At 72.2% G+C, this 57,031-nt stretch carries 50 protein-coding genes and 1 tRNA gene (2 of these 51 cut by a window edge); 32 read left to right on the forward strand and 19 right to left on the reverse strand.

What is annotated here, in order from left to right; genetic code table 11:
- A protein-coding gene (gene bagB / locus CNQ36_RS19185) for an ATPase BagB (RefSeq protein WP_121546900.1) crosses the window boundary here: on the reverse strand, positions 1-740 show its 5' portion. 577 nt of this gene lie to the left of the window's left edge; the window shows 740 of its 1,317 coding nt (coding positions 1-740); its start codon is at positions 738-740; the stop codon falls past the left edge of the window.
- Positions 741-783: 43 nt separating this feature from the next.
- Positions 784-1,761 carry an ATPase BagA gene (bagA, locus tag CNQ36_RS19190; RefSeq protein ID WP_121546901.1) on the reverse strand — a complete coding sequence of 326 codons (978 nt, stop codon included), beginning with the start codon at positions 1,759-1,761 and terminating at the stop codon, positions 784-786.
- A gap of 129 nt (positions 1,762-1,890) precedes the next feature.
- Between bagA and CNQ36_RS19195 the strand changes: the two genes are divergently transcribed.
- From CNQ36_RS19195 to CNQ36_RS19210, 4 genes are all read left to right on the forward strand, one after another.
- A complete protein-coding gene (locus CNQ36_RS19195) occupies positions 1,891-2,052 on the forward strand; it encodes a Sp36 family protein (RefSeq protein WP_003975360.1) in 162 nt (53 codons plus the stop codon).
- Positions 2,049-2,516, forward strand: coding sequence for a RidA family protein (locus CNQ36_RS19200; protein WP_121546902.1), 468 nt, complete (start codon positions 2,049-2,051; stop codon positions 2,514-2,516). The genes CNQ36_RS19195 and CNQ36_RS19200 overlap by 4 nt, the downstream gene beginning before the upstream one ends.
- A gap of 217 nt (positions 2,517-2,733) precedes the next feature.
- A complete protein-coding gene (locus CNQ36_RS19205) occupies positions 2,734-3,615 on the forward strand; it encodes an NUDIX hydrolase (protein WP_004928301.1) in 882 nt (293 codons plus the stop codon).
- Entirely contained in the window at positions 3,612-4,442 is an 831-nt protein-coding gene (locus tag CNQ36_RS19210) for an MBL fold metallo-hydrolase (protein ID WP_121546903.1), read from the forward strand. Before CNQ36_RS19205 ends, CNQ36_RS19210 begins: the two co-directional genes overlap by 4 nt.
- Positions 4,443-4,484: 42 nt before the next feature.
- Here the strand turns inward: CNQ36_RS19210 and CNQ36_RS19215 are convergent, their stop codons facing one another.
- Positions 4,485-5,159 carry a Crp/Fnr family transcriptional regulator gene (locus CNQ36_RS19215; RefSeq protein ID WP_004928297.1) on the reverse strand — a complete coding sequence of 225 codons (675 nt, stop codon included), beginning with the start codon at positions 5,157-5,159 and terminating at the stop codon, positions 4,485-4,487.
- 333 nt (positions 5,160-5,492) lie between these two features.
- On the opposite strand from CNQ36_RS19215, the gene nth reads away from it, so the two are divergent.
- The 3 genes from nth to CNQ36_RS19230 all read left to right on the forward strand — a co-directional run bounded on the left by nth (position 5,493) and on the right by CNQ36_RS19230 (position 8,643).
- On the forward strand, positions 5,493-6,611 hold the full coding sequence (gene nth / locus CNQ36_RS19220; protein ID WP_228313016.1) for an endonuclease III: 1,119 nt from the start codon (positions 5,493-5,495) through the stop codon (positions 6,609-6,611).
- Between the two features lie 91 nt (positions 6,612-6,702).
- A complete protein-coding gene (locus CNQ36_RS19225; RefSeq protein ID WP_040906524.1) occupies positions 6,703-7,398 on the forward strand; it encodes an NUDIX hydrolase in 696 nt (231 codons plus the stop codon).
- Between the two features lie 45 nt (positions 7,399-7,443).
- On the forward strand, positions 7,444-8,643 hold the full coding sequence (locus CNQ36_RS19230) for a MarP family serine protease (protein ID WP_121546905.1): 1,200 nt from the start codon (positions 7,444-7,446) through the stop codon (positions 8,641-8,643).
- 57 nt (positions 8,644-8,700) lie between these two features.
- Here the strand turns inward: CNQ36_RS19230 and CNQ36_RS35315 are convergent, their stop codons facing one another.
- The 6 genes from CNQ36_RS35315 to CNQ36_RS19260 all read right to left on the reverse strand — a co-directional run bounded on the left by CNQ36_RS35315 (position 8,701) and on the right by CNQ36_RS19260 (position 16,776).
- A complete protein-coding gene (locus CNQ36_RS35315; RefSeq protein ID WP_084828161.1) occupies positions 8,701-8,883 on the reverse strand; it encodes a hypothetical protein in 183 nt (60 codons plus the stop codon).
- Positions 8,884-8,988: 105 nt separating this feature from the next.
- Positions 8,989-9,939: an alpha/beta fold hydrolase gene (locus CNQ36_RS19240; RefSeq protein WP_004928285.1), complete on the reverse strand. Its 951-nt coding sequence runs from the start codon at positions 9,937-9,939 to the stop codon at positions 8,989-8,991.
- Positions 9,936-10,424, reverse strand: a complete 489-nt coding sequence (locus tag CNQ36_RS19245; RefSeq protein WP_004928281.1) for a phage holin family protein — start codon at positions 10,422-10,424, stop codon at positions 9,936-9,938. The genes CNQ36_RS19240 and CNQ36_RS19245 overlap by 4 nt, the downstream gene beginning before the upstream one ends.
- A gap of 129 nt (positions 10,425-10,553) precedes the next feature.
- Positions 10,554-11,990: a Na+/H+ antiporter NhaA gene (gene nhaA / locus CNQ36_RS19250; RefSeq protein WP_121546906.1), complete on the reverse strand. Its 1,437-nt coding sequence runs from the start codon at positions 11,988-11,990 to the stop codon at positions 10,554-10,556.
- Positions 11,991-12,172: 182 nt separating this feature from the next.
- Positions 12,173-14,128: an acetate--CoA ligase gene (acs, locus tag CNQ36_RS19255; RefSeq protein ID WP_121546907.1), complete on the reverse strand. Its 1,956-nt coding sequence runs from the start codon at positions 14,126-14,128 to the stop codon at positions 12,173-12,175.
- A gap of 197 nt (positions 14,129-14,325) precedes the next feature.
- Positions 14,326-16,776 carry a SulP family inorganic anion transporter gene (locus CNQ36_RS19260; protein ID WP_121546908.1) on the reverse strand — a complete coding sequence of 817 codons (2,451 nt, stop codon included), beginning with the start codon at positions 16,774-16,776 and terminating at the stop codon, positions 14,326-14,328.
- A gap of 246 nt (positions 16,777-17,022) precedes the next feature.
- On the opposite strand from CNQ36_RS19260, the gene CNQ36_RS19265 reads away from it, so the two are divergent.
- Positions 17,023-18,291 carry a polysaccharide deacetylase family protein gene (locus tag CNQ36_RS19265; RefSeq protein WP_121546909.1) on the forward strand — a complete coding sequence of 423 codons (1,269 nt, stop codon included), beginning with the start codon at positions 17,023-17,025 and terminating at the stop codon, positions 18,289-18,291.
- A gap of 3 nt (positions 18,292-18,294) precedes the next feature.
- On the opposite strand, the gene CNQ36_RS19270 is transcribed toward CNQ36_RS19265, so the two are convergent.
- Positions 18,295-19,275, reverse strand: a complete 981-nt coding sequence (locus tag CNQ36_RS19270) for an ATP-binding protein (protein ID WP_121546910.1) — start codon at positions 19,273-19,275, stop codon at positions 18,295-18,297.
- A gap of 101 nt (positions 19,276-19,376) precedes the next feature.
- Between CNQ36_RS19270 and CNQ36_RS19275 the strand changes: the two genes are divergently transcribed.
- A complete protein-coding gene (locus CNQ36_RS19275; RefSeq protein ID WP_121546911.1) occupies positions 19,377-20,201 on the forward strand; it encodes a Fic family protein in 825 nt (274 codons plus the stop codon).
- Positions 20,202-20,598: 397 nt separating this feature from the next.
- On the opposite strand, the gene CNQ36_RS19280 is transcribed toward CNQ36_RS19275, so the two are convergent.
- Positions 20,599-21,432, reverse strand: coding sequence for an HAD family hydrolase (locus CNQ36_RS19280; RefSeq protein ID WP_004928262.1), 834 nt, complete (start codon positions 21,430-21,432; stop codon positions 20,599-20,601).
- Positions 21,433-22,011: 579 nt separating this feature from the next.
- Here CNQ36_RS19280 and ssd point away from each other — a divergent pair.
- The 7 genes from ssd to CNQ36_RS19315 all read left to right on the forward strand — a co-directional run bounded on the left by ssd (position 22,012) and on the right by CNQ36_RS19315 (position 27,097).
- Positions 22,012-23,118: a septum site-determining protein Ssd gene (gene ssd / locus CNQ36_RS19285; RefSeq protein WP_176117857.1), complete on the forward strand. Its 1,107-nt coding sequence runs from the start codon at positions 22,012-22,014 to the stop codon at positions 23,116-23,118.
- Complete coding sequence (locus CNQ36_RS19290; RefSeq protein WP_121546913.1) at positions 23,115-24,320, forward strand: TadA family conjugal transfer-associated ATPase; 1,206 nt, start codon at positions 23,115-23,117, stop codon at positions 24,318-24,320. Before ssd ends, CNQ36_RS19290 begins: the two co-directional genes overlap by 4 nt.
- Positions 24,317-25,192 (forward strand): type II secretion system F family protein, encoded by an 876-nt coding sequence (locus CNQ36_RS19295; RefSeq protein WP_121546914.1) that lies wholly within the window; start codon positions 24,317-24,319, stop codon positions 25,190-25,192. Before CNQ36_RS19290 ends, CNQ36_RS19295 begins: the two co-directional genes overlap by 4 nt.
- Positions 25,189-25,980 carry a type II secretion system F family protein gene (locus CNQ36_RS19300; protein ID WP_121546915.1) on the forward strand — a complete coding sequence of 264 codons (792 nt, stop codon included), beginning with the start codon at positions 25,189-25,191 and terminating at the stop codon, positions 25,978-25,980. The genes CNQ36_RS19295 and CNQ36_RS19300 overlap by 4 nt, the downstream gene beginning before the upstream one ends.
- A 67-nt stretch (positions 25,981-26,047) precedes the next feature.
- Positions 26,048-26,257, forward strand: a complete 210-nt coding sequence (locus CNQ36_RS19305) for a DUF4244 domain-containing protein (RefSeq protein WP_004928246.1) — start codon at positions 26,048-26,050, stop codon at positions 26,255-26,257.
- Positions 26,244-26,624, forward strand: a complete 381-nt coding sequence (locus CNQ36_RS19310) for a TadE family type IV pilus minor pilin (protein WP_121546916.1) — start codon at positions 26,244-26,246, stop codon at positions 26,622-26,624. Before CNQ36_RS19305 ends, CNQ36_RS19310 begins: the two co-directional genes overlap by 14 nt.
- Before the next feature lie 104 nt (positions 26,625-26,728).
- Complete coding sequence (locus CNQ36_RS19315; RefSeq protein ID WP_398488107.1) at positions 26,729-27,097, forward strand: Rv3654c family TadE-like protein; 369 nt, start codon at positions 26,729-26,731, stop codon at positions 27,095-27,097.
- Here the strand turns inward: CNQ36_RS19315 and CNQ36_RS19320 are convergent.
- Positions 27,094-29,640: a DEAD/DEAH box helicase gene (locus CNQ36_RS19320; protein WP_121546917.1), complete on the reverse strand. Its 2,547-nt coding sequence runs from the start codon at positions 29,638-29,640 to the stop codon at positions 27,094-27,096. The genes CNQ36_RS19315 and CNQ36_RS19320 overlap by 4 nt on opposite strands.
- A gap of 79 nt (positions 29,641-29,719) precedes the next feature.
- Between CNQ36_RS19320 and bldG the strand changes: the two genes are divergently transcribed.
- The 11 genes from bldG (at position 29,720) to CNQ36_RS19375 (ending at position 45,796) form a co-directional block, all read left to right on the forward strand.
- Positions 29,720-30,061: an anti-sigma factor antagonist BldG gene (gene bldG / locus CNQ36_RS19325; protein WP_003991900.1), complete on the forward strand. Its 342-nt coding sequence runs from the start codon at positions 29,720-29,722 to the stop codon at positions 30,059-30,061.
- Positions 30,062-30,174: 113 nt separating this feature from the next.
- Entirely contained in the window at positions 30,175-30,612 is a 438-nt protein-coding gene (locus CNQ36_RS19330) for an ATP-binding protein (protein WP_121546918.1), read from the forward strand.
- A 320-nt stretch (positions 30,613-30,932) separates the two neighbouring features.
- Positions 30,933-33,338 carry a sodium-translocating pyrophosphatase gene (locus tag CNQ36_RS19335; RefSeq protein WP_004928220.1) on the forward strand — a complete coding sequence of 802 codons (2,406 nt, stop codon included), beginning with the start codon at positions 30,933-30,935 and terminating at the stop codon, positions 33,336-33,338.
- Between the two features lie 193 nt (positions 33,339-33,531).
- On the forward strand, positions 33,532-34,122 hold the full coding sequence (locus CNQ36_RS19340) for a small secreted protein (RefSeq protein ID WP_040906513.1): 591 nt from the start codon (positions 33,532-33,534) through the stop codon (positions 34,120-34,122).
- Between the two features lie 48 nt (positions 34,123-34,170).
- A complete protein-coding gene (locus CNQ36_RS19345; protein ID WP_176117861.1) occupies positions 34,171-35,700 on the forward strand; it encodes a DUF7059 domain-containing protein in 1,530 nt (509 codons plus the stop codon).
- 281 nt (positions 35,701-35,981) lie between these two features.
- Positions 35,982-36,179, forward strand: coding sequence for a hypothetical protein (locus CNQ36_RS19350; RefSeq protein ID WP_121546919.1), 198 nt, complete (start codon positions 35,982-35,984; stop codon positions 36,177-36,179).
- A 243-nt stretch (positions 36,180-36,422) separates the two neighbouring features.
- Positions 36,423-39,251: a type I DNA topoisomerase gene (gene topA, locus CNQ36_RS19355; RefSeq protein WP_121546920.1), complete on the forward strand. Its 2,829-nt coding sequence runs from the start codon at positions 36,423-36,425 to the stop codon at positions 39,249-39,251.
- 135 nt (positions 39,252-39,386) lie between these two features.
- Positions 39,387-42,620, forward strand: a complete 3,234-nt coding sequence (gene tmk, locus CNQ36_RS19360; protein WP_121546921.1) for a dTMP kinase — start codon at positions 39,387-39,389, stop codon at positions 42,618-42,620.
- Between the two features lie 95 nt (positions 42,621-42,715).
- The gene (locus tag CNQ36_RS19365; protein ID WP_121546922.1) at positions 42,716-43,921 is read left to right on the forward strand and encodes a DNA polymerase III subunit delta'; all 1,206 of its coding nucleotides are present in this window, start codon (positions 42,716-42,718) and stop codon (positions 43,919-43,921) included.
- Between the two features lie 104 nt (positions 43,922-44,025).
- Entirely contained in the window at positions 44,026-45,606 is a 1,581-nt protein-coding gene (locus CNQ36_RS19370; protein WP_121546923.1) for an alpha/beta hydrolase, read from the forward strand.
- A gap of 116 nt (positions 45,607-45,722) precedes the next feature.
- A tRNA-Thr gene (locus tag CNQ36_RS19375) sits at positions 45,723-45,796 on the forward strand.
- A gap of 140 nt (positions 45,797-45,936) precedes the next feature.
- Here CNQ36_RS19375 and CNQ36_RS19380 read toward each other — a convergent pair.
- Together CNQ36_RS19380 and CNQ36_RS19385 are read right to left on the reverse strand one after the other, a co-directional pair.
- Positions 45,937-46,182: a hypothetical protein gene (locus CNQ36_RS19380; RefSeq protein ID WP_121546924.1), complete on the reverse strand. Its 246-nt coding sequence runs from the start codon at positions 46,180-46,182 to the stop codon at positions 45,937-45,939.
- 7 nt (positions 46,183-46,189) lie between these two features.
- Positions 46,190-46,648, reverse strand: coding sequence for a hypothetical protein (locus CNQ36_RS19385; RefSeq protein ID WP_163013302.1), 459 nt, complete (start codon positions 46,646-46,648; stop codon positions 46,190-46,192).
- Between the two features lie 315 nt (positions 46,649-46,963).
- Here CNQ36_RS19385 and CNQ36_RS19390 point away from each other — a divergent pair, with 315 nt between their 5' ends.
- The gene (locus tag CNQ36_RS19390) at positions 46,964-48,163 is read left to right on the forward strand and encodes an RICIN domain-containing protein (protein WP_121546925.1); all 1,200 of its coding nucleotides are present in this window, start codon (positions 46,964-46,966) and stop codon (positions 48,161-48,163) included.
- 25 nt (positions 48,164-48,188) lie between these two features.
- Here CNQ36_RS19390 and CNQ36_RS19395 read toward each other — a convergent pair whose 3' ends face one another.
- Both CNQ36_RS19395 and CNQ36_RS19400 read right to left on the reverse strand, forming a co-directional pair.
- Entirely contained in the window at positions 48,189-49,880 is a 1,692-nt protein-coding gene (locus CNQ36_RS19395) for a bifunctional 3'-5' exonuclease/DNA polymerase (RefSeq protein ID WP_121546926.1), read from the reverse strand.
- Between the two features lie 40 nt (positions 49,881-49,920).
- The gene (locus CNQ36_RS19400; protein WP_121546927.1) at positions 49,921-50,670 is read right to left on the reverse strand and encodes a Clp protease N-terminal domain-containing protein; all 750 of its coding nucleotides are present in this window, start codon (positions 50,668-50,670) and stop codon (positions 49,921-49,923) included.
- Between the two features lie 86 nt (positions 50,671-50,756).
- Between CNQ36_RS19400 and CNQ36_RS19405 the strand changes: the two genes are divergently transcribed.
- Positions 50,757-51,875: a DUF2786 domain-containing protein gene (locus CNQ36_RS19405; protein ID WP_121546928.1), complete on the forward strand. Its 1,119-nt coding sequence runs from the start codon at positions 50,757-50,759 to the stop codon at positions 51,873-51,875.
- Between the two features lie 23 nt (positions 51,876-51,898).
- Here CNQ36_RS19405 and CNQ36_RS19410 read toward each other — a convergent pair whose 3' ends face one another.
- Entirely contained in the window at positions 51,899-52,414 is a 516-nt protein-coding gene (locus tag CNQ36_RS19410) for a DUF4232 domain-containing protein (protein ID WP_121546929.1), read from the reverse strand.
- Between the two features lie 88 nt (positions 52,415-52,502).
- Entirely contained in the window at positions 52,503-53,033 is a 531-nt protein-coding gene (locus tag CNQ36_RS19415; protein WP_228313143.1) for a hypothetical protein, read from the reverse strand.
- Positions 53,034-53,436: 403 nt separating this feature from the next.
- Here CNQ36_RS19415 and CNQ36_RS19420 point away from each other — a divergent pair, with 403 nt between their 5' ends.
- On the forward strand, positions 53,437-53,721 hold the full coding sequence (locus CNQ36_RS19420; RefSeq protein WP_040906508.1) for a DUF397 domain-containing protein: 285 nt from the start codon (positions 53,437-53,439) through the stop codon (positions 53,719-53,721).
- A 90-nt stretch (positions 53,722-53,811) separates the two neighbouring features.
- Here CNQ36_RS19420 and CNQ36_RS19425 read toward each other — a convergent pair whose 3' ends face one another.
- Positions 53,812-54,330: an ATP-binding protein gene (locus CNQ36_RS19425; RefSeq protein WP_106429047.1), complete on the reverse strand. Its 519-nt coding sequence runs from the start codon at positions 54,328-54,330 to the stop codon at positions 53,812-53,814.
- A 378-nt stretch (positions 54,331-54,708) separates the two neighbouring features.
- On the opposite strand from CNQ36_RS19425, the gene CNQ36_RS19435 reads away from it, so the two are divergent.
- Both CNQ36_RS19435 and CNQ36_RS19440 read left to right on the forward strand, forming a co-directional pair.
- Positions 54,709-55,533 carry a helix-turn-helix domain-containing protein gene (locus CNQ36_RS19435; protein ID WP_004928152.1) on the forward strand — a complete coding sequence of 275 codons (825 nt, stop codon included), beginning with the start codon at positions 54,709-54,711 and terminating at the stop codon, positions 55,531-55,533.
- Between the two features lie 116 nt (positions 55,534-55,649).
- A protein-coding gene (locus CNQ36_RS19440; RefSeq protein ID WP_121546931.1) for an aldehyde dehydrogenase family protein crosses the window boundary here: on the forward strand, positions 55,650-57,031 show its 5' portion. It continues 79 nt past the right edge of the window; 1,382 of the gene's 1,461 nt are visible here — the first part of the coding sequence; it begins with the start codon at positions 55,650-55,652; the stop codon falls past the right edge of the window.

The raw sequence follows: 57,031 nt of genomic DNA on the forward strand, positions 1-57,031 counted from the left end.
GAGTCCATCGCGGCCACGAACGTCTGCACGTCCTTCAGCAGCTGGCCGCCGAGCACCTTGCCCAGCGCGCCGGTCATCATCGACATCCCGACGTTCAGGAACTTCATCCCCGCCCGGCCGCCGACCTTCGCCGGGGCCAGCAGCACGCGGATCAGCTTGCCGTCGAGGAAGGAACCGAGCCGCTTGGGGGCGTCCAGGAAGTCCAGCGCGGAGCGGGACGGCGGGGTGTCGACCACGATGAGGTCCCACTCGTCCCGGGACCGCAGCTGGCCCAGCTTCTCCATCGCCATGTACTCCTGCGTGCCCGCGAAACCGGCGGAGAGCGACTGGTAGAAGGGGTTGCCCAGGATCGAGGAGGCCCGCTCCGGGTCCGAGTGCGCCTCGACGATCTCGTCGAAGGTGCGCTTCATGTCCAGCATCATCGCGTGCAGTTCGCCGCCGGCGGAGTCGTCTACGCCCTTCACCCGGCGCGGGGTGTTGTCGAGCGAGTCGATCCCCATGGACTGGGCGAGCCGGCGGGCCGGGTCGATGGTGAGCACGACCACCTTGCGCCCCCGCTCGGCCGCGCGCAGGCCCAGCGCGGCGGCGGTGGTGGTCTTGCCGACCCCGCCCGAGCCGCAGCACACCACGATCCGGGTGGTGGGGTCCTCGATCAGCGGGTCGATGTCGAGCGAGCGGGTGGGGGAGAGGTGCTGCCGGGACGGGTTCTGCGCCTGCGCCGATTCCGGACCACGACTCATGAGATCCCCTGCTTCCGGTGCTTCCGACTCGTGACGGGGCCGGTCATGACACGTCCTGTCCGCGCAGCTCCCTGGCGAGCGCGTACAGGCCGGCCAGGTCCATGCCCTCCGCCAGCAGTGGCAGTTCGTGCAACGGCACGCCGAGGTCCGCCAGCACGGCGCGCTGCTCCGTCTCCAGCGTGTACCGCTCGGCGTACTCCTCCGCCTGCGCGAGCAGCGGGTCCACCAGCCGCTCGGCGTGTCCTCCGCGCCGCGCGCCGCCGAGCCCCGCGGACGACAGCGCCCGCGCGATGGAGGAACGAGGGACCGCCTCCGCGAGTTCCAGACCGGGCCCGTCCAGCACCTCCGGCCGGACCATGTTGACCATGACCCGCCCCACCGGCAGCCGCGCGGAGCGCAGTTCCGCGATGCCGTCCGCGGTCTCCTGGACCGGCATCTCCTCCAGCAGCGTCACCAGGTGCACCGCCGTCTCCGGCGATTTCAGCACCCGCATCACCGCCTGTGCCTGATTGTGTATCGGGCCGATCTTGGCGAGCCCCGCGACCTCGTCGTTGACGTTCAGGAAGCGGGTGATGCGGCCGGTCGGCGGGGCGTCCATCACGACGTAGTCGTAGACGAACCGCCCGCCGCGGTCCTTGCGCCGCACCGCCTCGCACGCCTTGCCGGTCAGCAGGACGTCCCGCACGCCGGGGGCGATGGTGGTGGCGAAGTCGATCGCGCCGAGCTTCTTCAGGGCACGGCCGGCGCTGCCGAGCTTGTAGAACATCTGGAGGTAGTCCAGAAGGGCCTGTTCCGCGTCGATGGCGAGGGCGTACACCTCGCCGCCGCCCGGAGCCACGGCGATCTTCCGCTCCTCGTAGGGCAACGCCTCCGTTTCGAAGAGCTGTGCGATGCCCTGGCGGCCCTCGACCTCGACGAGAAGCGTCCGCTTCCCCTCCGTGGCCAGGGCCAGCGCGAGGGCCGCGGCCACCGTGGTCTTGCCGGTTCCGCCCTTGCCGCTGACGACCTGGAGCCTGCTCACGTCTTCGAGCCTAAATGCTCGCGCCGCCGCCCGGCGGCTCCGGGTCGCGGTTCCCGGAAGTCGTGCCCCCGCACGAGGGGGCGGGACGGGGGCCGCGAGCGGCCCGGCCCGGAGGCTAGAGTCGGCCGCATGACCAAGTGGGAATACGCGACTGTGCCGCTGCTCGTCCATGCAACGAAGCAGATTCTGGACACCTGGGGCGAGGACGGCTGGGAGCTCGTCCAGGTCGTGCCCGGGCCGAACAACCCCGAGCAGCTGGTGGCCTACCTGAAGCGCGAGAAGCAGGCATGAGCGCCGTCGAGGCGAGACTGGCCGAGCTGGGCCTGACCCTGCCGGAGGTCGTACCTCCGCTGGCCGCGTACCAGCCGGCCGTGCGGTCGGGGCAGTACGTCTTCACCGCCGGCCAGCTGCCCATGGTGGACGGCAAGCTCCCGCTGACCGGCAAGGTCGGTGCGGAGGTCACCCCGGAGGAGGCGAAGGAACTGGCGCGCACCTGCGCGCTGAACGCCCTCGCCGCGGTCAAGTCCGTCGCCGGGGACCTGGACCGCGTCGCCCGCGTGGTGAAGGTCGTCGGCTTCGTGGCCTCCGCCGCGGACTTCACCGGCCAGCCGGGTGTCCTCAACGGGGCGAGCGAACTGCTCGGCGAGGTCCTGGGCGACAAGGGCGTCCACGCGCGCAGCGCGGTGGGCGTCGCGGTACTGCCCCTGGACGCCCCGGTGGAGGTCGAGATCCAGGTCGAACTCACGGAGGCGTGAGCCTCCGGCGGGCGGCGCGAAGTTCCTGCGCGCCGCCCGCCGACGGATCCGCCGCGCCGCCGTCCCGGTACTGCCGTCCGCACGTACCGCCATTCGGTGGTGCCGACGCGGCACGACGAGCAGGCGCCGTACCTGTCACGACGGCGCCGGGTGCGGCCCGTACGCCGACTCCCGGTGGGCACTCGAACATCCGCCCGTCACGGGATAGCCTCCGGCCATGGCGAATGCGCAGGCTGACGGTCAGTGGTACCCGCCGGAGTGGCCGGAGCTGATCCGGGCCCTCGCGAGCGGCGACCTCACGCCGGCCGTGCCGAGACGCGCGGCCACCGTCATGCTGCTCAAGGACACCGGCGACGGACCCGCCGTGCACATGTTGCGCCGGCGTACGTCCATGGCGTTCGCCGGAGGCGCGTACGCCTACCCCGGCGGCGGCGTGGACCCGCGTGACGACGACCGGCACGTGCGCTGGGCGGGCCCCGCGCGCGCCTGGTGGGCGGACAGGCTGGGCGTCGACGAGGCGGGCGCCCAGGCGATCGTCTGCGCGGCCGTGCGCGAGACGTACGAGGAAGCCGGCGTCCTGCTCGCCGGACCCACCCCCGACACCGTCGTCGGCGACACCACGGGCGAGGACTGGGAGGCGGACCGCGCCGCGCTCGTCGCGCGCGAGACCTCCTTCGCGGAGTTCCTGGACCGCCGGGGACTGGTGCTGCGCTCGGACCTGCTCGGCGCGTGGACGCGCTGGATCACCCCCGAGTTCGAGCCCCGCCGCTACGACACCTGGTTCTTCGTCGCCGCGCTCCCCGAGGGCCAGCGCACCCGCAACGCCTCCACGGAGGCCGACCACACGGTGTGGATCACCCCGCGCGACGCGGCCGCCGGGTACGACCGGGGCGAGCTGCTGATGATGCCCCCGACCATCGCGACCCTGCGCCGGCTCACGGCGTACGAAACGGCCGCGGAGGCGCTCGACGCGGCGCCCGCGCGGGACCTCACTCCCGTGCTCGCCACCGCGCGCCTGGTGGAGGGCGAGATCGTGCTCTCCTGGCCGGGACACGACGAGTTCACCAAGCGCATCCCGACCGGTGGAGCCCCCGCATGACGGACGCCAGCGCCCTTCCCGGCCGGCCGCGCGGCGGTGTCCTCTCCGGCCCGGCCACCGCGCGTGCCGTCAACGTGCTGGCCCCCAACCCGTCGGCGATGACCCTGGACGGCACCAACACCTGGATCCTGTCGGAACCGGACTCCGACCTCGCGGTCGTGGTCGACCCCGGCCCGCTGGACGACGGGCACCTGCGGCACGTCGTGGGCACGGCGGAGCGGGCCGGCAAGCGGGTCGCCCTCACCCTGCTGACGCACGGTCACCCCGACCACGCCGAGGGCGCCGCCCGCTTCGCCGGGCTGACCGGCACGAAGGTGCGGGCGCTGGACCCGGCGCTGCGGCTCGGTGACGAGGGGCTGGCCGCCGGGGACGTCATCGCCGTCGGAGGCCTGGAGCTGAGGGTCGTACCGACCCCCGGCCACACGTCCGACTCCCTGTGCTTCCATCTCCCGGCCGATCACGCGGTCCTCACGGGCGACACCGTCCTGGGCCGCGGCACGACCGTCGTGGCCCACCCCGACGGCCGTCTCGGCGACTACCTGGACACGCTGCGCCGGCTCAGGTCGCTCACGGTCGACGACGGCGTCCACACGGTGCTGCCGGGCCACGGGCCCGTGCTGGAGGACGCCCAGGGCGCCGTCGAGTTCTACCTCGCCCACCGCGCCCACCGGCTCGCCCAGGTCGAGACGGCCGTCGAGGCCGGCCACCGCTCACCGGCCGAGGTCGTCGCCCACGTCTACGCCGACGTGGACCGCTCCCTGTGGCCCGCCGCCGAGCTGTCGGTACGGGCCCAGCTGGAGTACCTGCGGGAGCACGGCCTCATCTAGGCAGCTAGGCAGCGAGCGGCCGGGGCTGCCGTGCCCGCGGGGTCAGCGCGAGCGCTTCGCGAGGCGCTCGACGTCCAGCAGGATCACCGCGCGGGCCTCCAGCCGGAGCCAGCCGCGCTGGGCGAAGTCCGCCAGGGCCTTGTTGACCGTCTCGCGGGACGCGCCGACCAGCTGGGCCAGCTCCTCCTGCGTGAGGTCGTGCACCACGTGGATGCCTTCCTCGGACTGCACGCCGAAGCGGCGCGAGAGGTCCAGCAGCGCGCGGGCGACACGGCCCGGGACGTCCGAGAAGACCAGGTCCGACATCGCGTCGTTGGTCTTGCGCAGCCGGCGCGCGACGGCCCGCAGCAGCGCCGTGGCGACCTCGGGGCGGGCGCTCAGCCAGGGGGTGAGGTCGCCGTGGCCCAGGGCGAGCAGCTTGACCTCGGTCAGCGCGGTGGCGGTCGCCGTGCGCGGGCCCGGGTCGAAGAGCGACAGCTCACCGATCAGCTCGCCCGGACCGACCACGGCGAGCATGTTCTCGCGGCCGTCGGGGGACGTGCGGTGCAGCTTGACCTTGCCCTCGGTGACCACGTAGAGCCGGTCGCCGGGGTCGCCCTCGTGGAACAGGGAGTCGCCCCGTGCGAGGGTCACCTCACTCATGGAGGCGCGAAGCTCGGCGGCCTGCTCGTCGTCGAGCGCCGCGAAGAGCGGATTCCGCCGCAGAACGTCGTCCACGAGTTCTCTCCTTGTCGACCTGCTCAGGGGATCTTGTCCCCACGTACCAGGGGACCCTGGTGCCCATCTTGCCGGACGTTCCAAACAGTGTGATCTGTCACAAGGATGCCGTACGGGCCGGTCGGGGTAAGCGGCAGGGGTCCAATTGGACGCCGATCTTCAGGGTCCGGGGCGGATGTCGGTGCCGGGTCGTAGGCTGGCCGGGTGTCCAAATCGCCGGTGAGAGCACAGGCCGAGGGGGCTGCGCGGGTGGGTGTACGTCGCGATTCCGCTGTGGGCGAACAGGGCTCCGATGGTGGTAGGAAAACGGCGAAGACGACGAAGAGGTCCCCGGTGAAGGAGAAGCCGACGGCAGGCGCGGGCGGCGCCGGCGAGGACAAGGGCGCCCCGGCGAAGAAGGCCCCCGCCGGCCCGGCGAAGGCGACCGCGGCCAGGAAGACGTCGCCGGAGAAGAAGACGTCGCCGGAGAAGAAGACACCGGCCGGCAAGAAGGCCGCGGCGGGCAAGAAGACCGCTCCGGCGGCGAAGAAGACCGCTCCGGCCGGGAAGAAGGCCCCGGCGAAGAAGACCGCCCCCGTCCGGAAGGCTCCCACCGCCAAGAAGCCGCTCGTCGCGCCCAAGAAGGCGACCGCTTCCGTCCGGGCCGCCCCGGCGAAGACCGTCGTCGGGCCGGCCGGGGACGAGTCGCGCACCGCGCTGGTCCGCCGCGCGCGCCGCATCAACCGCGAGCTCGCCGAGGTCTTCCCGTACGCCCACCCGGAGCTGGACTTCGAGAACCCCTTCCAACTCGTCGTCGCCACCGTGCTCTCCGCGCAGACCACCGACCTGCGCGTCAACCAGACGACCCCCGCCCTCTTCGCGAAGTACCCCACCCCCGAGGACCTGGCCGCCGCCAACCCCGAGGAGGTGGAGGAGATCCTGCGCCCCACCGGCTTCTTCCGCGCCAAGACCCGGTCGGTCATGGGGCTTTCGAAGGCGCTCGTGGAGGACTTCGGCGGCGAGGTCCCGGGCCGGCTCGAGGACCTGGTCAAGCTGCCCGGCGTCGGCCGCAAGACCGCCTTCGTCGTGCTCGGCAACGCCTTCGGACGCCCCGGCATCACCGTGGACACGCACTTCCAGCGCCTGGTGCGCCGCTGGCGCTGGACCGGGGAGACCGACCCGGACAAGATCGAGGCGGCCGTCGGCGCGCTTTTCCCCAAGAGCGACTGGACCGACCTCTCGCACCACGTCATCTGGCACGGCCGCCGCATCTGCCACGCCCGCAAGCCCGCCTGCGGCGCCTGCCCCATCGCGCCGCTCTGCCCGGCGTACGGCGAGGGCGAGACGGACCCGGAGAAGGCGAAGAAGCTGTTGAAGTACGAGAAGGGCGGCCTCCCGGGACAGCGCCTCAAGCCCCCGCAGGCCTATCTGGACGCCGGCGGCCGGCCCGCCCCGCCGCTGGGGGCCGGATGACGCGGCGGCACGCACGGCCGGGACCGGCGGAACGATCTCGGGGTGGCCGGGCGTTGAACCGCTGGGACGGGGCCGGACGACGGGGGCGGCGATGACGTGGACGAGCGGTACCCGGGGCGGCCCGGTGACGGTCAGCAAGGAGGGGCTGCCCTCGTGGCTCGACCCGGTGGCCGACGCGGCGGAGACGGTCGCGCCGAGGCAGCTGAGCCGCTTCCTGCCTCCGGAGAACGGCACGGGGCGCCAGTCCGCCGTCCTCATCCTCTTCGGTGAGGGCGGGCGCGGCCCGGAGCTGCTTCTCATGGAGCGCGCGAGCTCACTGCGCTCGCACGCCGGACAGCCGGCCTTCCCCGGTGGCGCCCTCGACCCCGAGGACGGCGACCCGCAGGGCGAAGGGCCGCTGCGGGCCGCTCTCCGCGAGGCCGAGGAGGAGACCGGGCTCGACCCGTCGGGCGTCCAGCTGTTCGGCGTGCTGCCCAAGCTCTACATCCCGGTCAGCGGCTTCGTCGTCACCCCCGTGCTGGGCTGGTGGCGGGTGCCCACCCCGGTCGGCGTCGTCGACCCGAACGAGACCGCGCGGGTGTTCACCGTCCCCGTGGCGGATCTCACCCACCCGGACAACCGTGCGACCACGGTCCATCCCAGCGGTCACCAGGGCCCGGCATTCCTGGTCGAATCGGCCCTCGTGTGGGGCTTCACCGCCGGGGTCATCGACCGGCTGCTGCACTTCGCGGGGTGGGAGCTGCCCTGGGACCGGGACAAGCGGGTCCCGCTGGACTGGCGGTCATGACAGGGTGGGCGCCGTGCTGGGTAGGACGAGGCGAGGCTTGAAGCGGTGAACGTGCTGGACATCCTGTTGCTCGTCGCCGCCGTGTGGTTCGCGGTCGTCGGCTACCGCCAGGGCTTCGTCGTCGGCATCCTGTCGGTGATCGGCTTCCTGGGCGGCGGTCTCGTCGCCGTCTACGCGCTCCCCGTCATCTGGGACGCGATGACGGACAACTCCGAGGTCGGTACGGCGGCCGCGGTGGTCGCGGTCGTCGTCGTCATAGTCTGCGCCTCCGTGGGCCAGGCGCTGACCACCCACCTCGGCAACAAGCTGCGCCGCTACATCACCTGGTCCCCGGCCCGCGCGCTGGACGCCACCGGCGGCGCCCTGGTCAACGTCGTCGCGATGCTGCTGGTCGCCTGGCTGATCGGCTCCGCCCTCGCGGGCACGACGCTGCCGACCCTCGGCAAGGAGGTCCGCGGCTCTAAGGTGCTGCTCGGGGTCTCACGGGCGCTGCCGGGACAGGCGGACACCTGGTTCGCCGACTTCTCCTCGGTCCTCGCGCAGAACGGCTTCCCGCAGGTCTTCAGCCCCTTCTCCAACGAGCCCATCACGGACGTGCGGCCCCCCGACCCGGCCCTGGCGGGCAGCCCCGTCGCCCTGCGCGCGCAGCGCTCCATCGTCAAGGTGATGGGCACCGCCGCGAGCTGCGGCAAGGTGCTGGAGGGCACCGGATTCGTCTTCTCCGAACGCCGCGTCATGACCAACGCGCATGTCGTCGGCGGAGTCGACGAGCCGACCGTGCAGATAGGCGGCGAGGGCAGGAAGTACGACGCGACGGTCGTCCTCTACGACTGGAAGCGCGACATCGCCGTCCTCGACGTACCCGATCTGAAGGCGCCCGCGCTGCGGTTCACGAGCGAGGACGCGAGCAGCGGCGACAGCGCGATCGTCGCCGGCTTCCCGGAGAACGGGGCATACGACGTCCGCGCGGCGCGCCTGCGCGGACGCATCACCGCCAACGGGCCCGACATCTACCACCGCGGCACGGTCCGCCGCGACGTGTACTCGCTGTACGCGACGGTCCGTCAGGGCAACTCCGGCGGCCCGCTGCTCACCCCTCGCGGCGAGGTCTACGGCGTGGTCTTCGCGAAGTCCCTCGACGACGCCGACACGGGCTACGCGCTCACGGCGGACGAGATCCAGGAGGACATCGCCAGGGGCCGCAGCGCCAACCAGCAGGTGGACAGCGACAACTGCGCGCTCTAGGACCCGTCCGGCAGATGCGGGACCTCGGTGCGTGGCGTCGTACGGAGGTGCGGGCCGTCAGCCGCGCGGGTGGCGCAGGCGGACGGAGACCCAGCGGGCCCGGCGGCGGAGGATACGCGGGATTCCCACCCTGAGGTCCGTACCTGCCATCTGTGGTGCACCGCCTCGCTGGTGGGAGCCCCTACCGGCCGCCGAGTGGCGGTCGCGGCCTGCGTCACTGTAGTCGTGCGTCCAGCCCATACCCGGACGTCTGCCCCCGCCCCAAGGTCGATAACCACCTCGGGCGTCCCCAATTGGCCTATGCGCGCGGCAATTGGCTGTTCGTCAGACAAGCGTGCGGCAGGCTCATCGATCGGGTTCCGGATCCTTCAGCCAATTGATCAGTTCTGTGGAGAACGCGACCGGATCCTCTTCGTGCGGGAAGTGCCCCAGCCCGTCGAACAGCCGCCAGCGGTACGGCGCTTCGACGTACTCCCCGGACCCCGCGGCACTGCGCGTACGGACGACCGGGTCCAGCGAGCCGTGCAGATGCAGCGTCGGCACCCGCACCGGCCGCTTCATCCTGCGGTTGAACTGGATGCCGTCCGGGCGGGCCAGGGACCGCACCATCCAGCGGTACGGCTCGATCGAGCAGTGCGCCGTGGACGGGATGCACATGGCCCGCCGGTAGTGCTCCAGCGCCTTCTCGTCCGGCAGGTGCGGCCCGGACCAGTCCCGGATGAGCTCGGCCACCAGCGCCCCGTCGTCCGCGGTGAGCCGGCGCTCCGGGATCCAGGGCCGCTGGAAACCCCAGATGTGGGACAGGGCGGCGGACTGCCGGGCGTCGGAGACCAGCGTCGAGCGCCAGCGCCGCGGATGCGGCATGGAGGCCACGGCCAGCCGCCGTACCAGCTTGGGGCGCATCGCCGCCGCCGTCCACGCCAGATAACCGCCCAGGTCGTGGCCGACCAGCGCGGCGTCCGGCTCACCGAGGGAGCGGATCACCCCGGTGATGTCCAGCGCGAGGTTGGCCGGGTCGTAGCCGCGCGGTGTGCGGTCGCTGCCGCCGACCCCCCTCAGGTCCATGGCCACGGCCCGGAAACCGGCGTCGGCGAGCGCCGTGAGCTGGTGCCGCCAGGTCCACCAGAACTGCGGGAAACCGTGCAGCAGCAGCACCAGGGGGCCGTCGCCCAGCTCCGCGATGTGGAAACGGGCGCCGTTGGCGGCGACGTCGCGGTGGACCAGCCCGGCGCCGCCGGGGATGTCGAGGCGTACGACCGAGGCGGGTTGCGCCGGAGGGGTGGCGGGTTCCGTCATGAGGACGAGCGTGCCACAGCCTCGATGGCCTGGGGGACCCGGTCCTCGGGCAGCTCGGGGCGCGGGTGCGGCTTGGCCTTCTGCAGCACGCCCGCCGTCTCCTTCATCGAGGCGGCGACCTTCTGCGCGCCCCGGCCCTTCTTCGCCTTCTTCGCGAAGACGATGCCGATGAGCGCGAGGAACCCGGCGATCAGCACGTTCGCCGCGAAGGAGAGCAGGAAGCAGACCGCGAGGTTCCAGTGGCTCCAGGTGCGGATGCCGTAGGCCAGCGCGAAGTTCAGCATCGGCAGGGAGAACAGGAGCAGCACACCGGCCGCGGTGAACGCGCCGCCGCTGGTCGCTCCCCGCTTGACGTCCTGCTTGAGCTGCGCCTTCGCCAGCGCGATCTCGTCGTGCACCAGCGCCGACATGTCCGCCGTCGCCGAGGCGAACAGCTGGCCGATGCTGCGTTCGGCGCCGACCGGGCTGCCGTCGGGTGCGCTCATCGCGGTCTCCCTCTTCTGCGTACGTTCTGCGTTCCTGCGCGTACGGTTCAGTGTGCCGTCCGACGGTGCGTGTCCGGCGGTCGGCGCGTCGGTCTGTCGCGCCGCCGTCTTTTGTACCGTCTCGTCAGATCATGCCGGACCGTCGTGCTCCTCGCCTGCCCCGCCCGGCACTTCGGCAAGCGCGTCCCGTTCGGCCGCCTTCTCCCGGGCCAGCCGCCGGTGCTCGGACGCCTTCCGTTCGTGGATCTCCGCCATGCGCAGGTGGTACTCCGGGTCGTCCTGCTCGTAGACGTCCGGTATGCCGCTGTGGTCCTCGTCGAGCTCCTCCGCGTCCGTCAGCCTCCGGTACTTGGCATTGCGCACCTTCAGCAGGACGGTCGCGACGGCGGTGGCTATCAGCGAGCCGGCCAGCACGGCCGCCTTGACGCTGTCCGTCATCACCGCGTCGCCCTCGAAGGCCAGCTCCCCGATGAGCAAAGAGACGGTGAAGCCGATGCCGGCGAGGGTCGCCACCGCGAACACGTCCGCCCAGGCCAGGTCGTCACTGAGCGAGGCACGGGTGAAGCGAGCCGTCAGCCACGTACCGCCGAAGATGCCGAACGTCTTGCCGATCACAAGGCCGAGCACCACGCCGAGCGTCTCGGGCTGCGTGAACACCTTCGCGAGGGCGTCGCCGGAGACCGCCACACCGGCGCTGAACAGGGCGAACATCGGGACGGCGAGGCCCGCCGAGAGCGGCCGGACGAGGTGCTCGATGTGCTCGCCGGGGGAGTGCTCCTCGCCCTCGTGGCGGTGGCATCGCAGCATCAGGCCCATCGCGACCCCGGCGATGGTGGCGTGGACGCCGCTGTTGTACATCAGTCCCCACACGACCAGCGCCAGCGGCACGTACACGTACCAGCCCCGTACGCCCTTGCGCAGCAGCAGCCAGAACAGGGCGAGGCCCGCGACCGCGCCGCCGAGCGCCGCGAAGTTCAGGCTCTCGGTGAAGAAGACGGCGATGATCAGGATGGCGAACAGGTCGTCGACGACGGCGAGGGTGAGCAGGAAGGCCCGCAGCGCGCTCGGCAGGGAGGTGCCGATGACGGCGAGCACGGCGAGCGCGAAGGCGATGTCCGTGGCGGTGGGCACGGCCCAGCCCGCCAGGGAGCCGCCGCCGACGCCGCTGGTGAGCGTGTAGACCAGGGCCGGTACGGCCATGCCGCACAGGGCGGCGACGACGGGGAGCGCGGCGGCCTTGGGGTCGCGCAGGTCCCCGGCGACGAGCTCGCGCTTGAGCTCGATCCCCGCGACGAAGAAGAAGACGGCGAGCAGGCCGTCGGCGGCCCAGTGCGCCACGGACAGGTCCAGGCCGAGGGCTCCGGGGCCGAAGTGGAAGTCGCTGACGCTCTCGTAGCCGCCGCGCAGTGCGGGTATGTTCGCCCAGACCAGCGCCGCGACGGCGGCGAGGAGCAGCAGCACCCCGCCGACGGTCTCGGTGCGCAGCGCGTCCGCGACGTAGGTCCGCTCGGGCAGGGAGAGACGTCCGAAGGCCTTGCGGGGGCTGGGGGTGCGGGGCGCGTTCACGGGAGGTTCCTCTGATCGGGGGCAGCACGAAACGTGTGCCGACCAGACTTCCCGGCGCTCCATGAGACAGCTTTTTGCTTAGTTTAGCTAACGTGCTCCTCCGTCGCACCAGGAGCACCGGGGGCACCCGGCGCGTGAGCGCGCCGGGTGCCCCCGTACAGCCTTGACCGGGCGGTGCCGGCTCAGTCCTCGCCGGGCGCCTGGGGCAGCTTGGCCTGGATGAGGTCCATGACCGCGGAGTCCGTCAGCGTGGTGACGTCCCCGAGCTCGCGGTTCTCCGCGACGTCCCGCAGCAGACGGCGCATGATCTTGCCGGAGCGGGTCTTCGGCAGCTCCGCCACCGGCAGGATCCGCTGGGGCTTGGCGATCGGGCCGAGCGTGGCGCCCACGTGGTTGCGGAGCTCGGCGACGAGGTCCTCGGTCTCCGCCGCCGTGCCGCGCAGGATCACGAAGGCGACGATGGCCTGGCCGGTCGTCTCGTCCGCCGCGCCCACCACGGCCGCTTCGGCCACCGAGGCGTGGGAGACCAGCGCGGACTCGACCTCGGTGGTGGAGATGTTGTGCCCGGACACCAGCATCACGTCGTCGACCCGGCCGAGGAGCCAGATGTCGCCGTCGTCGTCCTTCTTGGCTCCGTCACCGGCGAAGTACTTGCCCTCGAACCGCGACCAGTAGGTGTCGATGAACCGCTGGTCGTCGCCCCAGATGGTGCGCAGCATCGACGGCCACGGCTCGGTGAGCACCAGATAGCCGCCGCCGCCGTTGGACACCTCGTTGGCCTCGTCGTCGACGACGGTTGCGGAGATGCCCGGCAGCGGGGTCTGGGCCGAGCCCGGCTTGGCGTCGGTCACGCCCGGCAGGGGCGAGATCATCATGCCGCCGGTCTCGGTCTGCCACCAGGTGTCCACCACCGGAGTGCGGTCCGCGCCGATGTTCTTCCGGTACCAGATCCACGCCTCGGGGTTGATCGGCTCACCGACGGAGCCGAGCACCCGCAGCGAGGACAGGTCGAACTTGGCGGGGATGTCGTCGCCCCACTTCATGAACGTCCGGATCGCGGTGGGCGCCGTGTAGAGGATCGTGACGCCGTACTTCTGCACGATCTCCCAGAAGCGGCCCTGGTGCGGGGTGTCCGGCGTGCCCTCGTACATGACCTGGGTGGCGCCGTTGGCGAGCGGGCCGTAGACGATGTACGAGTGCCCGGTGACCCAGCCGACGTCGGCCGTGCACCAGTACACGTCGGTCTCCGGCTTGAGGTCGAAGACGGACCAGTGCGTGTACGCCGTCTGGGTGAGGTAGCCGCCGGAGGTGTGCAGGATGCCCTTCGGCTTACCCGTCGTGCCCGAGGTGTAGAGGATGAACAGCGGGTGCTCCGCCTCGAACGCCTCGGGGGTGTGGTCGGCGCTCTGCCGCTCGACCAGGTCCTGCCACCACACGTCGCGGCCCTCGGTCCAGGCGACGTCCTGGCCGGTGCGGCGGACGACGAGTACGTGCTCGACGTTGCCCGCCTTGGTGACCGCCTCGTCGACGGCCGGCTTGAGCGCGGACGGCTTGCCGCGCCGGTAGCCGCCGTCGGCCGTGATGACGACACGTGCGTCGGCGTCCTTGATGCGGGTGGCGAGCGCGTCCGAGGAGAAGCCGCCGAAGACCACGGAGTGCGCGGCGCCGACGCGGGCGCAGGCCAGCATCGCGATCGCGGTCTCCGGGATCATCGGCATGTAGACGGCGACCCGGTCGCCCTTGCGGACACCCAGCTCCAGGAGGGCGTTGGCCGCCTTGGACACCTCGTCCTTGAGCTGGGCGTAGGTGATCGCGCGGCTGTCGCCCGGCTCGCCCTCGAAGTGGATGGCGACCCGGTCGCCGTGTCCGGCCTCCACGTGCCGGTCCACGCAGTTGTAGGCGACGTTGAGCTCGCCGTCCTTGAACCACTTGGCGAACGGCGGGTTCGACCAGTCCAGGGTCTCGGTGGGCTCGGTGGCCCAGGTCAGCCGGCGGGCCTGCTCGGCCCAGAAGCCGAGCCTGTCAGCCTTGGCCTGTTCGTACGCCTCCGCCGTGACGTTGGCGTTCGCGGCCAGGTCGGCGGGGGGCGAGAAGCGACGCTCCTCCTTCAGAAGGTTGGCCAGGCTTTCATTGCTCACGGCATCTGCCTTTCCCAGGGTGTCCGTTGTGTCCCAGGCCACAGCTCATCAGACCCGGGGGTGCGCTGACAAGGTCCGACGGGAAATTGGTTTAGACCTGTCGGGTGGAGTGGCGCGGTGTGCGACACCTCTTCCCACGGGGCCCGGCGCGAGCCGGTTCAAGGTGTGTAACGCCTCTCACACCCGGACGGGTCAACTCACCTCGTCAGGTCCGCGGAACGCACCCGGTCGAACACCTTCTCCCCGTCCCGTTCGGTGAGCAGATACGCCTGGGCCTCACCCACGTGGAAGTACAGTCCGTGCAGCTCGAGGGCCCCGTCCTTCAGCGCCCGGGCCACCGGTTCATGGGCGCGCAGATGCTCCAGCTGCTGCACCACGTTCGTCAGGCAGAGCTCCTCGGCGGCGTCTGCGGGCGTCCGCCCGGCCAGCCGCGCCCGGGGGCCGCTTGCGTCGCCGTTCCGCTCCAGGCTCGGCCGGCCGTGCCGCAGCCACCGTCCGAGCGGAGTACCGGTGCCGCCCGGTTCGGCGTCGAGCAGTGCCTGCATGGCACCGCACCCCGAGTGCCCGCACACCGTGATCGACCGCACCGCCAGCACGCCCACGGCGTACTCGATGGCGGCGGCCACCGAGTCGTCGCCGCTCTCCGTGCCGGGCGGGGGCACGAGGTTGCCGACGTTGCGCACCACGAACAGGTCTCCCGGACCACTGGACGTGATCATGGAGGTGACCACCCGCGAGTCGGCACAGGTCAGGAACAGCTGTGAGGGCCGCTGACCCTCGCGTGCCAGCCGGGCCAGCTCCCCGCGCACCAGGGGGGCGGTGGTGCGCTGGAAGGTGCTGATGCCGCGCATCAGCCGGTCGCCACCCGTGCCGTCCGAATCCGGCGCGGCTCCGTCGGCGCTGTCCTGTCCGTAGGTCGCGTCCGGGGCCCGGCCGTTGTCGGCGGTGCTCGGCCCCGGGTCGCCGGCCGGCCGGGACGGCGGGCGCTCGCACTGGTGGTTGCGCCAGGGCGTCCAGGGCCGGCAGCGGCAGCCGGCGTCGGAGGAGCCGGCCTCCTCGGTGCCGTCGGGCGGGTGCCCGGAGGCGAGGGCGGCGGGCTCGGCGATACGGACCCCGGCGCGGCGGCCGTTGATCTCGACGGTGCCGCCCCGTGCGGTGTGGGTGCTCTGCCAGTCCTGCAGCGTCTCGTACGCCGCGTGGTCCATGAAGGAGCCGTCCAGGGCGACGACCACTGCGGCGCCCTGGGGTACGAGATGAAGGGCCCGGCTGAGCCGTGGCACCGCGAGGAACGTCAACTGCCCCCGGACGTGGACGTGGTGGACTCCGTGCTTCTCGCGGTGCGTGATACGGGTGCGGGTGAGCCGGTGCAGGGCCACCCCGACCGCCATGGCGATGCCGAGCGCCACTCCCTCCAGGACGCCGAGGGACACCACGCCGAGGGTGGTGACCGCGTAGACCAGGACTTCGCGGTGGCGGGTCACCGTGCGGATGTGATGCAGGGACACCATTTGGATGCCGACGGCCATCACCAGGGCGGCGAGCGAGGCGAGCGGGATGAACTCCAGGAGCGGGACCAGCAGCAGTGCGGCGATCACCACGAGAGCGCCGTGCAGCACCGTGGAGTTCCGGCTCACGGCGCCCGCTCTGACGTTCGCGGTGCTGCGGACCGCGACGCCGGCCACCGGCAGTCCGCCCAGGGAGCCGGAGACGATGTTGGCGGCGCCCTGCCCGAGCAGTTCGCGATCCAGGTCGGACCGCCCGACATGGCCGGGACCCGGGCGGGCGGCCACCAGCTTGTCCACGGCCACCGCGCCGAGCAGCGACTGCACGCTGCACACCAGCGTCGTCGTGAGCACGGCGGCGGCGAGCCCCAGTACGGGCCCCTCGGGCAGCCCGGCCAGGGCGTGGTTGCGCCAGGACGGAAGGTCCACCTTGGGCAGGACGAGGCCGGCCGCGGCGGCGACGGCGGTGGCTCCGGCCACGGCGATCAGCGCGGCCGGGACCGGGCGGAGGAGGCGCCCCGCCCGGCCGGGCAGTCGTGGCCAGAGCAGCAGCAGGGCCAGGGTCAGCACGCTCACCGACAGGGCCTCGGGGCGCAGGTTCGCCAACTGGTGCGGCAGGGCGCGGAGGTTGTCGGGGACGGAGCTCTGCGGAGTGCCGCCGAGGACGATGTGCAGCTGGGCGACGGCGATGGTGACGCCGATGCCGGCGAGCATGCCGTGCACGATCGCGGGGCTGACGGCGAGCGCCCCGCGTGCCACGCGCAGGCAGCCGAGGCCCAGCTGGGCGATTCCGGCGAGGACGGTGATGGCGCAGGTCGTCCGCCAGCCGTAGTGCTGGATCAAGTCGGCGGTGACGACGGTGAGTCCGGCGGCGGGGCCGCTCACCTGGAGCGGGGAGCCGCCGAACCTTCCGGCGACGATTCCGCCCACGGCGGCGGCGACCAGGCCGGCCTGGAGCGGTGCGCCGGTGGCGAGGGCGATGCCGAGCGACAGCGGAAGGGCGATCAGGAAGACCGCGATCGAGGCCGACACATCGGCGCCCGCGAGACGGAAGCCCGGGGGGCCGGTCGGCGGGGGGCTGTGCGGCGGGTGGGCGCGCTCGGTCCGATCGGAGTCGGCGGCGCGGGCCGGGACGCAGGCTGACATGGGCTCTCACTTCCGGATGGCAACTATGAGTAAAAAGATCGTAATTGAGAGTAAAGGAGTGGCATAGACTTTCCGGGCAAATGGATGAATCAGTCGCTCTGGCGAGTGATGCAGCCATTTCATCGGCTTGTCGTATTAATTCCTTCTTCATTCCGTGCGAGTTTGACGGCGCTGTCGGTACGGACCGGCACAGCACAGGCAACGCACTCACCGAACTCGGCCCGAGAGAAGGAAGAAGGTGGGCGGATGACCGCCACCCGGAGGATCGTCACGGGCGCCGTGATCGTCGCGGTCTGCGTCACCTCGCTAGCCGGCTGCGGAGCCGGTGACGACAGCACCGGCGAGCGGGCGCGGGACCAGGAGAAGGCCGAACCGGCCCCCGCACCGAAGAACGTCGTCCGCCTGATCGGCGACGGCTCCACCGCGTACACCGGGGCGCAGCCGCATCTGCCCCGGCCCGAGAGGCTGAAGCCGGGCGAGAAGCCCCCGCAGTTCGTGGTCTTCTCCTGGGACGGCGCGGGCGAGGACGGCCAGAAGCTCTTCTCGCACTTCCGCAAGGTCGCCAGGGAGAACGACGCGACCATGACCTACTTCCTGAGCGGCGTGTACCTGCTTCCGGAGGAGAAGCGCGACCTGTACCGCCCGCCGCAGCACTCGCCGGGCCGCTCGGACATCGGCTTCAACGACCGGGAGGGCATCGCCGACACCCTGAAGCAGCTGCGCCTGGCCTGGCTCGAGGGCAACGAGATCGGAACGCACTTCAACGGGCACTTCTGCGGCAGCGGCGGTGGCGTCGGCGAGTGGTCGGTGGCGGAGTGGAAGGACGAGATCGCCCAGGCCAAGCGCTTCGTGAAGACGTGGAAGACCACCACCGGGATGGACGAGTCGGCTCCGCTGCCCTTCGACTACGACAAGGAGCTGATCGGCGCCCGCACCCCCTGCCTGGAGGGCCAGAAGAACTTCATGAAGGCCGCCCGCGACCTGGGCTTCCGCTACGACACCAGCGGGGTCGAGAACCAGGTGTGGCCGAAGAAGAAGCAGGGGTTGTGGGACCTGTCGATGCAGCTCGTGCCCTTCCCCGGGCACTCCTTCGAACAACTGACCATGGACTACAACTTCATGGTCAACCAGTCCGGCACCACCCAGGGCGACCCCGCCAAGCACGAGATGTGGGGCGACCAGATGCGGGACGGCCTCCTCCAGGGCTTCGATCGGGCCTACCGGGGCAACAGGGCGCCGCTGATCATCGGCAACCACTTCGAGTCCTGGAACGGCGGCACCTACATGCGCGCCGTCGAGGAGGTCGTCGAGGAGGTGTGCACCAAGTCCGACGTGCGCTGCGTCTCCTTCCGGCAGTTGGCGGACTGGCTGGACGCCCAGGACCCGGAGACCCTCGAGAGACTGCGCACGCTGAAGGTCGGCGAGGCCCCGAAGGACGGCTGGAAGTCCTTCCTGGCCGCCGGCCCCGCGCCGGCTCCCAAGGGGGTGCCCGGAGCGCCGGCGGCGAAGCGGTGAGTGTCAGGCGGACGCCGTGACGTCCTCGCCGAGCACGAAACCGGGGTCGATCTGGGCCACCAGATCGGCCCCGGTGCGCTCGTTCCCCCACGACAGGGCGTTCTTCACGTGGAAGTGCGCCATCTGGCGGGTGTAGCGCTGCCGGTCGCGCGCCTCGTACCGTGCGTCGGCGGCCGAGTGCAGCACCCGCAGGGCCTGCCGGTTGGGCTCCTCCAGGAGGTCGAACCGGGGCGGCCGGCCCTTCTCCATGGCCCGGACCCAGTCCGAGTGGCCCACCGTCACCAGCAGGTCCTCCCCGGCCTCCGCGCGCAGGAAGTCCAGGTCGTCCGGGCCCTGCACCTTGTTGCCGACGACCTTCAGGGCGACCCCGAAGTCACGGGCGTACTCCTTGTACTGGCGGTAGACGGAGACGCCCTTCCGGGTCGGCTCGGCCACGAGGAACGTGAGGTCGAAGCGGGTGAACATCCCGGAGGCGAAGGAGTCCGAGCCGGCCGTCATGTCGACCACGACGTACTCGCCGGGGCCGTCCACCAGGTGGTTCAGGCACAGCTCCACCGCTCCGGTCTTGGAGTGGTAGCAGGCGACGCCCAGGTCGGCGTCGGTGAAGGGGCCGGTGACCATCAGGCGGACGGCCCCGCCGTCGAGTTCCACCGGCCGCGCGCAGGCGTCGTAGACCGGGTTGTCCTCGCGGACCCGCAGCAGCCTGGAGCCCTCGCCCGGCGGCGTCGTCTTGATCATCGTCTCGGCGGACGCGATGCGCGGATTGGTGCCGCGCAGATAGTCCTTGATCAGCGGCAGCTGCTCGCCCATCGCGGGCAGGGCTGCCGCCTCCGCCTCGTCCAGGCCCAGCGCGGCCCCGAGATGCTGGTTGATGTCGGCGTCGACCGCGACGACCGGAGCGCCGGCGGCCGCGAGATGACGGACGAACAAGGACGACAGGGTCGTCTTCCCGCTGCCGCCCTTCCCCACGAAAGCAATTTTCATGTTCACCAAGCGTAATGGAGCGATTGCTCTGGGTGGCAGCCGGACGTGAAGAAGACCACTCCTTCGTGGGGCGGGCGCCCGGGGTGCGTAGGGTCGTACTCATGAGTACGACAGGCGCGTCCGCCGATCCGCTCGCCGCCCTGGGCTCCCTGCCCGGCGTGGCCGACTCCGTGGAGTCCGTGCGCAAGTCCGTGGACCGTGTCTACGGGCACCGGGTCATGCGGCGGCGCAGCAACGAGATCACCTCGGAGGCGGCGCTGCGCGGCGCCCGCGGCACTGCGGCGCTGTCGGGCGCGGACTGGGCCCTGGAGGAGGTGCGCCGGCGCAGCGACTTCAGCGGCGACGGCGAGGCGCGCACCATGGGCGCGGCCCTGCGCCTGACCGCGGAGGCCGGCCAGCTGCTGTCCATCTGGCGGCAGTCACCCCTGCGGGTGCTGGCCCGGCTGCACCTGGTCGCGGCGGCCGAGGGGGAGGAGCGGGTCGGACGTCCCCGCCAGGAGGGCGAGCCGGTCGACGAGCCCCTGATCGGGCTGGCGCTGCCGAGCGCCGCGGAGGCGCACGGGCGGCTGGAAGGGCTGTCCGAACTGATCATCGCGGGCGGTTCCGCCCCGGCGCTGGTGACGGCCGCCGTGGTGCACGGCGAACTCCTCGCGCTGCGCCCCTTCACCTCCCACAACGGCCTGATCGCGCGCACGGCCGAGCGCATCGTCCTGGTCGGCAGCGGTCTCGACCCCAAGTCGGTATGCCCCGCCGAGGTGGGCCACGCCGAACTGGGCCGGGAGGCCTACCTGGAGGCGCTGGAGGGTTACGTCTCCGGTACTCCCGAGGGCGTCGCCGCCTGGATCGCCCACTGCGGGCGCGCGGTCGGACTGGGGGCGCGCGAGTCGACGGCGGTGTGCGAGGCGCTCCAGCGCGGAGCCGCGTAGACAAAGGTCGGGCGGCGGCAGCGGACAGAAATGCGGCGGTACGAATACTCGTACCGCCGCTGGCACGTTCACCGCGGTACCAAGCGTCCTCGATATATGCCCATCAGGCGGGGAACTTTGCCCGTCACCTGGTGCGGCTGGCCCGTAATCGACGGGTCGACGTCGCGTGGGTTCGCGGTGTTCATGCTCGGTCCGTGGGGCCACTGATGCGTTGGTTGAAGGTGATCCTCTCGGATGTCCTCGGTCTCGCGGGCCGTTACGTCCTTTGTACTCCGGGTCCGGAGCGAGGGGAAGCCCAGACCCCGCTTCTTTACTTTTACGCTCAATGAGGTGTGAAACGGGCGCCGCTGGAATGTGCCGGGCCGGTGGACGGCTCGGCCGTACGCGCGTGGGGCGGTCAGGCCACCACCGCGCGGCGCCGGCTCGCGTACCAGACGAGGCCCGCGGTGGCCGCCGCGGCACCTATGGCGGCCGCCGCGACCAGGGCGGGACGCGGCGGCACCGAGAACGCGGGGAAGCGCTGCTTGAGCCGGACCGGCCGGTGGAAGTCGAGGATCGGCCACTCCCGCGTGAGGGCCTCCCGGCGCAGCGCGCGGTCCGGGTTCACGGCGTGCGGGTGGCCCACGGACTCCAGCATCGGCACGTCGGTCACCGAGTCGCTGTAGGCGTAGCAGCGTGCCAGGTCGTAGCCCTCGGACTCGGCCAGCTCCCTGATCGCCTCGGCCTTGGTCGGGCCGTACGCGTAGTACTCCACCTCGCCGGTGAAGCATCCGTCGTCGCCCACGACCATCCTGGTGGCCACGACCCGGTCCGCGCCGAGCAGTTCGCCGATCGGCTCGACCACCTCGGCGCCCGACGTGGACACGATCACGACGTCGCGTCCCGCGGTGTGGTGCCGCTCGATGAGGGTGGCGGCCTCGTCGTAGATGATCGGGTCGATGAGGTCGTGCAGCGTCTCGGCGACGATCTCCTTGACCTGCTGGACGTTCCAGCCGCGGCACAGTGCGGACAGGTACTTGCGCATCCGCTCCATCTGGTCGTGATCGGCGCCACCGGCCAGGAACACGAACTGGGAGTACGCGGTGCGCAGTACTGCCCTGCGGTTGATCAGGCCGCCTTGGTAGAACGACTTGCTGAACGTGAGCGTGCTCGACTTCGCAATGACCGTCTTGTCCAGGTCAAAGAAGGCGGCTGTGCGGGGCATCGAGTGGTTTTCCACGGTGCTGAGCATAGGGGCAGCCCATTCGGCGTAAGGTGGGGCGTGTGGGTTTGCCTGAGAAGGCTCTCGGGTACACCATGGAAGTCACGGATCGTTCGCGACCGTGTCTAACCCGGCCCGACTCCTCCCCCCCCCGAGTCGGCCGTGGGGACGACCCCCGCTCTCCCCCCCGGCGGGGGTCGTCGCATGTCCGGGTGGGTTTTCTTCCCTCTTTCGGCGGTAAGCGCACCGCGTCGGCGCCGATGGGGCGAGATGTTGTCATGCTCACGACTTGTTACTCAAGGTAGCCATCGCACTGCTCTACGGGGGTCGCACAGGAGCTGTGCGGGACTCGCCCGTAAGGGTGGCGGCGATATTCACAGCCTCTGACGCGTCCACAGTTTTCGACCAAGATCCACATGTTTTTCCGGATCGCCGCACCGTGATTCCAGCGCGCCCCGCTCGCCGCGAGTTCACATCCGCTGCCGTTTGCCGGGTCGCGTATGGCCGATTCACGCCGACCGTCGAACGAGGGCGTTACCGGCTCTTCCCATGCCTGGGAATGGCGGGGCCGCAGGGGCTCCGCGACAGACGCAGCAAAGGGGGACGAACGTGTCCGGAACCATCACCCACGACCCGCCTCCGGCCACCGGAGGAGGCAGGCCGGGCGCACCACTGATCCTCACCGAGGACGCCGGGCTCCTCGACGACCTGCTGCGCCTGTGCGCGGCGGCCGGCGCCACACCGGAGGTCCATCACGCGGTGCCGGAGTCGCGGGGCAGCTGGGAGGCCGCGCCGCTCGTGCTGGTCGGGGACGACGCCGCGCGACGGGTGCGCGGGGCGGCGCGCCGGCCGGGAGTGGTGCTGGTCGGCCGCGACCAGGACGATTCCGGTGTCTGGCGGCGGGCCGTCGAGATCGGCGCCGACCACGTGCTGATGCTGCCCGACGGCGAACAGTGGCTGGTCGACCGCATCGCCGACGTGGCCGAGGGCGTAGGCCGGCCCGCCCTGACCGTCGGCGTCATCGGCGGCCGGGGCGGCGCGGGAGCGTCCACGCTGGCGTGCGCCCTCGCCGTCACCTCCGCGCGGGAAGGACTGCGCACACTTCTGGTGGACGCCGATCCGCTGGGCGGCGGCCTCGACGTGGCGCTCGGCGGCGAGACGGCCAAGGGGTTGCGCTGGCCGGCGTTCGCCGCCTCGCACGGCCGCGTCGGCGGCGGGGCCCTGGAGGAGTCGCTGCCGGAACTGCACTCGCTGCGGGTGCTCAGCTGGGACCGCGGGGACTGCCTCGCGGTGCCGCCCCGGGCCGTCCGCGCGGTGCTCGCCGCGGCGCGGCGCGGGGGCGGCACCGTCGTGGTCGACCTGCCGCGCCGCGTCGACGACGGAGTCGCCGAGGTCCTCGCCCAGCTGGACCTCGGGCTCCTCGTGGTCCCCGCGGAACTGCGCGCCGTCGCGGCGGCGGGCCGTGTCGCCTCCGCCGTGGGCATGGTCCTGCGCGACCTGCGGCTGGCGGTGCGCGGGCCGTACGCGCCCGGCCTGGACGACCGCGAGGTGGCCAGGCTGCTCGGACTGCCCCTCGCGGGTGACGTGCCCGTCGAGCCCGCGCTGGAGCGCCCGTACGACACGGGGCGCCCGCCCGGGGGGTCGGGCCGTGGCCCGCTGGCCCGGTTCTGCAGGGAGTTCTGGGAGCGGGCGCTGGTGGAGGCGAGGACGGCATGAGGAGTCCGGTGACCGGAGCAGGGATGCCTCCCGGGCTGCTCGACGGGGTGCGGCGGTGGCTGGCCGAGAGCGGGGCCGAGCCGACGCCCGCGCGGGTGGCGCAGGCGCTGCGGGACCAGGGGCGGGTCCTCGGGGACGCCGAAGTGCTGGGAGCAGCGGAGCAGTTGCGGTCCGAGCTGGTCGGCAGCGGGCCACTGGAACGGCTCCTGTCCGACCCGGCGGTGACGGACGTGCTGGTGTCGGCGCCGGACCGGGTCTGGGTGGACCGGGGTGGTGGGCTGGAGCTCACCGGGATCCGCTTCCCGGATGCGACGGCCGTCCGCCGGCTCGCCCAGCGGCTCGCCGCCGTGGCCGGCCGGCGCCTGGACGACGCCCGGCCCTGGGTCGACGCCCGGCTGCCCAACGGGACCCGGCTGCACGCGGTGCTGCCGCCGGTCGCCGTGGGCTCCACCTGTCTGTCGCTCCGGGTCGTACGGCCGCGCGCCTTCACCCTCGACGAACTGGTCGCAGCGGGGACGGTGCCGCCCGGCGGGGACCGGGTGCTGCGGGCGCTGCTGGACGCGCGCCTGTCGTTCCTCGTCAGCGGCGGCACCGGCAGCGGGAAGACGACGCTGCTGAGCGCGCTGCTCGGGCTGGCCGGGCCGGACGAGCGGATCGTGCTGGCCGAGGACTCGGCCGAACTGCGTCCCGACCATCCGCACGTCGTGCGCCTGGAGACCAGACCCGCCAACCAGGAGGGCGCCGGCCTCGTCACCCTCGAGGACCTGGTGCGGCAGGCGCTGCGCATGAGGCCGGACCGGCTGGTCGTGGGCGAGGTGCGCGGCCCCGAGGTGGTCCATCTGCTGGCCGCCCTCAACACGGGTCATGAAGGCGGCTCCTGCACGGTCCACGCCAACGCCGCGGCTGATGTGCCGGCCCGGCTCGAGGCGCTCGGCACGGCGGCCGGACTCGACCGGTTCGCACTGCACAGCCAGCTGGCGGCGGCCCTCTCGGTGGTGCTGCACCTCGTGCGCGACCGGGGCGGACGGCGGCGGATCGCGGAGGTGCACGTACTGGAACGGGACCCGTCGGGGCTGGTGCGGACGGTGCCGGCGCTGAGGTGGGGGCCGCGGGCCTTCACCTGCGAGCCGGGGTGGCAGCGCCTGCGGGAACTGCTCGGAGCCCCGGACCGCGGCGGACAGGACGGGGGGACCGAGGGGTGAACGGGACGACGGAGGTGTCGACCGGCGCGGCCGTGGCGTGCCTGGGGACCGCGGCCTGGCTGCTGGGCGGCGGGCACGCCGGGGCCGGACGGGCGCGGCTGCTGCTGGCCGGCGGGGACACGCGGGACGGCGGGCCACGGGGGCTGCCCCGGGTGAACCGCGCGTGGGGACGCGTCCGCGGGCGGCTGCGCGCCGAGTGGTGGTCGCTGGCCGCCGGAGCGGTGCTGGCGGTGCTCGGCGCGTCCGTGCTGCCGGTCGTCGTGGGAGCAGCCGGAGTGCCACTGCTGCGGAGGGTGCGGCGGGCCGCCGGGGAACGCCGGGCGCGGGAGCACCGCGGGAACGCGGTGATCGCGTTGTGCGGGGCGCTCGCCGGGGAGGTGCGTGCCGGGCGCCAGCCGGGTGAGGGGCTGCTGCCGGCCGCGCGGGACTCCGGCGGGCTCGGTGACATGCAGGCGGCGGTGCTGGCGGCGGCGCGGTTCGGCGGAGACGTCCCGGAGGCCCTCGCGGACGCGGCTCGCCGGCCGGGCGCCGGGGGACTACGGGGACTCGCCGCGTGCTGGCGGGTGGCGGTGGACCAGGGCGCCGGGCTCGCGGACGGACTCGACCGGCTGGAGGCGGCGCTGCGGGCGGAACGGGACCAGCGGGCCGATCTGCGCGCCCAGCTGGCCGGCGCCCGCGCGACAGCGGTGCTGCTCGCCGGGCTCCCGGTGGTCGGCCTGGCGCTCGGCGCGGCACTCGGCGCCGACCCGCTGCACATCCTGCTGCACACGCCGTCGGGCCTGGTCTGTCTGGTGGCCGGCGGGGTGTTGGAGGGACTGGGGCTGTGGTGGGCGCTGCGGATCATGCGCGGAGCCGAGGAGGCGACGGCGTGAGCGGGGAACTTTTCCACAGGCTGGGGGCAGTGCTGGGGACGGTGACCGCGCTCGCCTCACTGGCGGGCTGGTGGAGTCGGACGCGCCGCGAGCGGAGAGTCCGGCGGCGGCTGGCCGGAGTACTGGCCCTGGAGCGGCGGACGACCGCCGCACGCCTCACGCTGCCGCACGCCGCGCGGAGCTGGCTGCCGTACGCGGGCGTGGCGTGTGCCGGATGGGTGCTTGTCGGAGGTCTCGCCGGAATGGCGGCGGGACCGGTCGCCGCGGCCGGACTGCGGTGGTGGCGACTCCGCCGCGGGGCGGCAGCTCCGCCCGCGGGCGTGCCGGACCCCGCCGTCGCCGCACGGCAACTGCCGCTCGCCGCCGATCTGCTGTCGGCCTGCATCGCGGCGGGCGCCGGCCCGGTACTGGCCGCGCAGGCGGTCGGGGAGACCTTGGGCGGACCGGTCGGGGAGGCGCTGGCCCGGGGTGCGGCGGAGGTACGGCTCGGCGGCGAACCCGCCGCCGCGTGGCACCGGCTGGCGTCGGTGCCGGGCGCCGCGGCCCTGGCCCGGCTGCTGGAGCGGGCCGATGTGTCCGGACTTCCCCTGGCCGCGCCCGTGGGCCGGCTCGCCGCGGAGGCCCGCGCTGAGTGGGCCCGCGCGGCGACGGCACGGGCCCGGCGGGCGGCCGTCATGGTCAGCGCGCCGGTGGGGCTGTGCTTCCTGCCCGCGTTCATCACGGTCGGCGTGGTGCCCGTGGTGATCGGCCTCGCGGGCGGGGTGCTGGGAGGAGGAGGCGGCGTGTAACGGGAGACGAGCGATGTGCGCGGCAAGGACCAGACGATCGGAACGGCTACTCCTCACGGGGGTTGAGATGTATCAGGCGGTACGGGCGCGACTGCGTGCCCTGGTGTGCAAGGTGCGGACGGCGCGGCGGGACTCCGGAATGGTGACGTCGGAGTACGCGATGGGAATCGTGGCGGCGGTGGCGTTCTCCGTCGTGCTCTACAAGGTGGTCACCAGCGGGCCGGTCAGCGCGGCGCTGCGCAACATCGTGCAGCAGGCCCTCGATGGCCGGATGTGAGCGGCGCACGGACCGGGGTTTCGTGACGGCGGAGTCGGCCCTGGTCCTCCCGGTGCTGGTGATGGTCGCGACGGCGCTGATCTGGGGCCTCCTGGTGGTGGCGGCGCAGATCCAGTGCGTGGACGCGGCCCGCGCGGGAGCCCGCGCGGCGGCCCGGCAGGATCCCCCCGACGCGGTCGTCGCACTCGCGCGGGAGACGGCGCCGTCCGGCGCGACGGTCACGGTGAGCAGGGAGGCCGAGCAGGTCCGGGTGGTCGTCGTGGCCAGACCTCCGGTCCTGCGCGGACTGCCCTTCGAGCTGAGGGAGGAGGCCGTGGCGGCCGTGGAGGAGACGGCGGGGGCGCCGACCCGGGCCGAGGGGACGTGAGGGGCGTGCTCCGCGCATGGCGCCGGGTGAGGGTGGCGGGCCGTGCTTCCGGTCGGTGTGCGGACCGGGGGTCGGCGACGGTCTGGAGCGTCGGCGCGATCGCCGTGCTGTGTGTCGTGTTCGGCGTGGTCCTCGCCCTCGGGCACGCCGTGGTGGTCCGGCACCGGGCCGCCGGGGGCGCGGATCTGGCGGCGCTCGCGGCGGCGGAACACTGGCCGGAGGGCGGCACGGCGGCCTGCGCCCGGGCTGACCGGGTCGCCCGGGCCCAGAACGCGCGGCTCGTGCGGTGCGTCCTCACCGGTGAGGTGTCGGACGTGTCGGTGGAGTCGGGCCGGGGACCGTTCACGGTGGAGATCAGGGCCCGGGCGGGCCCCGCCGGCCCGGCGGATCCCCGGCCCCCGGACCTGGCGGACTCCCGGCCCCCGGCGGACCCCCGGCCCGCGGACCCGGTCCCCGCGCCGACCCTCGGCTAGGACGCCGCGGTTCCTCCCAGCTCCGCCCCGGCCGGTCCGGAGCCCCTCTCCGCGTCCGTCGCGTCCGTCGCGTCCGCCTCGTCCTCCGGCTTCTCCTCGGGCGCCCCCTCCAGCAGCACCGTGAGCAGGCGTACCGCGCCCCGCTTGTGCAGAGGGTCGTTGCCGTTGCCGCACTTGGGGGACTGGATGCAGGAGGGGCACCCGGCGTCGCACTCGCAGGAGGCGATGGCCTGGCGGGTGGCGGTGAGCCAGGCACGGGCGGTGTGGAAGGCCCGCTCGGCGAAGCCCGCGCCACCCGGATGGCCGTCGTAGACGAAGACCGTGGGCAGCAGCGTGTCGGGGTGCAGCGGGACGGAGACCCCGCCGATGTCCCAGCGGTCGCAGGTGGCGAAGAGCGGCAGCATGCCGATCGACGCGTGCTCCGCGGCGTGCAGGGCGCCGCCGAGGATCTCCGGGTTGATCCGGGCCCGGTCCAGCTGGTCCTCGGTGACCGTCCACCACACCGCGCGGGTGCGCAGCGTACGAGGAGGGAGGTCGAGTTTCGTCTCGCCCAGCACTTCACCGGTGATGACCCGCCGGCGCAGGAAGGAGACCACTTGGTTGGTGACCTCGACGGAGCCGTAGCACAGGCGGCCGTCGCCCCACGGGATCTCGGTGTCCGTCTCCAGCACGGAGATCGACGTCGTGTCCCGGGCCACCGTCGTGTAGGTGGGATTGGCCCGCTCGACCAGGGCGACGGAGTCCTCCAGGTCGAGGGAGCGCACGAGATACGTCAGGCCCTGGTGCAGATGGACGGCGCCCTCGTGGACGCCGGTGTGGGCCGCGCCCGCGTCGACCGTGCCGAGCAGCCTGCCCGTACCGGCCTCGACGACCTGGACCGGCCGGCCGCCCTCCCCGCGGATGTCGGCCAGGTCGGCGGCCCGCTCCCGGCGGGTCCAGTGCCAGGCCTTCGTCCGGCGGCGCAGCAGCTTCGCGGCCTCCAGCTGCGGGAGCAGCTCCCCGGCGGCCGGGCCGAAGAGGGCCAGGTCCTCGTCCGTCAGCGGCAGTTCCTCGGCTGCCGCGCACAGGTGCGGGGCGAGCACGTAGGGGTTGTCCGGGTCGAGGACGGTGGACTCCACGGGCCGGTCGAACAGCGCCTCGGGGTGGTGGACGAGAAAGGTGTCCAGGGGGTCGTCACGGGCCACCAGGACGGCCAGCGCGCCCTGTCCGGAGCGTCCCGCGCGGCCCGCCTGCTGCCACAGGGAGGCCCGGGTGCCCGGATAGCCGGCGATCACCACGGCGTCCAGGCCGGAGATGTCCATGCCGAGTTCGAGGGCGTTCGTCGCGGCCAGACCGAGCAGTTCGCCGCTGTGCAGGGCGCGTTCGAGGGCGCGGCGCTCCTCGGGGAGATAACCGCCCCGGTACGCGGCGACCCGCCGGGCCAGCGAGCGGTCGACCTCGGCGAGACGGTCCTGGGCGATCACGGAGATCAGCTCGGCGCCGCGCCGTGAGCGCACGAAGGTGACCGAGCGGATGCCCTGCACCGTGAGGTCGGTCAGCAGGTCGGCGGCCTCGGCGGTGGCCGTACGGCGGACCGGCGCCCCCTTCTCGCCGTGCAGTTCGGTGAGCGGTGGCTCCCACAGCGCGAACACCAGTTCACCGCGCGGCGAGGCGTCGTCGGCCACCTCCACGACCGGCAGGCCGGTGAGGCGGCGAGCGGCGACCGCGGGCTCGGCGGCGGTCGCGGAGGCCAGCAGGAAGACGGGTGAGGCGCCGTAGCGGGCGCACAGGCGTCGCAGCCGGCGGAGCACCTGGGCGACGTGCGAGCCGAAGACGCCCCGGTAGGTGTGGCACTCGTCCACCACGACGTACTTCAGCGACTTGAGGAAGGAGGACCAGCGGGGGTGGGACGGGAGGATGCTCCGGTGCAGCATGTCCGGATTGGTCAGCACGTAGTTGGCGTACTGGCGGATCCACTCGCGTTCCTCGAACGGCGTGTCGCCGTCGTGGACGGCCGCGCGCACCGAATGGCCCAGTGGTTGTGAAAGTTCCTTCACGGATCGGCACTGGTCCGCGGCGAGGGCCTTCGTGGGAGCGAGGTAGAGGGCGGTCGCACCGCGGCCGTTCGGGGCCTGTGCGCCGTCCAGGAGCGCGGACAGGACCGGCATGAGGTACGCCAGGGACTTGCCGGACGCGGTGCCGGTGGAGACCACCACGGACTCGCCGTCCAGGGCGTGCTCGGCGGCGCGTGCCTGGTGGGCCCAGGGGTGCTCGATGCCCGCCGCCCGCACGGCGGCGAGGATCTCCGGGCGGATCCGGTCCGGCCAGACGGCATGACGCCCCTCACGTGGGGGCAAGTGCTCCGTATGAGTGATGCGCGAAGCCCGGCCCGGTCCGGATGCGAGCCGGTCCAGGACCGCGTCCGGCGCGGGCCTGGACGGGTGTTCCGCCGGGGGCCGATCGGGTCGGTGATTCTTGGCCATCGGCACCGAGTGTGTCACTGGCGTGACGGACAATGGGGCCAAGGCGTCGTGCACGCCTGCCGGTAAGTGATTGAATGCCATCGCGGCTGGCGAACCGTCCCGGGGGCTGAGCCGAGATGCCCCAAGGGCGACCGCTCGATAGCTAGGTGCTGGAGGATCCGTGGACCTGTCCCTGTCGACCGAGACCATGGGCGATCGCACGATCGTCAGGGTCGGTGGCGAAATCGACGTATATACCGCGCCCAAGCTGCGCGAGCAGTTGGTCGAGCTGGTGAACGACGGCAGTTTCCACCTTGTCGTCGACATGGAGGGCGTGGACTTCCTCGACTCCACCGGACTCGGCGTGCTGGTCGGCGGCCTGAAGCGCGTCCGTGCCCATGAGGGCTCACTGCGCCTGGTCTGCAACCAGGAGCGTATTCTCAAGATCTTCCGTATCACCGGCCTCACCAAGGTGTTCCCGATCCACACCTCGGTCGAGGAAGCGGTGGCGGCGACCGACTGAACACCCCGCCGCCCGGGCCGCAGCGTCCGGGCGGCGGACGTGAACCACGAGGAGGGCCCGGCTCTCGGCGGCCCGGCCTCTCCACAGCACGCCCGTAGTCGCGAGGGGGATGCATGGCCACCGTCGAACTCCGCTTCAGCGCGCTGCCCGAGCACGTGAGGACCGCCCGGCTCGTCGCCGCGGCGGTGGCGCGCAGGGCCGGAGTGGACGAGGCCGTTCTCGACGAGGTCAGGCTGGCCGTCGGAGAGGCGTGCAGCCGGGCCGTGGGGCTGCACCAGAACGGCGGAATCTCGGCACCGGTGAAGGTGCTGCTGATCGAGGAGGAGAAGCTGTTCTCCATCGAGGTCGGCGACGAGGCGCCGCACGCGGCCATCGGCGGCCGCGCGTCCGGCGACGGGCCGGGAGACACCGACGCGGAGACCGAGGAGGACGAGATGGGCCTCGCGGTCATCAGCGGCCTGGTCGACGACGTCGAGGTCAGTGCGGGGAAACAGGGCGGATCGATCCGCATGAGGTGGCCCACCGTGCCGCCGGTCACCTCCCTCGGCTGACCCGTTCACCCGGACGGCGACTGTTTTTCCGAAGGGCCCCACTCGTGGGGCCCTTCGTCATGTGCGGGTGCCGGTGCCCCCGCTTACAGTGGTCTCGAGCGGTTGATCGCGTGAATTCGTTCACGACCTGCCGTGCTCCGTAAATGAGATCAAGAGAATGCTCCAAAAGCATTACCGATTTCGGGTCTCCGGCTGTCCGGCGATCATTATCGAAGAGTGCGCACAGGACATTTACATTTCACGCGCTCTGTTTTGATCAGGTTCCGGTACCTACAATCCCGTCCACATCTTGAGCTCAGCCCAAGCGTCAAGGAGGACGAATGGCGGGGCTTTTCCTCACACAAGAGTCGGGCCGACCCACATCCCTCGCGGCCGCCGTGCTGACCGACGAGAACCGCCTGCTCGTGGTGGTCATCGGGGTCGTCGCGCTGGCGGCGCTGGTGCTCGCGGCAGTCCTGGTGCGCCAGGTGCTCGCGGCCGGCGAGGGCACCGACAGCATGAAGAAGATCGCGGCAGCGGTCCAGGAGGGTGCGAACGCCTATCTGGCCCGTCAGTTGCGCACCCTCGGCGTATTCGCCGTGGTGGTGTTCTTCCTGCTCATGCTGCTGCCCGCGGACGACTGGGGCCAGCGTGCCGGACGGTCGGTGTTCTTCTTGATCGGAGCGGCGTTCTCGGCGGCCACCGGCTATATCGGTATGTGGCTCGCCGTGCGCAGTAATGTGCGGGTCGCGGCCGCGGCGCGCGAAGCGACACCGGCCGAGGGCGAACCGGAAAAGGATCTCACCGCCGTCTCGCACAAAGCGATGAAGATCGCTTTTCGTACGGGCGGCGTCGTCGGAATGTTCACCGTCGGACTCGGCCTGCTCGGCGCCTCCTGCGTGGTGCTGGTGTACGCGGCCGACGCCCCGAAGGTGCTCGAGGGGTTCGGTCTCGGCGCGGCGCTGATCGCGATGTTCATGCGGGTCGGCGGCGGCATCTTCACCAAGGCCGCGGACGTCGGCGCCGACCTGGTCGGCAAGGTCGAGCAGGGCATCCCCGAGGACGATCCGCGCAACGCCGCGACCATCGCCGACAACGTGGGCGACAACGTCGGCGACTGCGCGGGCATGGCGGCCGACCTGTTCGAGTCGTACGCCGTGACCCTGGTGGCCGCCCTGATCCTCGGCTCGGCCGCTTTCGGCGACGCGGGGCTCGCCTTCCCGCTGCTGGTGCCCGCCATCGGCGTCCTCACCGCGATGGCGGGCATCTTCGCGGTGGCCCCGCGGCGCGCCGACCGCAGCGGCATGAGCGCGATCAACCGGGGGTTCTTCGTCTCCGCGGTGATCTCGCTCGTCCTCGTCGCGATCGCCGTGTACGCCTATCTGCCGTCGACGTACGCCGGCCTCGACGGCGTCACCGACGAGACCATCCTGGGCAAGGACGGCGACCCGCGGATCCTGGCGCTCGTCGCGGTGGCCATCGGCATCGTCCTCGCCGCCCTCATCCAGCAGCTCACCGGCTACTTCACCGAGACCACCCGGCGCCCGGTGCGGGACATCGGGAAGACCTCGCTCACCGGCCCGGCCACCGTCGTCCTGTCCGGTATCTCCATAGGCCTCGAATCCGCCGTCTACACCGCCCTGTTGATCGGCCTCGGCGTGTACGGGGCGTTCCTGCTCGGCGGTACGTCGATCATGCTGGCGCTGTTCGCGGTGGCGCTGGCCGGCACCGGACTGCTCACCACGGTCGGTGTGATCGTCGCGATGGACACCTTCGGCCCGGTCTCCGACAACGCGCAGGGCATCGCCGAGATGTCCGGCGACGTGGAGGGCGCGGGCGCCCAGGTGCTCACCAACCTGGACGCGGTCGGCAACACCACCAAGGCCATCACCAAGGGCATCGCGATCGCCACGGCCGTCCTCGCGGCGGCGGCGCTGTTCGGCTCGTACCGGGACGCCATCACCACCGGCGCGCGGGACGTCGGCGAACGGCTCAGCGGTGACGGCGCCCCGATGAGCCTGATGATGGACATCTCCCAGCCCAACAACCTCGTCGGTCTGATCGCGGGCGCGGCGGTCGTCTTCCTCTTCTCGGGACTGGCGATCAACGCGGTCTCGAGATCGGCGGGTTCGGTGGTCTACGAGGTGCGCCGGCAGTTCCGCGAACGGCCCGGGATCATGGACTACAGCGAGGAACCGGAGTACGGCAAGGTCGTCGACATCTGCACCAAGGACGCCCTCCGGGAGCTCGCCACACCCGGTCTGCTCGCCGTGATGGCGCCCATCTTCATCGGGTTCACGCTCGGCGTGGGCGCCCTCGGGGCGTTCCTCGCGGGCGCGATCGGCGCGGGCACCCTGATGGCGGTGTTCCTCGCCAACTCCGGTGGCGCCTGGGACAACGCGAAGAAGCTCGTCGAGGACGGCCACCACGGCGGCAAGGGCAGCGAGGCCCACGCGGCCACCGTCATCGGCGACACCGTCGGCGACCCCTTCAAGGACACCGCGGGACCCGCGATCAACCCCCTGCTGAAGGTGATGAACCTGGTGGCGCTGCTCATCGCGCCCGCGGTCATCAAGTTCTCCTACGGCGCGGACAAGAGCGTGGGAATGCGGGTGCTCATCGCCGTCCTGGCGCTGCTCGTCATCGTCGGCGCGGTGTACGTGTCCAAGCGGCGCGGCATCGCCGTGGACGACGAGGACAACCCCGAGCCGAAACCCAAGTCGGCCGATCCGGCGGTGGTTTCCTAGGGACGGACGGCGGACACCGGATCAAGGTGCGGGCGGGCGGCGCGTATTGACGCGCCGCCCGCCCTCTCCCCGCGCCACGCACCCACGCCGTGAGCCTTCTCTCGCGTGGTGCAAATGGCTTCAAAAGTCTCTTACCGGACGTTCGGCGAGTGGGTGTAGCCCATCTGGCGTGTATGTTCCGGGGCCGAGAGCCATGGAAGGGACCAATCCGGTGAACAAGAAGCTCGCGGCCGCACTGTCCGGCGGTGCGGTACTGGTACTGGCGCTGACGGGATGCGGCGGCGACGACAACAACGAGAAGCTGGACGCCTGGGCGAGGGAGGTCTGCGACGCGGTGCAGCCGCAGGCCGCGAAGATCAAGTCGGCCAACGCCGACATCCAGAAGGAGACCTCGGACAACAGCACGCCGGAAGAGGTCCAGAAGGCGGACTCGAAGGCCTTCCAGGACATGTCCGACGCCTACAAGGCGATCGGCACCGCCGTGAACAAGGCCGGGGCGCCGGACGTCGAGAACGGCGAGAAGAAGCAGGCGGACGCGGTCAAGGAGCTCAACAGCATCTCCGCCTCGTACGCCTCCCTGCAGAAGCAGGTCGACGGGCTCGACACCGAGGACCAGGCGAAGTTCGCCGACGGCCTGAAGGACATCGCCGCCGAGCTGGACAAGCTGGGCAAGAGCGGCAGCAACGCCCTCAGCACGCTGGAGGAGGGCGAGGTCGGCGAGGCGATGTCCCGGCAGCCGAGCTGCCAGACCGCCACCGGGTCGGCGGGAGCCACCAAGAGCTGACACCACGGCACCCGGCGCGGTACGCGGAGGGCGGGGGCGGCGGCCACAATGGAGGGCGTGAGTGACGCCAGCCTGCCGCCCCTGCCCTCCTCCGACCGCCCCGAAGCCGCCGCCCGGCTGCGGGACGCGCTGCTCGGAGCCTCCTTCACCGCCGACGGACTGCTCGAACTGCTCGGCGCCCCCGCCTACGCGGCGCTGGCCCGCAGCGAGACCGTGCCCGCCCTGAGGGCCACCCGCGGGGACACGCCGCTGGAGACGCTCGTACGGCTGTTCCTGCTGCAGCAGCCCGTGCCGCACGCGCGGGTGGCGGACGTACTGCCCGTGGACGTCTGCCTGGAGACCGGGTGGCTGAGGCGCGCCGGCACGGACGAGGTCGCGGCCACCGTGGACGTACGGCCGTACGGCGGGCCGGCCGGCGAGGACTGGTTCATCGTCTCCGACCTCGGGTGCGCCGTCGGGGGCGCCGGCGGCATCGGCAGCCGTGACGAGGGCGTCGTGCTCGGCGTCGGCGGGGCCTCCACCACCCTGGCCGGCATCACCGTGCGGACGCCCGTCGCCTCCGCGCTCGACCTCGGTACGGGCTCCGGCATCCAGGCGCTGCACGCCACCCGGCACGTCACGCGGGTGACGGCCACCGACGTCAACCCGCGCGCCCTGCACATCACCGCGCTCACCCTGGCCCTCTCCGGGGCCCCGGCCGCCGAACTGCGCGAGGGCTCGCTGTTCACGCCGGTCCGGGACGACGAGACGTACGATCTGATCGTGTCCAATCCGCCCTTCGTGATCTCGCCGGGCGCCCGGCTCACCTACCGCGACGGCGGGATGGGCGGGGACGATCTGTGCCGCACGCTCGTTCAGGAATCGGGGGAGCGGCTGAACGAGGGCGGGTTCGCGCAGTTCCTCGCCAACTGGCAGCACGTGGAGGGGGAGGACTGGCAGGACAGACTCAGGTCATGGGTGCCCCGCGGGTGCGACGCCTGGATCGTGCAGCGCGAGGTGCAGGACATCACGCAGTACGCCGAGCTGTGGCTGAGGGACGCGGGCGACCACCGCGGGGACGAGACCGAGTACCGGGCGCGCTACGACGCGTGGCTGGACGAGTTCGAGGCACGCAAGGTGAGGGCGGTCGGCTTCGGCTGGATCACCCTGCGCAGGTCCGGCTCCGCCGTGCCGTCGGTCACCGTGGAGGAGTGGCCGCACCCGGTCGAGCAGCCGCTCGGCGAGACGGTCCGGGCGCACTTCGCCCGGCTCGACTACCTGCGGACGCACGACGACGCGGCGCTCCTGGCCGCGCGTTTCCAGCTGGCCGCCGAGGTCGTGCAGGAACAGGTCGGGCTGCCCGGCGCCGAGGACCCGGAGCACGTCGTGCTGCGCCAGAACCGCGGGATGCGCCGGGCCACCAAGGTGGACACGATCGGCGCGGGCTTCGCGGGGGTGTGCGACGGCACCATGACCGCGGGCCGGATCCTGGACGCCATCGCCCAGCTCCTCGGTGAGGACCCGGTGCTGCTGCGCGACCGCACCCCGGCCCAGATCCGGCTGCTGGTGGAGCAGGGCTTCCTGGAACCGGCCGGCTGAGGCGAACGGGTCGGTTGAGGCGAACGGGTCGGCTGAGACGGAGGGGCCAGCTGAAACGGAAGGGCCGGTTGAGGCGAACGGCACGGGGCCACCATCCCGGCCCTTCCCCCTCCGTTCCCCTTCCTCCCCGATTTCGTAAAAGAGCTTCCGGGCCGTGTCCGGCATCCCGCTCCGCTCCGGGTTGCTCGCGTTCACCTCTGGTTCGTCTGCCCGCTGCCCGGGCGTGGCAGCGTCCCCCCGGGGCCGGTACCAGCGGACGGGAAAGAGGGCGTCGGGCGACCATGGAGAGCGGACCAGCTGTCTTCGCGGGGATGGTGTTCTGCCTGTTCGGGGCCGGTTTGCTGGCCTGGACCGTGACCCGCGCGCGACAGCGCCGCCCCGTCGCCCAGGGTGTGAGTCCCGTCGCATCCGCCACCGTCGCCGGGGTCGTCGCGATGGTCTCCCTGGCCCTCGGAGCGTGGTGCTTCACCCGCCTGTGAGGAGGCGGAACCCGGACAGCGAGCAGTAACCGGTACGTCGCGCTCCGCATGAGCGCGGGTCGAGTCTGGACACTCCGGGCGGCAGGAACGGTGGTAGTCGGGTTACCGTTCGAGTGGCCGTTGCGGGCTTTTCCCGTTTGACACGGGGGCGGGATGTACCGTCACACTCCGCAGCGTCACCATGACCCGACCCCGGGGAGACCGCCTGGGGAGCCCCAGCGCCGACCGGAGAGAAGAGCGAAGTTGTCCCCGACCAGCGAGACCGCGAAGGGCGGCCGCCGACTCGTCATCGTCGAGTCGCCTGCCAAGGCGAAGACGATCAAGGGCTACCTCGGCCCTGGCTACATCGTCGAGGCGAGCGTCGGGCACATTCGTGATCTTCCCAACGGCGCCGCCGAGGTGCCGGAGAAGTACACCGGTGAGGTCCGCCGCCTCGGCGTGGACGTCGAACACGACTTCCAGCCGATCTATGTGGTCAACGCGGACAAGCGGGCCCAGGTCAAGAAGCTCAAGGACCTGCTCAAGGAGTCCGACGAACTCTTCCTCGCCACCGATGAGGACCGCGAGGGCGAGGCCATCGCCTGGCACCTGCAGGAAGTGCTCAAGCCGAAGATCCCGGTCAAGCGGATGGTCTTCCACGAGATCACCAAGGACGCGATCCGCGAGGCCGTGGCCAACCCGCGCCAGCTCAACCAGAAGCTGGTCGACGCCCAGGAGACCCGCCGCATCCTCGACCGCCTCTACGGCTACGAGGTCTCGCCGGTCCTGTGGAAGAAGGTCATGCCCCGGCTGTCCGCCGGCCGCGTGCAGTCCGTCGCCACCCGGCTGGTGGTGGAGCGGGAACGGGAGCGCATCGCGTTCCGTTCCGCCGAGTACTGGGACCTGACGGGCACCTTCGCGACCGGCCGGGCCGGTGACGCCTCCGACCCGTCGTCGCTGGTCGCCCGGTTGCAGAGCGTCGACGGCCGGCGCATCGCGCAGGGCCGCGACTTCGACTCCCTCGGGCAGCTGAAGGGCGCGAACACCCTCCACCTCGACGAGGCGAACGCCCGCGCGCTTGCCGCCGCCCTGGAGAACACGCGGTTCGCCGTGCGTTCCGTCGAGTCCAAGCCGTACCGCCGCTCGCCGTACGCCCCGTTCCGTACGACGACGCTGCAGCAGGAGGCGAGCCGCAAGCTCGGCTTCGGCGCGAAGGCCACCATGCAGGTGGCCCAGAAGCTGTACGAGAACGGCTACATCACTTACATGCGTACGGACTCGACGACCCTGAGCGAGACGGCGGTCGCCGCCGCCCGCGCCCAGGTGACGCAGCTGTACGGCGCCGACTACCTGCCGCCCCAGCCCCGCACCTACGCGGGCAAGGTCAAGAACGCGCAGGAGGCGCACGAGGCGATCCGTCCCTCGGGGGACCGTTTCCGCACGCCCGCCGGGACCGGGCTGACCGGTGACCAGTTCAAGCTGTACGAGCTGATCTGGAAGCGGACCGTCGCCTCGCAGATGAAGGACGCCACCGGGAACTCCGTCACCGTGAAGATCGGCGGCACGGCGGCCGACGGCCGGGACGTCGAGTTCAGCGCGTCCGGCAAGACGATCACCTTCCACGGCTTCCTGAAGGCCTACGTCGAGGGCGCCGACGACCCGAACGCCGAGCTCGACGACCGTGAGCGCCGGCTGCCGCAGGTCGCCGAGGGCGACGCGCTGTCGGCCGAGGAGATCACGGTCGACGGGCACGCCACCAAGCCCCCGGCCCGCTACACCGAGGCGTCGCTGGTCAAGGAGCTGGAGGAGCGGGAGATCGGGCGCCCGTCGACGTACGCGTCGATCATCGGCACGATCCTCGACCGCGGCTACGTGTTCAAGAAGGGCACGGCCCTGGTGCCGTCCTTCCTCTCCTTCGCCGTGGTCAACCTGCTGGAGAAGCACTTCGGCCGGCTCGTCGACTACGACTTCACCGCGAGGATGGAGGACGACCTCGACCGCATCGCGCGGGGCGAGGCCCGTGCCGTGCCGTGGCTGAAGCGGTTCTACTTCGGTGAGGGGACCGGCAACGGCGACGCGGCCGAGGCGGGCAACGGCGACGGGGACCACCTCGGCGGCCTCAAGGAACTGGTGACCGACCTGGGCGCGATCGACGCCCGCGAGGTGTCGTCGTTCCCCGTGGACAACGGCATCGTGCTGCGGGTCGGGCGCTACGGCCCGTACATCGAACGCGGCGAGAAGGACACCGAGCAGCACCAGCGCGCCGACATCCCCACGGACCTGGCGCCCGACGAGCTGACCGTCGAGTTCGCCGAGGAACTGCTCGCCAAGCCGAGCGGCGACTTCGAGCTGGGCACCGACCCGTCGACCGGCCACGAGATCGTCGCCAAGGACGGCCGCTACGGCCCGTACGTCACGGAGGTCCTCCCCGAGGGCACGCCGAAGACCGGCAAGAACGCGGTCAAGCCGCGCACTGCCTCGCTCTTCAAGTCGATGTCCCTGGACACGGTCACCCTGGACGACGCGCTGAAGCTGATGTCGCTGCCGCGGGTGGTCGGCACAGACGCCGAGGGCCAGGAGATCACCGCGCAGAATGGCCGCTACGGGCCGTATCTGAAGAAGGGCACCGACTCGCGGTCCCTGCAGGCCGAGGAGCAGCTCTTCACGATCACGCTGGAGGAGGCGCTGGCGATCTACGCCCAGCCCAAGCAGCGTGGCCGGGCGGCGGCCAAGCCGCCGCTGAAGGAGCTGGGCACCGACCCGGTGAGCGAGAAGCCGGTCGTGGTGAAGGACGGCCGCTTCGGCCCGTACGTCACCGACGGGGAGACCAACGCGACGCTGCGCTCCGGCGACAGCGTCGAGGAGATCACCCCGGAGCGCGGCTTCGAGCTGCTCGCCGAGAAGCGGGCCAAGGGCCCCGCCAAGAAGACCGCGAAGAAGACGGCGGCCAAGAAGGCGCCGGCGAAGAAGACGGCCGCCAAGAAGACCGCGGCGAAGAAGACCACGGCCGCGAAGAAGACCACCGCGAAGAAGACGACGGCGAAGACGGCCGCCGCCAAGAAGGCGGCCGCCTCCAACGCGTCGGAGGACTGAGGACCCGGCGGGTGCCCATCCGGGTCCCGCCCAGGGTTCGGAATGCGAACGCCCCGGCAACACTTCGGTGTCGGGGCGTGTGCATGTCAGGCGCGTCGTGCCGGTCCTGTGGGCGCGGGCCGATAGGCTGAACGCATGACGCGAGCCGAGCAGCCCAGGGCCCCACAACCGGCCCCCGACGACGCCCTTGTGGCGGACTCCCGCGAGCGTGCCGTCCGCGCCCTGCTGCGCCGACCGCAGCTGAAACGGCTGTGGAGCGCGCAGCTCGTGGGCGGGGTCGGTGACGTCCTCGCCCTCCTGGTGCTGGTCCTGCTGGCCCTTCAGGCGGCGGTCGCCGAGGGGTCCTTCGGCGGGGGCTACCGGGGCGCGGCGTTCGCAGTGGCGACCGTTTTCGGGGTGCGCATCCTCGCGACGCTGCTGTTCGGAGCCGTACTCCTCGGCCCGCTCACCTCGCTCACCTCGCAGGACGGGCCGCTGGACCGCCGCTGGACCATGGTCGGCGCGGACGGCCTGCGGGCCGCGCTGCTCATCGTGGCGCCCCTGTGGATCGACTGGACCCCCGAGAACGCGCCGGCCGTCCTCCTCGTCACCGCCTTCGTGGCCGGTGTCGCCGAGCGGTTCTGGACGGTGTGCCGGGAGAGCGCGGCCCCCGCCCTGCTGCCCGCACCGCCCCCGGAGGGCGCGACCGTGCGGCCGCTGCCCGACCACATGGACGCGCTGCGCCGCCTCTCGCTGCGGACGGGCTTCGTGGCGATACCCCTCGCGGCCGTGACGCTGGTCGTCGCCGCCCTCTTCAACAACCTGCTGGGCACCGGGATCGCCTGGTTCGGCGAGCACCAGGCGGCCCTCGCCTCGTACGTCGCGGCCGGCCTCTTCGCCGCGTCGCTGTCCGTGCTGACCTTCCTGGAACTGCCCGGCACCCGCACCCCCCGCGCCCGGTCGCCGCTCGAGGGACTGCGCCGCCCGAAGAGCGCCGCCGGCAACGACAAGGGCCGCACCGGCGCGATGCCGCTGCTGGTGCTCGCCTCCGCGTCGGTCGCCGCCGCGGTGGCCGCCGCCGTCGCCGTGTCGGTGCTGCACGCCAAGGACCTGGGCGGCGGCCCCGTGCTCTACGGGCTGCTGGTGGCGGCGCTGACCGGCGGTGTCGTCGTCGGCATCCGCACCGCGCCCGCCGTGCTGCCGTCCCTTTCGCGGCGCCGGCTGCTCGCGCTCACCCTCGCCTTCACCGGTGTCGCGCTGCTGGCCGCCGGACTGGTGCCGGACGTCACCAGCGTGCTGCTGATCCTGGCGCTGGCCGGCGTCGGCGCGGGCATGGCCGCCAACACCGGGCACACGCTGCTCGACCAGGAGACCGAGGACCAGCGCCGGGTCCGCACCACCGAGCACCTGCACGCCGTGGTCCGGGTCTTCGTGGGGCTCGGCGCGGTGATCGCCCCCGTGGTGGCCGCGGGCATCGGACCGCACCGGCTGGAGAACGGCCGGTTCGTCTTCGCGCACGGCGGCGCCGCGTTCACCCTGATGCTGGTCGGCGCGCTGCTGCTGCCGGTGGCCGCGCTGGTGCTGGCCAAGGTCGACGACCGCTCCGGGGTGCCGCTGCGCCAGGACCTGCGCGACGCGCTCCTCGGCGGCGACGACCCCGAGCAGACGCCCGCCGCCTCCGGCTTCTTCATCGCCCTGGAGGGCGGCGACGGCGCCGGGAAGTCCACCCAGGCCGAGGCGCTCGCCGAGTGGATCAGGGCCAAGGGCCACGAGGTCGTCCTCACCCGCGAGCCCGGCGCGACGCCGGTCGGCAAGCGGCTGCGCTCCATCCTGCTGGACGTCTCCAGCGCCGGACTCTCGCACCGCGCGGAGGCGCTGCTGTACGCGGCGGACCGCGCGGAGCACATCGACACCGTCGTACGGCCCGCCCTGGAGCGCGGCGCCGTCGTCATCACCGACCGGTACATCGACTCCTCCGTCGCCTACCAGGGCGCCGGACGCGACCTCTCCCCGACCGAGATCGCCCGTATCAACCGCTGGGCGACCGACGGGCTGGTCCCGCACCTGACGGTGCTGCTGGACGTGGCTCCGGAGACCGCGCGGGAACGCTTCACCGAGGCGCCGGACCGGCTGGAGTCGGAGCCCGCAGAGTTCCACGCGCGGGTGCGGTCCGGTTTCCTCACGCTGGCCGCGGCCGACCCCGGCCGCTACCTGGTGGTCGACGCCGGCCAGGAACCGGAGTCGGTCACCACGGTGATCCGGCACCGGCTCGACCAGGTGCTGCCGCTGTCCGAGGCCGAGATCGAGGCCCGCGAGGAAGCGCGCCGCAAGGCCGAGGAGGAGGCCCGCCGGAAGGCGGAGGAGGAGGCGGCCCGCAAGGCCGAGGAGGAGCGCCTGGAGCGCGAGCGCCAGGAGCAGCTGGCCCGGCTGCGCGCCGAGGAGGAGGAGCGCAAGCGGCGCGAGCTGGAGGAGGCGCAGCGGCGCGAGGCCGAACGGCAGGCGGAGGAGGCCCGGCAGCGCGCCGAGGAAGCCCGCCGGCGTGCCGAGGAGGAGCGGCAGCGGCTGCTCGCCGAGGAGAAGGCGCGCGCCGAGGAGGAGGCCCGCCGCAAGGCGGAGGAGGAACGCCGCCGCAAGCAGGCCGAGGAGGAGGCGCGGCTGCGCGCCGAGGCCGAGGCGCTGCGCCAGGAGAAGCAGCGCAAGGCCGAGGAGGCGCTGCTGCGCGCGGAGCAGGCCCGCCGGCTCGCCGAACAGGCCGCGGCCGCGGCGGAGGCGGGACCGAAGGCCCCGGAGGCCCCCGCCGACGCGCCACGGCCCGCCTCTCCCGCCCCGCGGCGGGGCGCCGACGACGCGGCGACCGTGCCGACGCCGGTGGTGACGCCGACGAACGCGCAGGGCGGACCGGCCGACGAGACGGCCGTACTGCCGCGGGTGCGGGAGGAGGACGCCGCGCGGCGGTCCGGCCGGTCCGGAGCGTCCGACGCCGAGGTGACCACCGAGCTGCCGAAGCCGTCTGTTCCGGGCGCGGCCGACGAGACGGCCGTGCTCCCCGCAGTGCCGCCGGGCGCCGCGGACGAGACCGCGGTGCTGCCCGCGGTGCGGGCGGACGAACCGGGCTCCGCGGAGCGGGTGCCGCCGGGATACTTCCGCGACGAGCGTCCGGCGGGCGGCCCCGCAGGCGACGACGCCTCCGACGACCGCACGCGTGAGCTGCCGCAGGTCGACGCGGAGGGCTCGCCCGGCCGTCGCCGGCAGCGCTCCGACTGGGCGGAGGAGACCCCGCTGGACGACCTGCCGACGCTGGCCGACGAGCTGCTCGGCCCGCGCGGCGACGAGGACGGCGACCACGGTGACGAGGACGGGGGCCGCGGCCGCCGGGGGCGCCGGCGCTGACCGCCCGGTCCACGGGTGCGGGTGCGGGTGCTGTCAGTGCCCGCCCGCACAATGGAACCGGTAAGGCAGACGTGACGGAAGGGGCGGGCTGACCCATGACCGTGTGGGACGACCTCGTCGGGCAGGAGCGGGTGAGCGAGCAGCTCGGAGCCGCGGCCCGCGACGCCGACGCGCTCGTCACCGCCGCGGCGGCCGACGCCCCTCCCCCCGAGGCGTCGAGGATGACGCACGCCTGGCTGTTCACGGGCCCGCCCGGCGCGGGACGCAACCAGGCGGCGCGTGCCTTCGCCGCCGCGCTCCAGTGCGTCAGCCCCGACCGGGCCCTCGGCGGAGCCCCCGGCTGCGGCTTCTGCGACGGCTGCCACACGGCGCTGATCGGCACCCACGCGGATGTCAGCGCGGTCGCCGCCGTCGGCTCGGAGATCCTGGTCAAGGACATGCGCGACACCGTCCGCAAGTCCTTCACCGCTCCGGCGAACGGCCGCTGGCAGGTGATCCTCGTCGAGGACGCCGAGCGGCTGAACGAGAAGTCCGCCAACGCCGTCCTCAAGGCGGTGGAGGAGCCGGCCCCCCGCACCGTCTGGCTGCTCTGCGCCCCCTCCATCGAGGACGTGCTGCCGACGATCCGCTCCCGCTGCCGCCACCTCAACCTGAGTACGCCCTCGGTGGCCGCCGTCGCCGACATGCTGGTGCGGCGCGAGGGCATCGAGCCGGACGTGGCCGCCGCCGTCGCCCGCGCCACGCAGGGCCACGTCGACCGCGCCCGCCGTCTGGCCACCGACCCCGCCGCCCGCGCCCGGCGCGCCTCGGTGCTGAAGCTGCCCCTGCGGGTCGAGGACGTCGGCGGAGCGCTCAAGGCCGCCCAGGAACTCGTCGACGCCGCAGCCGAGGACGCCAAGCAGCTCGCCGAGGAGATGGACGCCAAGGAGACGGAAGAGCTGAAGGCGGCGCTCGGAGCCGCCCAGGGCGGACGCATGCCGCGCGGCACGGCAGGCGTGATCAAGGACCTGGAGGCCGATCAGAAGCGCCGCCGCACGCGCACCCAGCGCGACAGCCTCGACGTCGCCCTGAGCGACCTGACCAGCTTCTACCGCGACGTCCTCGCCCTCCAGCTGGGCTCCCGCGTCGCCATCGCCAACGAGGAGGCCCAGGACGCGCTGGAGCGCCTGGCCCGGGCCGGCTCCCCGGAGTCCACACTCCGCCGTATCGAGGCGATCGCAGCGTGCGGCGAGGCACTGGACCGCAATGTGGCTCCGCTGCTCGCGGTGGAGGCGATGACGATGGCCCTCAGAGCGGGCTGACCGCGGGCGGCCGCTCGGCGGCGTGACCGGTGATCCCGTAACTCGTACGGGGCACGGCGTGTGCACAGAGCACTCGTGCCGTCGCTCACGGTTACGCTCGCAGGATGCACACAAGGCGCACCCCCCGCAGGGCCCGTACCGCAGCCGGTCTGCTCGCCGCCGCGCTGCTGATCGCGGGCTGCTCCTCCGGGGGCACGGAGACCACGGCCAGCTCGTCGGCGCAGGAGGCGGCGGCCCTCGCCCCGCTGCCCGGCCCCACCCCCGCGGCGCTCGCGCCGTACTACGGACAGAAACCGGCCTGGCGCGACTGCGGCGCCCCCGGTTTCCAGTGCGCCACGCTGAAGGCCCCGCGCGACTACGCCGCACCGTCCGCCGGTGACGTCCGGCTCGCCGTCGCCCGCAAGAAGGCCACGGGCCCGGGCAAACGGCTGGGATCGCTGCTGGTGAACCCGGGCGGCCCCGGCGGCTCGGCGATCGCCTACCTCCAGGGGTACGCCGGCATCGGCTACCCGGCCGGAGTGCGCGCCCGGTACGACATGGTGGCCGTCGACCCGCGGGGCGTCGCCCGCAGCGAGCCCGTCGAGTGCCTGGACGGGCGTGAGATGGACGCGTACACGCGGACGGACGTCACACCGGACGACACGAAGGAGACCAACACCCTGGTCACGGCGTACCGGAGGTTCGCCGAGGGGTGCGGGGCGGACGCGCCGGAGCTGCTGCGCCATGTGTCGACCGTCGAGGCGGCCCGGGACTTGGACATCGTGCGGGCCGCGCTGGGCGACAAGAAGCTGAACTACGTCGGCGCCTCCTACGGCACCTTCCTCGGTGCGACCTACGCCGGCCTGTTCCCGCAGCGGGCGGGCCGGCTGGTCCTGGACGGCGCCATGGACCCCTCGCTGCCCGCGCGCCGGCTCAACCTGGAACAGACGGAGGGCTTCGACACGGCGTTCACCGCCTTCGCGAAGGACTGCGTCCGGCAGGGCGACTGCCCGCTCGGCGGCCGGGGCACCGCTCCCGGGCAGGTCGGCAAGAACCTCAAGGCGTTCTTCGAGCGGCTCGACGCCCGGCCGATCCCCACCGGGGACGCCGACGGCCGCCGGCTCACCGAGTCCCTGGCGACGATGGGCGTCATCGCCGCGATGTACGACGAGGGCGCCTGGGAGCAGCTGCGCGAGGCGCTGACGGCGGCGATGAAGGACAAGGACGGCGCGGGACTCCTCGTCCTCTCGGACAGCTACTACGAGCGTGACGCGAAGGGCGAGTACAGCAATCTGATGTTCGCCAACGCCGCCGTGAACTGCCTGGACCTCCCGCCCGCCTTCGACTCCCCGGACGAGGTGCGTCGCGCCCTCCCCGACTTCGAGAAGGCGTCCCCGGTCTTCGGCGAGGGCCTCGCCTGGGCCTCGCTGAACTGCGCGTACTGGCCGGTGCGCGCCACCGGGGAGGCGCAGCGCATCGAGGCGAGGGGCGCGGCCCCGATCGTCGTCGTCGGCACCACCCGGGACCCGGCGACCCCGTACCGCTGGGCCGAGGCCCTGGCCGGCCAGCTCGACTCGGCCCGCCTCCTCACCTACGAGGGCGACGGCCACACGGCCTACGGCCGGGGCAGCGCCTGCATCGACTCCGCGATCAACACCTACCTGCTCGAAGGCACCCCGCCCACGGACGGAAAGCGCTGCTCATAACCGACCCGCGCCCCCGGAGGCCCCGGCCCCGGCCCGCCTCCGGGGCCGGTACGAAGCACCCTCGGAAACTGTGTAGACTTACCGACGTTGCTGATCGCACCATAGGTGCGCGGCGCGCCGCCTTAGCTCAGATGGCCAGAGCAACGCACTCGTAATGCGTAGGTCTCGGGTTCGAATCCCGAAGGCGGCTCTCTGAAAAGGGTCCAGCTCTGTTCTTTTGAGCTGGACCTCTTTCGTTCAGCGGTTGCGGCGGCGGCGCTGAGCGCGAGCCGCGTACAGTCCCCCTTGGTCTCACTTCAGGGCTTGTCCGGCCTGGCTCCACCGAGGCGATCACATGTGTTTGGCCTTCTGCCCTGCCCTTCTGGTGGTCCAGGACTGGCAGCCCCACCGAGTAAGGCCGCCCACGGCGACGGACGCGAGGATCGCGCCCCAGTCGATGACGTGGGGCAGTCCGGGGAAGAAGGCGAAGAAGGCCAGCGTCGCGACGAAGCCCACGAGAAACCCGACGTATCCGGCCCGACGCCGCCGCGTCTCCAGCCCTTGACCCGCATGCGGGTCCTTCTGCTGCTCGATCATGAACGAATCACTTCGTGACGTGGTGGCACTGACTCACACGCCGCACCCCGTTGACATGGAGGTGAGCGCACGCCTTGCCATAACGAGGCAGGGTCTGCGGAGAATTGCTCCGCATCGGGTCGATCTTGCACTCGCTGTGCGTCCTGCCGCGTGATGTGCGGTAGGCCCGGTTGCTGGTGTCGGCGTACGTGAAGTCGATGCGCCAGTTGCAGAAACCGCTGCTCATCGCTGCCACGAACGCACAGTCGACTCCGGCGTTCTGGTACGTGATCTTCCTTCCGCTCCCTCTGATGATGTGGGTGAACATACAGCCCGTCGGGACCTTCATCGTCATACCTCCCACGCTGTACTCGAAGGTGCGCACGGGAGTTGACCCGATCGCGCCGGCCTGCGCAGTGGGCGGCGTAGCGAGGACGAGTAGTCCCGCGGCGGTCAGTGCCGTGGTGAAGCGCGCTGCGTACTGCATGACCAAGGCAGTCCCCCTTGTGGTGATCTCCTGACGAGTACCTGGGACAACCACGTGCCGTAGTGATCAGTTACAGGAATCTCCGCGATTCACCGTCATGTGTGATCAGAGAAAGCCCGGCTGACCAGGAGAAACGTTCATTATGGCTGCGCCGCGGCACACACATGCCTACCAACCTCACGAAGCAGGTTGTCCAGAACCCGATCCTGGGGCGCGGCCCGTGTCGCCCTACGTTCACCAAATCGGGGGTTCGGGCGCAACCAGATGTGATCCAGAGTTGGTTGAGTGAGTCCCGAGTCCTGAGGAGCAGCGTTCATGCCACGTCAGCACGAGCCTTCGGCCGGTGAGCCGACGCCCTCCGTGGCGGTCCGCCGTGCCGTCTCCGTGCCCTCGCCGGGCGCGGACCCCGGTGAGGGGCTGAAGCCGGGTACCGCCGAGCCGGACGTCGCCGTGCGGGTGGCGGCGTTGCCCGAGCCTGCCGCCGTCGCGGCACCGGAAGCCGAGGCCGAGGCCGAGGCCCGGGCCGACGGGGCGGAAGCCGGGGCGGCGGTCGCGGTGGGGGAGGCCACCGCGAGCGCCAGTACGGCTGCGGGTGCCGACGGGGAGGGGGCTGCGCCAGGGCGGCTGCGGGGGCCCATGGTGGCCGCCGCCGCGCTCGTGGGGGCGGTGCTGATCTGCGTGCCGCTGCTGGTACTCGGGATGGACCGTGAGGAGGAGCGGACCGTCGGGACGGCTCCCGTCGGCGGGACGACGCTCGACCCCGGTACGTCCGAGGATCTCCCGGCCGCCGACTACCGGGCGGCGGCCCCGTCCCCCTCGGCGTCGCCGAGCGGAACGGGGGACGCGTCCGGCTCCCCGGCCGCCGTCAAGCCCAAGTCCAAGCCGGAGCGCGCCGGTTCGGGCGAGGCGGTCGCCGAGGTGAAGGCCCCGCCGACGCCCGGCACCGCGAAGAAGGCCGACGGCGAGGAGCGGAAGCCGAAGGCGGCGAAGTCCCCCGCGATCACCCCGCGGCAACTGGCCAACGCCCTCTCCACCAGGGTCAACGCGCAGCTGAGGAACGTCGCGACCGGCAAGTGCGCCGACCTGCCCTACTTCGACAAAGGCTCGGTCGACGGGCCGGTGAGCCAGTACAACTGCCGGCCCACCACCGGGGACAACCAGCTCTGGGACCTGGAGGTGACCGACGCGGACGGCGGGCCCCAGGGCGCGAGCCTGTTCGTCGTCCGGAACCGCAAGGACGGGCTGTGCATGGACCTGCCCAACTACGGCGGCGTGGCCCCCGGTACCAAGGTCACGGAGTACCACTGCGCCCGGTCCAGGGCGGACAACCAGCTGTGGTGGCTGGACCCGAAGTCCGGCGGTCACTGGATCCGCAACGTCGCGAGCGGCCTGTGCATGAGCGTGGTCGGCGGCGGCTCCGCCGGGAACGACGCCAGGCTTCAGGTGGTCCGATGCGGCGACTCGGGCGGCAGCGCGCTGCGCTGGTCCGTGGTCTCCGTCGTCAAGCCCTCCTGAACCGCGCGGCCTCCCCGGCCGTCGCTCACTTGGCGTCCGCGTAGCACTCCACCACCGCCGTGGTGAACGGGAACCGCACCGGTGTCTCGCCGAACGTCAGCCGGCCGGCCAGCTCCGCGGCCTCCCGGATCGCCGCCACCACCGTCTCAGCCTCCTCCTCGGGACAGTGCACGATCACCTCGTCGTGCTGGAAGAAGACCAGCTCGGCCGCCATGCCCGCCAGGGTCCGGCGCAGCGCGGCGAGCAGCAGCAGGGCCCAGTCGGCGGCGCTGCCCTGGACGACGAAGTTGCGGGCGAAGCGGCCGCGGGCGCGGGCGTCGGTCGAGGCGTAGCCCGGTACCCAGGCGTGGTCGCCGTCGGGGGTCCCCTCGTCGGCGACCGGGATGCCCGCCTCCTCCGCCGCGTCGTCGCCCGTACGGGCGGCCGGCGGGCAGGTGCGGCCCAGCCAGGTCCGTACGAGCCGGCCCTCCTCGCCCGCGCGGGCGGCGTCGTCGACGTAGGCCACCGCCCTGGGGAAGCGGCGTCTGAGCGCGGCGAGGTTCTTCAGGCCGTCGCCGGAGGTCTGGCCGTAGACCGCGCCGAGGACGGCGAGCTTGGCCTGGGCGCGGTCGCCGGAGAACGCCCGGTCGGACACCGACTGGTACAGGTCGCTCTCCCGGCCGGCCACCTCCATCAGCCCGGGGTCCCGGGAGATCGCCGCGAGCACCCGGGGCTCCATCTGGTCGGCGTCGGCCACGACGAGCCGCCAGCCCGGATCGGCGACGGCGGCGCGGCGGATCACCTTGGGGATCTGCAGGGCGCCCCCGCCGTTGGTCACCCAGCGGCCGGTCACGGTGCCGCCCGCGAGGAACTCGGGCCGGAACCGGCCGTCGCGCACCCAGTCCTGCAGCCAGGACCAGCCGTGGGCGACCCAGATCCGGTACAGCTTCTTGTACTCGATCAGCGGCGCGACGGCCGGATGGTCGACGGACTCGAGCTCCCAGCGGCGGGTCGAGGCCACCTTGACGCCTGCCTGCGCGAAGGCCTTGACCACGTCGGCCGGCAGATCGGGCCGGACCCGGCGGCCGAAGGCCGCGGACACCTCGTCGGCGAGCTCGGCCAGCCGGCGCGGCTCGCCACCGCCCGCGTACCGCTCGCCGAGCAGGTCGTGGAGCACCGCGCGGTGGACGTCCGCACGCCAGGGCAGCCCGGTGCGGTTCATCTCGGCGGCCACCAGCATGCCCGCCGACTCGGCGGCCGTCAGCAGCCGTATCCGGTCCGGGTGCGCGGTCGCGTCGGTGCGCCGCTGCTGCTCGGCGTAGACCGCGAGGAGGTCCGGCAGCGGCAGCGGGGTGCCCCGGGGTTCGAAGAGGGGCGACTGGGCGCCCGGTTCGGCGTGCCGCTGCGGCGGATCGGGCGGTACGGGGCCGCCGCGCAGTCGGGCCAGCGCGGCCGCGGCCGCACGGGGCTCCCCGTACCGCCCCTCGTGGCCGAGGAGCAGCGTCTCGGCGGTCTCGACGTCGTACGCCCGCTCCACTCGCACCCCCGTGGCGAGCAGGCGCGGGTAGACCTCGGCGGTGGACCGCCACACCCACCGCGTGACACCGGGACGGCTCCGCACGGCCTCGGCGAGGTCCGCCTCCCGCCGCACCGGAGCGGCGGGCAGCCCGTCCGGGCCGAGGGGAGCGACGTCCACGCCGCCTTCCTCGGCCGGAGCGAGTGCCCACCGGTCGGCCATGCCGTGAGTGTGGCAGGGGGGTCTGACAACGCCCCCCGGGTCAGGCGTCCGGCGCGGACTCGTCCTCCGTACGGGTCTCGACGTACTGCGCCAGCATGTCGGCGACGTACCGCTCGGTGGCCGCCTTGGTGATGCCGAGGCCGCTGAGCAGGCCCTCGCCGTTCTCGTGCTCCAGCAGGGCGAGCAGGATGTGCTCGGTGCCGATGTAGTTGTGGCCGAGGCGCAGGGCCTCCCGGAAGGTGAGTTCCAGGACCTTCTTGGCGGCCGGACCGTACGGCACCAGCTCGGGGGCGTCCTCGACGGCCGGCGGGAGCGCCGCGCGGGCGGCTTCCGCCACCGCCGGCACGGTGACGCCCTGCTCGGTGATCGCCTTGACCGCCAGGCCCTGCGGCTCGGCCAGCAGACCGAGGACCAGGTGCTCGGGCAGGCCCTCGGCGTTGTGCGCGGTCTGCGCCTCCTGGTGCGCGGCCATCACGGTGTTGCGCGCGCGGGGCGTGTAGCGGTTGAAGCCCTGGCTCGGGTCGAGGTCGTTGCCCTCCTTGGGCACGAAGCGCTTCTGGGCCGCCTGCCGGGTGACGCCCATGCTCCTGCCGATGTCGGTCCAGGAGGCGCCCGAACGACGTGCCTGGTCCACGAAGTGGCCGATCAGGTGGTCGGCCACGTCGCCGAGGTGCTCTCCGGCGAGCACCGCGTCCTGAAGCTGTTCGAGGGGCTCCTCGTGGACCTTCTTGATGGCCGCGATGAGGTCGTCGAGGCGGACGGATGACTTGATGGCGGGGTTCGTCGTCATGTGTCAACCGTAGGTTGACAGTAAGGGGGTGTCAACCCGAAGTTGACACTTGCGGGTGAATCCCCGGGACATGGCACGATCGGCCCGTGAGTACGTCCAGCACCGTCGACCGCGCCTTCCGGGCCGCCCTCTACGACAACGGCGACGCCGCCCTCGACACCGGCGCCTCCCTGCTCGCCGCCGATCCGGCCGCCGACGCCGAACTCGCCCGGCGCGGAGAGGAGTTCGTGGCGGCCGCCTGGCAGCGCGGCTGGCAGCCGGCCGACGTCGTACGGATCGTCCGGCGCGAGCTCGACGACGTGCACGTACGGCTGGCCGCGGCGCTGATCCGCGCACAGGCCCGGCGCGACCCCGCACCCCGCGGACCCCGCTGGACGGCCCAGCTCGACGAGCTGGGGGCGGCGGACCCCGCCCCGCGCGGTGACCGCTTCCCCTACGCCACGGCCGTGCTGGAGCTGTACCGGCTGCTGCTGCGGCTGCCCGCCCTCGAACCCCTCGACGAGACGGCCGCACCGGACCCGCGGGACCGGCGCCCGGAGTCCCGCATGCTCGGCCGCATCCGCGCGCTGCTGGCCAAGGCGGAGGCGACCGGGTTCCCCGAGGAGGCGGAAGCCCTCAGCGCCAAGGCGCAGGAGCTGATGGCACGACACAGCGTCGACGAGGCGCTGCTCGCCGCGCGCGGGGCCTCCGCCGAGACGCCCGGCGCCTGCCGGATCGGCGTGGAGCCGCCGTACGAGCAGGCCAAGGCGGTGCTGCTGGACGCGGTGGCCGGCGCCAACCACTGCCGGGCCGTGTGGAACGAACCGTTCGGCTTCTCCACCGTGGTCGGCTTCGCCTCCGACCTGGAGGCGGTCGAACTCCTCTACACCTCACTGCTGGTGCAGGCCACCACGGCGATGACCAGGGCGGAGGCCGCGCAGCGGGCGGGCGGACGCAAGCGGACCAAGACCTTCCGGCAGTCCTTCCTGGCGTCCTACGCCCACCGCGTGGGCGCGCGCCTCGCGGCGGCCGCCGAGACCCCGGTGAGCGACGATCTGCTTCCCGTCCTCGCCTCCCGCGCGGTGGCGGTCACGGAGCGCACGGACCGGCTCTTCCCGGAGACCACGACCACCCGGCTGCGCGGGGTGACCGACGCGGCGGGCTGGGAGGAGGGCGCCCGCGCGGCGGACGACGCCCAGGTCAGGGCCCGCCCGCACCTGCCCTGACCGCCCCGGCCGTCCGACAGGCCCTAGTCGCCCGCCTGCTGGTAGGCGCTCACGGAGATCCTGTGGCCGCCTTCGCCGTCGGAGGCGACCGGGCCGTACGTCCAGCGGAACACCTGGCTGCCGGACAGCTCGACCCGCAGGTTCTCGGCGTCGAAGGCGCCGTCGCCGCGCGTGCCGCGTTCGTAGGTGAGGGTGAAGGACGCCGAGTCGCCCTTGGCCAGGGTCAGCTTCTGGGCCCTGGCGCCCTCGGTCGGCGGCACCTCGGCGGAGGCGGAGTCGCCGTCACCGGTCAGTTCCACCTCGGGGAAGCCCTCCACGGTGCACGTCCCGCTCTGGTTGGTGAAGCTGACCGGGACCTCACCGGTGTCCCCGGCGGCCGGTGCGACGCTGGCCGGACCGACCTCCATGCTCACCGTGTCCATCGAACAGGCGGTGTTCTCCCGCTTCCCGTCGCCGTCCCCGTCGCCTCCGGTGGCGCCGCAGGCGGTCAGCAGGAGGAGTGCGGCGACGGCGGGGACGGCGAGCGGCGTGGTGCGCATGAGTGATCCTCTGGTTCGTGACGGTGCCCACCGGCCATCATCACGCACGCGCCGCCTGTCCGCCCCGCCGGACGCCGTCGGACAGGCCCTAGGAGCCCAGCCCCGCGGTCGGCAGGTCCGTCGGGAGGGCGCCGCCCTCGGCCCTGGTGTACGTCTCGCTGCCCGGGCCGCCCTCCCAGGTGACCTTCAGGGAGTTCTCGCCGACGGAGTCCACCGTGCCGTTCGTCCGGTCCTCGCTGCCGTCGGCGCACTTCAGGCGGATCGCGTGGGTGCCGTCCTGCTTGCGCGCGGTACCGCTGCACACGGTGCCGCCGGTGGCGAAGAGCGCGGCCTCCTCGCCGGTGACCATGAGGGCGAACGCCTTGCCGTCGGCCGTGGTGAGCCAGCTGCCCTCCAGCTCGCCCGCCGGGGCCCGGCTCGCGCCGGAGTCCCCGCTGCCGCCGCCGGAGTCCGCGCTCGCCGAGGCGGACGGGGAGGGGGTGGCCGCGGAGTCGTCGGAGCCGTCCCCGCTGCACGCCGTCAGCGCGAGCGCGCCCGCCAGTCCCAGGGCCGCCGCCGCGGCCCGTGCGCGCCGGGGCCGCGACGCGCGCGTCGCGGCCGAGTACGTCACCGAAGCCACCGAAGTCACTGCAAGCCCCCCTTGATTGCGCCGGCCCCGTCGGCCGGACGACCGCGGTCAGCTAACAGGACTCACCCGGCACCCCACCAGCCCTTGGTGACGCACCGCGCGGACGTCCGCGCGGGGAAGGGGCGAAGCGGGAAGCGGCCTTCCGGCATGTGGGCGGCACACAAGGGAACACGAGGGAACACAAAAGCCCCCGCACGCGTCTCTTAGAGGAGCGGGGGTTCGGTAAAGCGTCCGTCAAAGCGGGCACGGCGCAATCGTCACGGCTGTAATCGGAGCAACACCCCGCGTGCACGTGCATCTGCCCATGCATTTGCACATGAACAAAGCTATGATCCCGGTCAGTTGACCATGCATCAATGGCCATACCAGCCAGTGCACCAGCGGGGAGCGACCTGTGGACCACGACTCGTACGACGGTGACGTGTACGACGGTGCCGACGCGTCCGGCGTGTACAACGGCATGGCTGCCACCCGGCTGCACGACGCGGCCTGGCAGAAGAGCCGGCACAGCAATTCGCAGGGGTCCTGCGTGGAATTCGCCCGGCTGCCCGGCGGAGAGGTCGCCGTGCGCAACTCGCGTTTTCCGGACGGTCCCGCGCTCGTCTACACCCGCGCGGAGATCGAGGCCATGCTGCTGGGCGTGAAGGACGGCGAGTTCGACCACCTGGTCGCCGGCTGACCGGTGCGCCGGGGCGGACGCCCGCGCCCGGAGCCGCTCAGGCGCCGGGGACGCGCGTAGCACCGCGGCGCCCAGGCGCGCCGCGGTCCGTCATGCGCGGGGACAGGGGCCGTCGGCGGGACGCGGCAGCCGGAACAGGGCCCAGACCACCTTGCCGCTGAGCGCGCCGGCCATGGGGTGCCAGCCCCAGCCGTCGCTGAAGGACTCGACGAGGAACAGTCCCCTGCCCGACTCGGCGGAGCAGTCGTCCGGCTCGCGGGTGACCGGGCTCTCGTCGCTGGGGTCGCGCACCGCGCACACCAGCCGCTCGGTCCACCGCATCAGATGCAGCCGCACCGGCAGGTCCGGCGCGTTCGGCCGCGGGGTGCCGGCCGGCAGGCCGTGCCGCAGGGCGTTGGTGACCAGCTCCGAGACCACCAGGCACACGTCGTCGAAACGGTCGCCCAGGTCCCACTGGTCCAGTGTCCCGCGGGTGAACTGCCGGGCCTCGCGCACCGCTTCGTAGCGGGCGGGGAGGGCACAGGAGGCGGCGTCGGACGCGGCCGCGAGGTTCAGCGGCGGAAGGCCCTGCCGTAACGGCTCGAGCATGGTCGATCCATTCGTCCCCATGCGAGGCACTCCCGGGAATTCGCGGTCGTAGCGAGGCTGCGGTGGTGCGGAGACCATGGTTTCGGATGCGTACAGCAGATGCAAGGGCAGATGCACGTGCAGCTGACCGAATTCGACCCTCCCGTACTGGTTTGTTGGCCAATTTTTCCGTCCTCTTCCTGCCCTTTCCATGGCTGTCCCGTTGCCGCATCCTTGCTCTGGCTTGCCCGTTCCGTGCCCGTTCCGTGTTCCTTCTTGATCGGATTCCTCGGCTGGATTCCGTTTCCGTAACCGGACGAGTACTGCTCGAAGTGTTTTAGTGGCAGACTGCGGGCCCTGAGGACGTTGGGGAGGCTGGCGAACGTGAGCGCGGGAGAGCCGGGATCGGTGGTGCGGCGCATGCTGCTCGGATCACAACTGCGGCGACTGCGTGAGGCGCGGGGGATCACGCGGGAGGCGGCGGGCTACTCGATCCGCGCCTCCGAATCGAAGATCAGCCGGATGGAGTTGGGCCGGGTGAGCTTCAAGACCAGAGATGTCGAGGACCTGCTGACGCTGTACGGCATCACGGACGAGCAGGAGCGCACCTCGCTGCTCTCCCTCGCCAAGGAGGCCAACGTCGCGGGCTGGTGGCACAGCTACTCGGACGTGCTGCCGAGCTGGTTCCCCACCTATGTGGGTCTGGAGGGCGCCGCCTCGCTGATCCGTGCCTACGAGGTGCAGTTCGTGCACGGTCTGCTGCAGACCGAGGACTACGCCCGCGCGGTGGTGCGGCGCGGCATGAAGGGCGCGAGTGAGGAGGACGTCGAGCGGCGGGTGACGCTGCGCCTGGAGCGGCAGAAGTACCTGGTCTCGGAGAACGCCCCTGAGTTCCACGTCGTCCTGGACGAGGCGGCCCTGCGCCGGCCGTACGGCGACCGCGAGGTGATGCGCGGACAGCTCCAGCACCTCATCGAGGTCTCCGAGCGGCCCAACGTCCGGCTGCAGGTCGTGCCGTTCGGCCTCGGCGGGCACTCCGGCGAGTCGGGCGCGTTCACCGTCCTCAGCTTCCCCGAGTCCGACCTGTCGGACGTCGTGTACCTGGAGCAGCTCACCAGCGCGCTGTACCTCGACAAGGCCGAGGACGTCGCCCAGTACGAGAAGGCCCTCAAGGAGCTGCAGCACGACAGCCCGGGCCCCTCGGAGAGCCGGGACCTGCTGCGCGGCCTGCTGCAGCTGTCCTGAGGACTGTCCCCCGGAATTCCCTCAAGTCACATAAAACACAAGTACGATGACGTGCAATCAGATCGCACGGAATCGATCAGTGTTCTGCTGGTGCGGCAAGGGGATTGAGGGATCACATGTCGTCGTACTTCACCGACCTGGCTCTGCAGTACATCGACGGTGAGTGGCGCCCGGGCTCCGGCTCCTGGGACATCATCGACTTCAACCCGTACGACGACGAGAAGCTCGCGTCGATCACCATAGCCACGGTCGACGAGGTCGATCAGGCGTACCGGGCGGCCGCCCGCGCGCAGAAGGAGTGGGCGCAGACCAACCCGTACGCCCGCCGCACGGTGTTCGAGAAGGCGCTCCGGCTGGTCGAGGAGCGCGAGGAGGAGATCGCCGAGGCGATCGTCGCCGAGCTCGGCGGCACCCGCCTGAAGGCCGCCTTCGAGCTGCACCTCGCCAAGGAGTTCCTGCGCGAGGCGGTCCACCTGGCGCTGCGCCCCGAGGGCCGGATCATCCCCTCCCCGGTGGACGGCAAGGAGAACCGCGTCTACCGCGTGCCCGTCGGCGTCGTCGGCGTGATCAGCCCCTTCAACTTCCCCTTCCTGCTCTCCCTCAAGTCGGTCGCCCCCGCGCTCGCCCTCGGCAACGGCGTGGTGCTCAAGCCGCACCAGAACACGCCGATCGTGGGCGGCTCCCTGGTGGCGAAGATCTTCGAGGACGCCGGCCTGCCCGGCGGTCTGCTCAACGTCGTCATCACCGACATCGCGGAGATCGGGGACGCCTTCCTGGAGCACCCGGTCCCGAAGGTCATCTCCTTCACCGGATCGGACTCGGTCGGCCGCCACGTGGCCACCGTCTGCGCCTCCCTCTTCAAGCGCTCGATCCTCGAACTCGGCGGCAACAGCGCCCTGGTGGTCCTCGACGACGCCGACCTCGACTACGCCGTGGACGCGGCCGTGTTCAGCCGCTACGTCCACCAGGGCCAGGTCTGCATGGCCGCCAACCGCGTCCTGGTCGACCGGTCGGTCACCGACGCGTTCACCGAGAAGTTCGTCGCCAAGGTCAAGTCCCTCAAGGCCGGCGACCCGCGCGACCCCGGGACCGTCATCGGCCCGGTGATCAACTCCCGTCAGGCGGACGCCCTCTCCGGTGTCGTCGAGCAGGCGGTCGCCGAGGGCGCCACCGCCCTGGTGCGCGGCAACCGCACCAACAACCTGGTCGAGCCGTCCGTGCTGACCGGCCTGCCCGCGGACTCGGCGCTGCTGCAGGAGGAGGTCTTCGGACCCGTCGTCTTCCTCGTCCCGTTCGACGGCGAGGAGGAGGCCGTGCGCATCGTCAACGACACCCCGTACGGCCTCAGCGGCGCCGTGCACACCGGTGACGTCGAGCGCGGCGTGAACTTCGCCAAGCAGATCGACACCGGCATGTTCCACGTGAACGACGGCACCGTGCACGACGAGCCGATCGTCCCCTTCGGCGGCGAGAAGCACTCCGGGAGCGGCCGGCTGAA

The organism is Streptomyces fungicidicus, assembly GCF_003665435.1.
Taxonomy (GTDB): Bacteria; Actinomycetota; Actinomycetes; order Streptomycetales; family Streptomycetaceae; genus Streptomyces; species Streptomyces fungicidicus.

Bases quoted from the DNA above. Each gene is read 5' to 3' on its own strand.
- CNQ36_RS19195 (WP_003975360.1), top strand. From the start codon at position 1,891: ATGACCAAGTGGGAATACGCGACTGTGCCGCTGCTCGTCCATGCAACG.
- CNQ36_RS19200 (WP_121546902.1), top strand. From the start codon at position 2,049: ATGAGCGCCGTCGAGGCGAGACTGGCCGAGCTGGGCCTGACCCTGCCG.
- CNQ36_RS19205 (WP_004928301.1), top strand. From the start codon at position 2,734: ATGGCGAATGCGCAGGCTGACGGTCAGTGGTACCCGCCGGAGTGGCCG.
- CNQ36_RS19210 (WP_121546903.1), top strand. From the start codon at position 3,612: ATGACGGACGCCAGCGCCCTTCCCGGCCGGCCGCGCGGCGGTGTCCTC.
- CNQ36_RS19225 (WP_040906524.1), top strand. From the start codon at position 6,703: ATGACGTGGACGAGCGGTACCCGGGGCGGCCCGGTGACGGTCAGCAAG.
- CNQ36_RS35315 (WP_084828161.1), bottom strand. From the start codon at position 8,883: ATGGGCTGGACGCACGACTACAGTGACGCAGGCCGCGACCGCCACTCG.
- CNQ36_RS19240 (WP_004928285.1), bottom strand. From the start codon at position 9,939: ATGACGGAACCCGCCACCCCTCCGGCGCAACCCGCCTCGGTCGTACGC.
- CNQ36_RS19245 (WP_004928281.1), bottom strand. From the start codon at position 10,424: ATGAGCGCACCCGACGGCAGCCCGGTCGGCGCCGAACGCAGCATCGGC.
- CNQ36_RS19260 (WP_121546908.1), bottom strand. From the start codon at position 16,776: ATGTCAGCCTGCGTCCCGGCCCGCGCCGCCGACTCCGATCGGACCGAG.
- CNQ36_RS19265 (WP_121546909.1), top strand. From the start codon at position 17,023: ATGACCGCCACCCGGAGGATCGTCACGGGCGCCGTGATCGTCGCGGTC.
- CNQ36_RS19270 (WP_121546910.1), bottom strand. From the start codon at position 19,275: ATGAAAATTGCTTTCGTGGGGAAGGGCGGCAGCGGGAAGACGACCCTG.
- CNQ36_RS19275 (WP_121546911.1), top strand. From the start codon at position 19,377: ATGAGTACGACAGGCGCGTCCGCCGATCCGCTCGCCGCCCTGGGCTCC.
- CNQ36_RS19280 (WP_004928262.1), bottom strand. From the start codon at position 21,432: ATGCTCAGCACCGTGGAAAACCACTCGATGCCCCGCACAGCCGCCTTC.
- CNQ36_RS19290 (WP_121546913.1), top strand. From the start codon at position 23,115: ATGAGGAGTCCGGTGACCGGAGCAGGGATGCCTCCCGGGCTGCTCGAC.
- CNQ36_RS19305 (WP_004928246.1), top strand. From the start codon at position 26,048: ATGTATCAGGCGGTACGGGCGCGACTGCGTGCCCTGGTGTGCAAGGTG.
- CNQ36_RS19310 (WP_121546916.1), top strand. From the start codon at position 26,244: ATGGCCGGATGTGAGCGGCGCACGGACCGGGGTTTCGTGACGGCGGAG.
- CNQ36_RS19320 (WP_121546917.1), bottom strand. From the start codon at position 29,640: ATGGCATTCAATCACTTACCGGCAGGCGTGCACGACGCCTTGGCCCCA.
- CNQ36_RS19330 (WP_121546918.1), top strand. From the start codon at position 30,175: ATGGCCACCGTCGAACTCCGCTTCAGCGCGCTGCCCGAGCACGTGAGG.
- CNQ36_RS19335 (WP_004928220.1), top strand. From the start codon at position 30,933: ATGGCGGGGCTTTTCCTCACACAAGAGTCGGGCCGACCCACATCCCTC.
- CNQ36_RS19340 (WP_040906513.1), top strand. From the start codon at position 33,532: ATGGAAGGGACCAATCCGGTGAACAAGAAGCTCGCGGCCGCACTGTCC.
- CNQ36_RS19345 (WP_176117861.1), top strand. From the start codon at position 34,171: ATGGAGGGCGTGAGTGACGCCAGCCTGCCGCCCCTGCCCTCCTCCGAC.
- CNQ36_RS19350 (WP_121546919.1), top strand. From the start codon at position 35,982: ATGGAGAGCGGACCAGCTGTCTTCGCGGGGATGGTGTTCTGCCTGTTC.
- tmk (WP_121546921.1), top strand. From the start codon at position 39,387: ATGACGCGAGCCGAGCAGCCCAGGGCCCCACAACCGGCCCCCGACGAC.
- CNQ36_RS19365 (WP_121546922.1), top strand. From the start codon at position 42,716: ATGACCGTGTGGGACGACCTCGTCGGGCAGGAGCGGGTGAGCGAGCAG.
- CNQ36_RS19370 (WP_121546923.1), top strand. From the start codon at position 44,026: ATGCACACAAGGCGCACCCCCCGCAGGGCCCGTACCGCAGCCGGTCTG.
- CNQ36_RS19380 (WP_121546924.1), bottom strand. From the start codon at position 46,182: ATGATCGAGCAGCAGAAGGACCCGCATGCGGGTCAAGGGCTGGAGACG.
- CNQ36_RS19385 (WP_163013302.1), bottom strand. From the start codon at position 46,648: ATGCAGTACGCAGCGCGCTTCACCACGGCACTGACCGCCGCGGGACTA.
- CNQ36_RS19390 (WP_121546925.1), top strand. From the start codon at position 46,964: ATGCCACGTCAGCACGAGCCTTCGGCCGGTGAGCCGACGCCCTCCGTG.
- CNQ36_RS19395 (WP_121546926.1), bottom strand. From the start codon at position 49,880: ATGGCCGACCGGTGGGCACTCGCTCCGGCCGAGGAAGGCGGCGTGGAC.
- CNQ36_RS19400 (WP_121546927.1), bottom strand. From the start codon at position 50,670: ATGACGACGAACCCCGCCATCAAGTCATCCGTCCGCCTCGACGACCTC.
- CNQ36_RS19410 (WP_121546929.1), bottom strand. From the start codon at position 52,414: ATGCGCACCACGCCGCTCGCCGTCCCCGCCGTCGCCGCACTCCTCCTG.
- CNQ36_RS19425 (WP_106429047.1), bottom strand. From the start codon at position 54,330: ATGGGGACGAATGGATCGACCATGCTCGAGCCGTTACGGCAGGGCCTT.
- CNQ36_RS19435 (WP_004928152.1), top strand. From the start codon at position 54,709: ATGCTGCTCGGATCACAACTGCGGCGACTGCGTGAGGCGCGGGGGATC.